This window comes from Streptomyces sp. NPDC005925 (genome assembly GCF_040638805.1).
Classification (GTDB): domain Bacteria; phylum Actinomycetota; class Actinomycetes; order Streptomycetales; family Streptomycetaceae; genus Streptomyces.
Genome location: NZ_JBEXVL010000028.1, coordinates 1 through 57,251 on the forward strand (window position 1 = coordinate 1; position 57,251 = coordinate 57,251).

46 protein-coding genes and 5 pseudogenes are annotated in these 57,251 nt (G+C 70.8%); 25 read left to right on the top strand and 26 right to left on the bottom strand.

All coding sequences use genetic code 11. From position 1 onward, the window contains the following. Positions 1 to 187: 187 nt before the first annotated feature. On the bottom strand, positions 188 to 751 hold the full coding sequence (locus ABZ354_RS24105) for a DNA starvation/stationary phase protection protein (protein ID WP_358659988.1): 564 nt from the start codon (positions 749 to 751) through the stop codon (positions 188 to 190). Between the two features lie 289 nt (positions 752 to 1,040). On the opposite strand from ABZ354_RS24105, the gene ABZ354_RS24110 reads away from it, so the two are divergent. The 3 genes from ABZ354_RS24110 (at position 1,041) to ABZ354_RS24120 (ending at position 5,331) form a co-directional block, all read left to right on the top strand. Beyond that, positions 1,041 to 2,624, top strand: coding sequence for an FMN-binding glutamate synthase family protein (locus ABZ354_RS24110; RefSeq protein WP_358659990.1), 1,584 nt, complete (start codon positions 1,041 to 1,043; stop codon positions 2,622 to 2,624). 14 nt (positions 2,625 to 2,638) lie between these two features. After that, positions 2,639 to 4,387 carry a thiamine pyrophosphate-dependent enzyme gene (locus ABZ354_RS24115; protein WP_358659992.1) on the top strand — a complete coding sequence of 583 codons (1,749 nt, stop codon included), beginning with the start codon at positions 2,639 to 2,641 and terminating at the stop codon, positions 4,385 to 4,387. Positions 4,388 to 4,488: 101 nt separating this feature from the next. Next, complete coding sequence (locus ABZ354_RS24120; protein ID WP_358659994.1) at positions 4,489 to 5,331, top strand: RNA polymerase sigma factor SigF; 843 nt, start codon at positions 4,489 to 4,491, stop codon at positions 5,329 to 5,331. A 399-nt stretch (positions 5,332 to 5,730) separates the two neighbouring features. Here ABZ354_RS24120 and ABZ354_RS24125 read toward each other — a convergent pair whose 3' ends face one another. The 4 genes from ABZ354_RS24125 to ABZ354_RS24140 all read right to left on the bottom strand — a co-directional run bounded on the left by ABZ354_RS24125 (position 5,731) and on the right by ABZ354_RS24140 (position 9,333). Continuing rightward, complete coding sequence (locus ABZ354_RS24125; protein WP_358659996.1) at positions 5,731 to 6,597, bottom strand: YihY/virulence factor BrkB family protein; 867 nt, start codon at positions 6,595 to 6,597, stop codon at positions 5,731 to 5,733. 290 nt (positions 6,598 to 6,887) lie between these two features. After that, positions 6,888 to 7,061, bottom strand: coding sequence for a CsbD family protein (locus tag ABZ354_RS24130; RefSeq protein WP_358659998.1), 174 nt, complete (start codon positions 7,059 to 7,061; stop codon positions 6,888 to 6,890). 326 nt (positions 7,062 to 7,387) lie between these two features. Next, on the bottom strand, positions 7,388 to 7,558 hold the full coding sequence (locus tag ABZ354_RS24135; RefSeq protein ID WP_358660000.1) for a hydrophobic protein: 171 nt from the start codon (positions 7,556 to 7,558) through the stop codon (positions 7,388 to 7,390). Positions 7,559 to 7,668: 110 nt separating this feature from the next. Then, positions 7,669 to 9,333, bottom strand: coding sequence for a SpoIIE family protein phosphatase (locus ABZ354_RS24140; protein ID WP_358660089.1), 1,665 nt, complete (start codon positions 9,331 to 9,333; stop codon positions 7,669 to 7,671). Between the two features lie 884 nt (positions 9,334 to 10,217). On the opposite strand from ABZ354_RS24140, the gene ABZ354_RS24145 reads away from it, so the two are divergent. Further along, positions 10,218 to 11,171 carry a sensor histidine kinase gene (locus ABZ354_RS24145; protein ID WP_358660002.1) on the top strand — a complete coding sequence of 318 codons (954 nt, stop codon included), beginning with the start codon at positions 10,218 to 10,220 and terminating at the stop codon, positions 11,169 to 11,171. Between the two features lie 234 nt (positions 11,172 to 11,405). On the opposite strand, the gene ABZ354_RS24150 is transcribed toward ABZ354_RS24145, so the two are convergent. The 3 genes from ABZ354_RS24150 to ABZ354_RS24160 form a co-directional block, all read right to left on the bottom strand. Continuing rightward, a complete protein-coding gene (locus ABZ354_RS24150; protein WP_358660004.1) occupies positions 11,406 to 13,652 on the bottom strand; it encodes a prolyl oligopeptidase family serine peptidase in 2,247 nt (748 codons plus the stop codon). Then, positions 13,649 to 15,430 carry an N-acetylglutaminylglutamine amidotransferase gene (locus ABZ354_RS24155; RefSeq protein WP_358660006.1) on the bottom strand — a complete coding sequence of 594 codons (1,782 nt, stop codon included), beginning with the start codon at positions 15,428 to 15,430 and terminating at the stop codon, positions 13,649 to 13,651. Before ABZ354_RS24155 ends, ABZ354_RS24150 begins: the two co-directional genes overlap by 4 nt. A gap of 320 nt (positions 15,431 to 15,750) precedes the next feature. Continuing rightward, positions 15,751 to 16,113, bottom strand: coding sequence for a helix-turn-helix domain-containing protein (locus ABZ354_RS24160; RefSeq protein WP_358660008.1), 363 nt, complete (start codon positions 16,111 to 16,113; stop codon positions 15,751 to 15,753). A gap of 165 nt (positions 16,114 to 16,278) precedes the next feature. On the opposite strand from ABZ354_RS24160, the gene ABZ354_RS24165 reads away from it, so the two are divergent. Further along, a complete protein-coding gene (locus tag ABZ354_RS24165; RefSeq protein ID WP_358660091.1) occupies positions 16,279 to 16,608 on the top strand; it encodes an STAS domain-containing protein in 330 nt (109 codons plus the stop codon). Between the two features lie 444 nt (positions 16,609 to 17,052). Next, the gene (locus ABZ354_RS24170; protein WP_358660010.1) at positions 17,053 to 17,295 is read left to right on the top strand and encodes a DUF5133 domain-containing protein; all 243 of its coding nucleotides are present in this window, start codon (positions 17,053 to 17,055) and stop codon (positions 17,293 to 17,295) included. Between the two features lie 191 nt (positions 17,296 to 17,486). Here ABZ354_RS24170 and ABZ354_RS24175 read toward each other — a convergent pair whose 3' ends face one another. After that, positions 17,487 to 17,828, bottom strand: coding sequence for a trypco2 family protein (locus ABZ354_RS24175; protein ID WP_358660012.1), 342 nt, complete (start codon positions 17,826 to 17,828; stop codon positions 17,487 to 17,489). Between the two features lie 100 nt (positions 17,829 to 17,928). On the opposite strand from ABZ354_RS24175, the gene ABZ354_RS24180 reads away from it, so the two are divergent. The 5 genes from ABZ354_RS24180 to ABZ354_RS24200 all read left to right on the top strand — a co-directional run bounded on the left by ABZ354_RS24180 (position 17,929) and on the right by ABZ354_RS24200 (position 25,389). Then, entirely contained in the window at positions 17,929 to 19,251 is a 1,323-nt protein-coding gene (locus ABZ354_RS24180; RefSeq protein ID WP_358660014.1) for a serine protease, read from the top strand. Next, positions 19,238 to 21,601, top strand: coding sequence for a tetratricopeptide repeat protein (locus ABZ354_RS24185; RefSeq protein ID WP_358660016.1), 2,364 nt, complete (start codon positions 19,238 to 19,240; stop codon positions 21,599 to 21,601). Before ABZ354_RS24180 ends, ABZ354_RS24185 begins: the two co-directional genes overlap by 14 nt. Before the next feature lie 76 nt (positions 21,602 to 21,677). Further along, the gene (locus ABZ354_RS24190; RefSeq protein WP_358660018.1) at positions 21,678 to 23,102 is read left to right on the top strand and encodes a VWA domain-containing protein; all 1,425 of its coding nucleotides are present in this window, start codon (positions 21,678 to 21,680) and stop codon (positions 23,100 to 23,102) included. Further along, positions 23,099 to 24,121, top strand: coding sequence for a hypothetical protein (locus ABZ354_RS24195; RefSeq protein WP_358660020.1), 1,023 nt, complete (start codon positions 23,099 to 23,101; stop codon positions 24,119 to 24,121). Before ABZ354_RS24190 ends, ABZ354_RS24195 begins: the two co-directional genes overlap by 4 nt. Beyond that, complete coding sequence (locus ABZ354_RS24200; RefSeq protein ID WP_358660022.1) at positions 24,118 to 25,389, top strand: ABC transporter substrate-binding protein; 1,272 nt, start codon at positions 24,118 to 24,120, stop codon at positions 25,387 to 25,389. Before ABZ354_RS24195 ends, ABZ354_RS24200 begins: the two co-directional genes overlap by 4 nt. Before the next feature lie 206 nt (positions 25,390 to 25,595). On the opposite strand, the gene ABZ354_RS24205 is transcribed toward ABZ354_RS24200, so the two are convergent. Further along, positions 25,596 to 26,270: a DUF4232 domain-containing protein gene (locus ABZ354_RS24205; RefSeq protein WP_358660024.1), complete on the bottom strand. Its 675-nt coding sequence runs from the start codon at positions 26,268 to 26,270 to the stop codon at positions 25,596 to 25,598. A gap of 670 nt (positions 26,271 to 26,940) precedes the next feature. Here ABZ354_RS24205 and ABZ354_RS24210 point away from each other — a divergent pair. Beyond that, positions 26,941 to 28,449, top strand: coding sequence for a DUF4246 domain-containing protein (locus ABZ354_RS24210; protein ID WP_358660026.1), 1,509 nt, complete (start codon positions 26,941 to 26,943; stop codon positions 28,447 to 28,449). A 396-nt stretch (positions 28,450 to 28,845) separates the two neighbouring features. Here ABZ354_RS24210 and ABZ354_RS24215 read toward each other — a convergent pair whose 3' ends face one another. Next, entirely contained in the window at positions 28,846 to 29,451 is a 606-nt protein-coding gene (locus ABZ354_RS24215; protein WP_358660028.1) for a flavodoxin family protein, read from the bottom strand. 218 nt (positions 29,452 to 29,669) lie between these two features. Between ABZ354_RS24215 and ABZ354_RS24220 the strand changes: the two genes are divergently transcribed. Further along, positions 29,670 to 30,473: an SDR family oxidoreductase gene (locus ABZ354_RS24220; RefSeq protein ID WP_358660030.1), complete on the top strand. Its 804-nt coding sequence runs from the start codon at positions 29,670 to 29,672 to the stop codon at positions 30,471 to 30,473. A gap of 460 nt (positions 30,474 to 30,933) precedes the next feature. Here the strand turns inward: ABZ354_RS24220 and ABZ354_RS24225 are convergent, their stop codons facing one another. Continuing rightward, positions 30,934 to 31,836: a Ku protein gene (locus ABZ354_RS24225; protein ID WP_358660032.1), complete on the bottom strand. Its 903-nt coding sequence runs from the start codon at positions 31,834 to 31,836 to the stop codon at positions 30,934 to 30,936. 138 nt (positions 31,837 to 31,974) lie between these two features. Here ABZ354_RS24225 and ABZ354_RS24230 point away from each other — a divergent pair, with 138 nt between their 5' ends. After that, entirely contained in the window at positions 31,975 to 32,256 is a 282-nt protein-coding gene (locus ABZ354_RS24230; protein ID WP_358660033.1) for a hypothetical protein, read from the top strand. A 408-nt stretch (positions 32,257 to 32,664) separates the two neighbouring features. Here ABZ354_RS24230 and ABZ354_RS24235 read toward each other — a convergent pair whose 3' ends face one another. Both ABZ354_RS24235 and ABZ354_RS24240 read right to left on the bottom strand, forming a co-directional pair. Then, positions 32,665 to 33,405, bottom strand: coding sequence for an alpha/beta hydrolase (locus tag ABZ354_RS24235; protein ID WP_358660035.1), 741 nt, complete (start codon positions 33,403 to 33,405; stop codon positions 32,665 to 32,667). A gap of 552 nt (positions 33,406 to 33,957) precedes the next feature. Continuing rightward, entirely contained in the window at positions 33,958 to 34,650 is a 693-nt protein-coding gene (locus ABZ354_RS24240; protein ID WP_358660037.1) for a TetR/AcrR family transcriptional regulator C-terminal domain-containing protein, read from the bottom strand. Positions 34,651 to 34,703: 53 nt separating this feature from the next. Between ABZ354_RS24240 and ABZ354_RS24245 the strand changes: the two genes are divergently transcribed. The 6 genes from ABZ354_RS24245 to ABZ354_RS24270 all read left to right on the top strand — a co-directional run bounded on the left by ABZ354_RS24245 (position 34,704) and on the right by ABZ354_RS24270 (position 42,048). Next, positions 34,704 to 35,822 (top strand): NAD(P)/FAD-dependent oxidoreductase, encoded by a 1,119-nt coding sequence (locus ABZ354_RS24245; RefSeq protein ID WP_358660039.1) that lies wholly within the window; start codon positions 34,704 to 34,706, stop codon positions 35,820 to 35,822. Positions 35,823 to 36,685: 863 nt separating this feature from the next. Next, positions 36,686 to 37,732: a glycosyltransferase gene (locus ABZ354_RS24250; RefSeq protein WP_358660041.1), complete on the top strand. Its 1,047-nt coding sequence runs from the start codon at positions 36,686 to 36,688 to the stop codon at positions 37,730 to 37,732. Next, positions 37,729 to 38,796, top strand: a complete 1,068-nt coding sequence (locus ABZ354_RS24255; protein ID WP_358660043.1) for a glycosyltransferase — start codon at positions 37,729 to 37,731, stop codon at positions 38,794 to 38,796. Before ABZ354_RS24250 ends, ABZ354_RS24255 begins: the two co-directional genes overlap by 4 nt. Next, a complete protein-coding gene (locus ABZ354_RS24260; RefSeq protein WP_358660045.1) occupies positions 38,793 to 39,809 on the top strand; it encodes a glycosyltransferase in 1,017 nt (338 codons plus the stop codon). Before ABZ354_RS24255 ends, ABZ354_RS24260 begins: the two co-directional genes overlap by 4 nt. Continuing rightward, positions 39,809 to 40,687, top strand: coding sequence for a galactosyltransferase-related protein (locus ABZ354_RS24265; protein ID WP_358660047.1), 879 nt, complete (start codon positions 39,809 to 39,811; stop codon positions 40,685 to 40,687). Before ABZ354_RS24260 ends, ABZ354_RS24265 begins: the two co-directional genes overlap by 1 nt. A gap of 359 nt (positions 40,688 to 41,046) precedes the next feature. Continuing rightward, the gene (locus ABZ354_RS24270; protein ID WP_358660049.1) at positions 41,047 to 42,048 is read left to right on the top strand and encodes a hypothetical protein; all 1,002 of its coding nucleotides are present in this window, start codon (positions 41,047 to 41,049) and stop codon (positions 42,046 to 42,048) included. A 283-nt stretch (positions 42,049 to 42,331) separates the two neighbouring features. Here ABZ354_RS24270 and ABZ354_RS24275 read toward each other — a convergent pair whose 3' ends face one another. Next, a complete protein-coding gene (locus ABZ354_RS24275) occupies positions 42,332 to 42,874 on the bottom strand; it encodes a hypothetical protein (protein WP_358660051.1) in 543 nt (180 codons plus the stop codon). Positions 42,875 to 43,290: 416 nt separating this feature from the next. On the opposite strand from ABZ354_RS24275, the gene ABZ354_RS24280 reads away from it, so the two are divergent. Then, positions 43,291 to 44,190, top strand: a complete 900-nt coding sequence (locus ABZ354_RS24280) for a LysR family transcriptional regulator (protein WP_358660052.1) — start codon at positions 43,291 to 43,293, stop codon at positions 44,188 to 44,190. 359 nt (positions 44,191 to 44,549) lie between these two features. Here ABZ354_RS24280 and ABZ354_RS24285 read toward each other — a convergent pair whose 3' ends face one another. Next, positions 44,550 to 45,239 carry a hypothetical protein gene (locus ABZ354_RS24285; RefSeq protein WP_358660054.1) on the bottom strand — a complete coding sequence of 230 codons (690 nt, stop codon included), beginning with the start codon at positions 45,237 to 45,239 and terminating at the stop codon, positions 44,550 to 44,552. A 623-nt stretch (positions 45,240 to 45,862) separates the two neighbouring features. Here ABZ354_RS24285 and ABZ354_RS24290 point away from each other — a divergent pair. Next, positions 45,863 to 46,441 (top strand): dienelactone hydrolase family protein, encoded by a 579-nt coding sequence (locus tag ABZ354_RS24290; RefSeq protein WP_358660056.1) that lies wholly within the window; start codon positions 45,863 to 45,865, stop codon positions 46,439 to 46,441. A 431-nt stretch (positions 46,442 to 46,872) separates the two neighbouring features. On the opposite strand, the gene ppk2 is transcribed toward ABZ354_RS24290, so the two are convergent. The 4 genes and pseudogenes from ppk2 to ABZ354_RS24310 all read right to left on the bottom strand — a co-directional run. Further along, entirely contained in the window at positions 46,873 to 47,826 is a 954-nt protein-coding gene (gene ppk2 / locus ABZ354_RS24295) for a polyphosphate kinase 2 (protein ID WP_358660058.1), read from the bottom strand. 24 nt (positions 47,827 to 47,850) lie between these two features. Beyond that, positions 47,851 to 48,091: pseudogene (locus ABZ354_RS24300) on the bottom strand (DUF6411 family protein). A gap of 214 nt (positions 48,092 to 48,305) precedes the next feature. Next, a pseudogene (locus ABZ354_RS24305) lies at positions 48,306 to 48,767 on the bottom strand (transposase); the annotation flags it as partial. Positions 48,768 to 48,815: 48 nt separating this feature from the next. Beyond that, positions 48,816 to 48,935: pseudogene (locus ABZ354_RS24310) on the bottom strand (histidine phosphatase family protein); the annotation flags it as partial. Between the two features lie 786 nt (positions 48,936 to 49,721). Between ABZ354_RS24310 and ABZ354_RS24315 the strand changes: the two are divergent. After that, positions 49,722 to 50,495, top strand: a complete 774-nt coding sequence (locus ABZ354_RS24315; protein ID WP_358660060.1) for a polysaccharide lyase family 7 protein — start codon at positions 49,722 to 49,724, stop codon at positions 50,493 to 50,495. Positions 50,496 to 50,659: 164 nt separating this feature from the next. On the opposite strand, the gene ABZ354_RS24320 is transcribed toward ABZ354_RS24315, so the two are convergent. Continuing rightward, positions 50,660 to 50,929 carry a hypothetical protein gene (locus tag ABZ354_RS24320; RefSeq protein WP_358660061.1) on the bottom strand — a complete coding sequence of 90 codons (270 nt, stop codon included), beginning with the start codon at positions 50,927 to 50,929 and terminating at the stop codon, positions 50,660 to 50,662. 423 nt (positions 50,930 to 51,352) lie between these two features. On the opposite strand from ABZ354_RS24320, the gene ABZ354_RS24325 reads away from it, so the two are divergent. Then, positions 51,353 to 51,814: an MFS transporter gene (locus tag ABZ354_RS24325; protein WP_358660093.1), complete on the top strand. Its 462-nt coding sequence runs from the start codon at positions 51,353 to 51,355 to the stop codon at positions 51,812 to 51,814. A gap of 27 nt (positions 51,815 to 51,841) precedes the next feature. Here the strand turns inward: ABZ354_RS24325 and ABZ354_RS24330 are convergent. Further along, a pseudogene (locus ABZ354_RS24330) lies at positions 51,842 to 51,985 on the bottom strand (IS110 family transposase); the annotation flags it as partial. Between ABZ354_RS24330 and ABZ354_RS24335 the strand changes: the two are divergent. Then, positions 51,963 to 52,558 (top strand): annotated as a pseudogene (locus ABZ354_RS24335) (transposase); the annotation flags it as partial. The pseudogenes ABZ354_RS24330 and ABZ354_RS24335 sit on opposite strands and share 23 nt — an antisense overlap. A gap of 76 nt (positions 52,559 to 52,634) precedes the next feature. Here the strand turns inward: ABZ354_RS24335 and ABZ354_RS24340 are convergent. From ABZ354_RS24340 to ABZ354_RS24355, 4 genes are all read right to left on the bottom strand, one after another. Continuing rightward, a complete protein-coding gene (locus tag ABZ354_RS24340) occupies positions 52,635 to 53,594 on the bottom strand; it encodes a sugar phosphate isomerase/epimerase (protein WP_358660063.1) in 960 nt (319 codons plus the stop codon). Further along, positions 53,591 to 54,874, bottom strand: coding sequence for a hypothetical protein (locus ABZ354_RS24345; RefSeq protein ID WP_358660065.1), 1,284 nt, complete (start codon positions 54,872 to 54,874; stop codon positions 53,591 to 53,593). Before ABZ354_RS24345 ends, ABZ354_RS24340 begins: the two co-directional genes overlap by 4 nt. After that, positions 54,875 to 55,273: a PadR family transcriptional regulator gene (locus ABZ354_RS24350; protein WP_358660067.1), complete on the bottom strand. Its 399-nt coding sequence runs from the start codon at positions 55,271 to 55,273 to the stop codon at positions 54,875 to 54,877. A gap of 332 nt (positions 55,274 to 55,605) precedes the next feature. Further along, on the bottom strand, positions 55,606 to 56,901 hold the full coding sequence (locus ABZ354_RS24355; RefSeq protein WP_358660069.1) for a PAS domain S-box protein: 1,296 nt from the start codon (positions 56,899 to 56,901) through the stop codon (positions 55,606 to 55,608). Between the last annotated feature and the right edge of the window lie 350 nt (positions 56,902 to 57,251).

The window sequence follows — 57,251 nt, forward strand, 5'->3', positions numbered from 1 at the left end:
CCCCGCCCGTCAACACCCGGCAGCAGCGGTGCTATCCGCTCCCACGCCACATCCGTCAGCTCACCACGACCCACCACAAGATCAATTATCAGACAAGGCCTAGCGGGTGGGATCATGCTCGCCACTGCCGGCGGCCGGGCTCCCCCCGGGGCGGAACCGTGGCCGCCGGTCGTCGGTGGAAGGCTGCTCAGCCCAGCTCGGCTCCCTTGGCCGCGGCCTCCTCCTCCGTGCGGGCCTGCCCGGTGGCGAGCGTGCCGCCCGAACTTTCCAGGTGGGCACGGACGAACCACTGGAACTGCTCCAGGTCGCGCAGCTGCCCGACGAGCAGATCCTCGGTGGCGGTGTCGATGTCACCCGCCTCCTTGACCGCGGCACGGACGCCCTCGATCACTCCTGTGTAGACGAGGTCGAGCGCACCGAGATGGGCGATCGCGTCGGCCCGGCCGATGGAGTAGTCGTCCCAGGTCCGCTCGGCGACGAGCACTCCCGGTGTTCCCTGCGCGACGCCGCCGAGAGCGGCCATGCGCTCCGCCACGTCGTCGGCCATGTCCCGGACCCGGTCCACCTGCGGGTCGATCATCTCGTGGACGGCGATGAAGTGCGGGCCGACCACGTTCCAGTGCACGTGCTTGAGGGTGAGGTGCAGGTCGTTCAGCGCGTGCAGGCGCAGCCGGAGCAGACCGATCAGCCGGCCGGCCGCCTCGCGCTCGATGCCGGGCACCGTGTACTTCGGGGTCAGATCCTGCGTCATGGTTCACCTCGGTTGTCGACAAGGAGTACGGAACTGCCACAGCACGGTTTCCCCGGTTCGCCCAGGTCAGGCCTGCGCGAACCGGGGAAACCGTGCTGTGGGGAGAGTGATCGTCCGGCGAACCCGGGGAGACGGGCATCCTTGCGGCCGCCTGTCTCCCGGCCCGCAGGAGACGACGGGACAGTCACCCTTTCGCCGTCCACGGGGCCCGTCCGGCTGCCACGACAACGGAGAAGGTCACGTGCCCGCTGTCGCGCATGGCGATCGGCAATCGGGCAATGCGGCAGGGGTGACACGTGTGGGAATGATCGTCCTGACTCTGGTGACCGCCCTCGGGGCCCTGGCCGCGGCGGTCGTCATCTCGCCCGCCTGGTGGTTCGCGGCACTCCCACTCACGTTCGTGAGTGCGCTGGGTGTCCGGGATCTGGTGCAGCGCCGGCACTCGGTGCTGCGCAACTACCCCGTCCTCGGCCACGCCCGCTTCCTCATGGAGCGCATACGGCCGGAGCTGCAGCAGTATTTCATCGAGCGGAACTACGACGGGCGCCCCTTCGACCGGGACGTGCGCAGCATCGTCTACGAGCGCGCCAAGGGTCTCGACGCGGAGGAGCCGTACGGCACCGAGCGGGACGTGTACCAGCCCGGTCACGAGTTCCTGGTCCCGTCGATGGCGCCGTGCCCGGTGCCGAAGAACCCGCCACGCGTACGGATCGGCGGCCCGGACTGCCGTCGTCCGTACGACATGGCACTGCTGAACGTCTCGGCGATGAGCTTCGGCTCGCTGTCCGCCAACGCGATCCTCGCGCTCAACGGGGGTGCCGCGGCGGGGGGTTTTGCCCACGACACCGGGGAGGGTGGGCTCTCCGAGCATCACCTCCGTCCGGGAGGCGACCTCGTGTGGGAAATCGGCACCGGATATTTCGGCTGCCGCACCGGCGAAGGCGACTTCGACGCGGCCGAGTTCGCCGACAAGGCCGCACACGATCACGTCAAGTGCGTGTCCCTGAAACTGTCGCAGGGCGCGAAACCCGGCATCGGCGGTGTCCTGCCGGGCGCCAAGGTCAACGACGAGATCGCCCGGGTCCGGGACGTGCCCGCGGGGCGGACGGTCGTCTCCCCGCCGTACCACCGGGTGTTCTCCACCCCGCGCGAACTCGTGCTCTTCATCGCCCGCATGCGTGAGCTGTCCGGTGGCAAACCCACCGGGTTCAAACTGTGTGTGGGCTCGCGCCGGCAGTTCCTGGCCGTGTGCAAGGCCATGCTGGAGGAGGGCACGGCGCCCGACTTCATCGTGGTGGACGGCGCCGAGGGCGGGACCGGTGCGGCGCCGCTGGAGTTCGCTGATCATGTCGGCGCACCGCTCACCGAGGGCTTGCAGGTCGTGCACAACGCCCTCGTGGGCGCGGGCCTGCGCGACCGGATCAAGATCGGGGCCAGCGGCAAGATCGCCACCGGCACCGACCTGGTCAAACGCATGGTGCAGGGTGCCGACTACGGCAACGCCGCACGGGCGATGATGTTCGCCGTCGGCTGCATCCAGGCGCAGAGGTGCCACACGAACACCTGCCCCACCGGTGTCACGACCCAGGACCCGCGCCGTGCCCGTGCCCTCGACGTCCGTGACAAGACGACGCGCGTCCAGCGCTTCCAGGAAGCGACCGTGGCCGGCGCCCTGCAGATCATGGCGTCCATGGGTGTCACCGACCCCGCGCAACTGCGTCCGCACATGCTCCGCCGACGCGTCGACCCCTGCACCGTGCGCTCCTACGAGGACCTGTACGAGTCGCTCGCGCCGGGGCAGCTGCTCACCGGGGCGCCCGCGTCCTGGGCGGCCGACTGGCAGGCCGCCGACCCCGACCGTTTCACCGTCTGACCTGGAGGAATCACGTGCCCCGTACTGTTGCCCGCGTCATCGTGGACGCGCTGAGCGAGCTCGACGTGCGCCAGGTGTTCGGCGTCGTGGGAGACGCCCTCAATCCCCTGACGGACGCCATCCGCACCACCGAGGGCGTCGAGTGGGTGGGCTGCCGGCACGAGGAGGCCGCAGCCTTCGCCGCGAGCGCCCAGTCGCAGCTCACCGGAACCCTCGGCGTGTGCATGGGCACGGTCGGGCCCGGTTCCGTCCACCTGCTCAACGGGCTGTACGACGCGGCCAAGAGTCACGCGCCGGTTCTGGCCATCGCCGGTCAGGTACCGCTCGCCGAACTCGGCAGCGACTACTTCCAGGAGGTCGACAACGACGCCCTCTTCAGCGACGTGGCCGTCTTCCGGGCGACCATCACCTCTCCCGACCAGCTCCCGCAGATGCTGGAGACGGCGGTGCGCCACGCACTGGGCCGCAAGGGCGTCGCTGTCCTCACCGTGCCGGGCGACCTGGGCGACCGGGAACTCACCGACGACCGGCCGGCCCGGTTCTCCCTGAACGCTCCGGTGAGCCGGCCGGACGCGCCGGCCGTCCGCCGCGCCGCGGAACTCCTCGACCGCTCCGGACGGATCACCCTGCTCGTCGGTGAGGGCGCACGCGCCGCCCGCGAGGACGTCCTCGCCCTCGCCGACCGCCTGGCGGCGCCGATGGTGCTCACCCTGAAGGCCAAAGCGGGCTTCGAGGGCGACGGCAACCCCTTCCAGGTCGGCCAGACCGGGCTGATCGGCAACCCCGCCGCCGCGGCGGCTCTCCAGGACGCGGACACCCTGCTGCTGCTCGGCACGGACTTCCCCTACCGGGACTGGTATCCCGAGGGCCGGACCGTCATCCAGGTGGACACCGAGGCCACCCACATCGGCCGCCGGGTACCGGTGGACGTCGGGCTCGTGGGGGACACCGGCGCCACCGTACGCGACCTCCTGGACAACCTCGGCGCCGCGCCCGCGGACTCAGGTGACCGCTCCCACCTGGACAAGGCGCGGGACCGCTTCGCCCAGTGGCGCACAGGCCAGACGCGACTCGCCGACCCCTCGCACGACAAGGGCGTCGTGGGCCGCATCCGTTCCGCGCTGGACAACCGTGCCCACGGCATCCGCCCCGAAGCGCTGGCCGCGTCCGTCGACCGGATCGCGGCGGACGACGCCGTCTTCACCTCCGACACGGGCATGGCCACGGTGTGGCTCTCCCGCTTCGTCGAGATGCGCGGGGACCGGCGCCTCATCGGCTCCTACAACCTCGGCTCGATGGCCAATGCCATGCCCCAGGCGCTGGGTGCCCAGTGCCTGGACCGCGAGCGCCAGGTCGTGGCCTTCTGCGGTGACGGGGGACTGAGCATGCTCCTCGGCGACCTCATGACCCTCAAGACGTACGACCTTCCCGTGAAGCTCGTCGTCTTCGACAACCGCCGGCTGGGCATGGTGAAACTCGAACAGGAGCAGTCCGGCCTGCCCGAGTTCGGCACCGTGCTCGACAACCCCGACTTCGCAGCCGTAGCCGAGGCCATGGGCATCACCGGCATCCGCGTGACCGACCCGGACCAGGTGGAGAGCGCCGTGCGACGCGCCTTCCGCACTCCCGGCCCGGTCCTGCTCGACGTCCTCACCAACCCCGACGAGATCGCCGTTCCGGCCAAGCCGACCGTCGAGCAGGGGTGGGGTTTCGCGGTGGCCAAGATGAAGGAGGTCGTACGAAGCCACGGAGAGCGGGACTGAGGCCGACGGCACTACGAGGAATGGGATCCGGGGGCCGGGGTAAGCGCCTCCTTGCCGGACGACGGACCGGTGAGGACGAGACCGATCGATGGGGAGGGCGCATGATGACGACGACCGCGCAGTCCGCTGAGCAGGCTGTAAATATTGCGGAGATCACGGATCCCTCCAAGGTCGCGCCCAAGGACGCGCGAGAGTTGTCGAAGGCGTTCTTCGGCCGACTGGCGGTGCTCGAGGAGGGCACCCCCGAGTACCAGTACGCCCGCAACACGCTGATCGAGATGAACATGTCCCTGGTCCGCTACGCGGCCGGCCGGTTCCGCAGCCGTGGGCCGGAGGAGATGGAGGACATCGTCCAGGTCGGCATGATCGGACTCATCAAGGCGATCGACCGGTTCGAACTGTCCCGCGAGGTCGAGTTCACCTCCTTCGCCATTCCCTACATCGTGGGCGAGATCAAGCGCTTCTTCCGCGACACCTCCTGGGCCGTTCACGTTCCCCGGCGACTCCAGGAGGCCCGCGTCCAGCTCGCCCGGGCCGGCGAGGAACTGCGCAGCCGACTGGGCCGGACACCGACGACCAAGGAGCTCTCCGAGCTGATGAGCCTGCCGGAGAACGAGGTCGTCGAGGCGCAGCTGGCCGCGAACGGCTACAAGTCGTCCTCCCTCGACGCCGCGATCAACGGCAGCGAGGAGGGTGAGACCGCGCTGGCGGACTTCATCGGCGACGAGGACGCCGCCCTGGGCCTGATCGAGGACTTCCATGCCCTCGCCCCGATGATCGCCGAGCTCGACGAGCGTGACCGCAAGATCATCCACTGGCGGTTCGTCGAGGAACTCACGCAGGCCGAGATCGGTGAACGTCTCGGCGTCTCCCAGATGCACGTCTCCCGGCTGATCTCCCGGCTCCTGGCGCGCCTGCGCGAAGGAATGCTCAGCACCGCCTGACCGTCGCCGGCCCCGTGTCCTCACGCAGCGGCGGCGCGGAGGGTGGGCGTGAGCATCGGCGGGTGGAGGCGTCCGGCCCCGTGGGCCGGACGCCCGCTGCCGTTCGCGGGGCTGGAAGGCCCGCCCCACCGGCCGGGCACCGCCCGGGCCGTGGTTTCCCCGGGGCGGGCGGCGAACCCGGCAGACGGAGATCGGCCCACCGCGCCCGAGACGTCGGCGGGCGGGGAAGCCGCGTCGAGCAGAGGAAACCCGGACCGGGCAAGCGCTGCCGGAACCTGCTCCGCCCGCAGCCAGGAGACGGATCGCCCGCGGACGGGGCTCTTTGCCCACCCCGTGACATGCCCGTCGCGCGGGTACGGGCTGTAGGACGCCCCGGACGCTACGAGCGGTCCGCCACCGTTACGCGGAGACCGTCTCCTCTCCCCGTGGGGGCTTCATCAGCTCTGCGTTGAACTGAGCGCCGGCGAGAAGCGCCAGATTCGACAACCAGAGCCAGATCAGGAAGACCACCACGCCCGCCAGTGATCCGTACAGGCGGTGATAGGCGCCGACGTGGGCGGTGTAGAGGGCAAAGCCGAACGAGACGGCCAGCAGCAGCACCAACGCCAGCGCGCCACCGGGTGCCATGCTCCTGACGGGGCGGGAGGATGCCGGGCCCGAGCGGTACAGGACGAGCACCAGGGTGACGGCGACCGCGGTGACGACCGGCCACCGCAGTGTGTCCCAGACGTCCTGCAGTCCACCACCCAGATGCAGGGCCCGGCCCAGACGCCGCGCCAGGCTCCCGGTGACGAGCAACGCGAGGGTCGACGTGAGAAACAGGGAGATCAGCACGAGCGCCGTCGCGATGATGCGCGGAGCGGTGCGCCATACCGGTCGTTTCGCGCTGATCTGGTGCATGGCGTGCAACGCCCGGCGGAACACGCTCAGATAACTGCATCCCGACCACAGGGCACCTGCCCCGGCGAAGAAGACCAGCGTCCATGCCGCCGACGACTGGTCGGCCATCTGCCGCAGGGTGGTGCGCAGCAGAGGGCGGGACGCGGCAGGGACGGCCTGCGACATTCGGTCGATCACTTCGGGTTTGGCCGTGGGCATGGTCAGACCCAGGATCGAGAGGATCACCAGCAGCAGGGGAAACAGGGCCAGGACCGCGTAATAGGTCAGCGCGGCGGCCCAGTCCGTGATGTCGTCGTTCCAGACGGCCGCGGGCGTCCGGCGCAGCGCCGCCCACCATCGAGCCGTGTGATCGTCCTCATCGTCCATGACGCGGATGCCCCCTCGGTCCATGTACGGATGCCCCGGGCGCCTTCCGCGTCGCCGGTACGGCCGGCGGACGGTCACAGACGGCCACGGGCTCGGCCCCTTCGCCTCGGACGGCCACCGCGCCGTGAACAGCCGTCGCCATGCTCCCGTGTGGCCGGGGAACGTGGAGGCGCGGGCTCGTTGGCCGCCGCGGCGAAGGCCCGGGGCGAAGAGACGCGTGCCGTCGAAAAAGACCCTCCCGGCATTGCGCCGGCCAAACCTCTTTCCGCGTGCGCGGTGCGGGGGCGTGGTCAGTGCCGGAACACGTCCTTGGCCTTTTCCTTGGTCTCGCGGGCGTCCCCCGTACGCTTTTCTGCCCGTCCCTCAGCGGCCGTCCGGTCGTTTCCGGTAGCGCTTCCCAGGGATTCCTTCACCTTGCCCTCGACCTGTTCGGTCTTCGCCTTGGCCTTCTCGTCGGCAGCCATGGGAGAGCACCTCCTGATAAAGCTTTCCGGCGACGCGGTAACCCCGCTTCTGCCCCAATGTTCCCCTCACAAACAAGACGTCATTCCCTGATACGACGGCCGGACCCGTGCCCGTGTGGTGCCGGACGCCTGAGTGCGGGCCGGGGTCGGGTGGCGGAGAGGGTTCCACCGCTTGCACCAGCCTCAGCCGGGAGGCCTGTGCCGGTGACGGTGGGCACAGGCGCAGGTTCGGCGGAACCGCATGTTCCTCCGGCGCAGGACATGCCGGTGGGCCCCGGACACTGTCCGGGGCCCACCGATGGCTCGCGTGATGCGTACTTACTGGACTACCAGCGATACCAGCGGCCCTTACGGCCGCCGCTGTCCACGCTCCGGATGACGAAGCCCAGCAGCCAGACCACCAGCACGATGACGGCGATCCACCACAAGGCCTTCAGCGCGAAGCCCGCGCCGAAAAGGATGAGAGCCAGCAGTAGAACGAGAAGCAAGGGAACCATATGTATCAACCTCCGCCGCTTCTTGTGCCCGCCGACAGGCAGAACACACGGCCGAATTCCCGAGTTTCTTCGCCGCGCCTGCGGTCCGCGGGCAGACGAGTGGAGCCGGTCTACGGAGAACCGCTTTGTGCGGGGGCGGGGGTGCGCAGAGCGAGCATGGCGACGTCGTCGTCGTTGTCGTCGGGGCGGACCTGCTCCAGCAGGGAGTCGCAGAAGGCGGCAAGGGGGCGGTGGGCGAGGGAGGCCGCGTGCCGGCTCAGCCGGTTCAGTCCATGGTCGATGGAGTGGTGCGGGGTCTCGACCAGCCCGTCGGTGTAGAGCAAGAGCGTGGCCCGGGGCGGCAGGACGGTGAGGATGTCCGGGCGAGGACTGTCGACTCCGGTCCCGAGCAGCATGCCGTGAGCGTCGTCGAGGTAGCGGGCCTGCCCGTCATGGGTGACCAGCAACGGCGGCGGGTGGCCGGCGTTGGTCCAGCGCAGCCGCCACTGACTGTCGTCGCCGAGTGTGAGCCTGGCCAGGATCATGGTCGCCATCGGGACCTCGGCTATGTGCATCACGGCGTCGTCGAGCTGCTTGACGACAGCGCTGGGAGCGGCGGCCGGCTGCGACCACGCGAAGGCCCGCAGCATGTTGCGGACTTGCGCCATACCGGCTGCGGCGTCGAGATCGTGCCCGACGACGTCGCCTATGACCAGGGCGTGGGTACTGCCGGTCAGGGCGAAGGCGTCGTACCAGTCGCCGCCCACCGAAGAAGCGTGGGGAGCGGGCACGTACCGCGCGGTCATCTCCAGTCCGGGCACGGTGGGAAGCTGGGGCAGCAGGTGGCGCTGCATGGTTTCGGCGACTTTGCGCTGGCGCTGGTACAGGCGCGCGTTGTCCAGCGCCAGTCCGGCCCGACGGGTGATGTCCTCCAGCAGCGGAAGGTCGGCGGCGCCGAAGACATCGCGGGACTCCGAGCGGCCCAGGGTCAGGGCGCCGAGCACGTCTCGCAGGCCCCGAATGGGTGCGATGGCGGCGGAGTGGATGCCCGTCGCGGTGAAAAGGCGACGCTGCTCGAGTGCGATCCCGGAATCGGGAGGACCCTGGTAGGTGGACGGGCCGGCCAGTGAGGAGGCGGCGCCGCGCAGCGCCCGCGACAGGGGCATCGGGGACTCCTCCGGTACAGGCGGCATCGGGCCCTGCAGGTCGTCCCTGTCGATCAGGACTCCGTCCCGGTACTGCGCCACCAGAACACGGCGTACCTCGTCGTGTTCGGTGAGCAGGTCGACGACCGCCCAGTCCGCCAGCCGGGGCACGGCCAGGGCCGCCAGCCGGTGCACTGTCTCGTCCACGTCCAGCGTGGACGTGAGCTGTGTGGTCGTCTCCGCCAGCAGGGCCAGACGATCCAGTTCCGTCAGTGGTGCGGACGGCGCCCCGTCGTCCTCCGGAAGCGTGTCCCCCTGCGTCGGCTCGTACAGGAGTGCCAGCCCGCCCGGCCTGCCGGTGCCGAGTGAGTGGGGCGTGACCAGCCAGGACAACTGGATGAGGGCACCGTCCCCGCGGGCGAACCAGCCGGCCTCACCGTGCCGGGTGCTCCCAGTGAAAAGCGCCTTTCTCATCGCGCAGCGCGAGCGGGGCACGGCCTGCCCGTGGCCGTCCCGGCGCAGCAGGTCGTGGAAGTCCTGCCCGACGAGTTCCTCGGGGTTTCTGCGCAGCACCTGCTGCACCGCGCTGTTGGCCGTGACGATGAGGCCGTCGTCATCCACCACGATGGCGACGGCCTCGATGCCGTGCACGGTGTTGTCGAGCAGAGCGTCGGACCCCGCATGATGTCCGGACACGGAGACATCTCCGCGCGACGGGCAGTCGCGCCACCGAGGACCGTTCATGGGCGGCATGCTGTCAGGGCGTGCGGCGCGCTGCAACAGCGTCCGGGGCACCGTTGGCGCCCCTGTCACCGACCCGCTCCGCGCCGTTGCCGTACCGCACTCGTACCGCACTCGTGCCATCACGGTCCGTGAGATCCCGTTTTCCCGCTCCGGCGCAGGCCCGATGCAGCCGTCTGCCGTATGCGCTCGACCGACGCGACGATCCCTCACCGTTCACGTCCGTACGGTCTGTACGAGCCTCGGTCCGCCGCGTCGGCGCCGTGCCCTGTGGTCCTGCCGAGCCGGTCGGACCGCCGGCGGCGCAACGACGGCCGGGTGAGGGTGCGCCGGGCCGTGGACGACGGCAGGCGGCCTGATCCCGTGTGGTTCCATGGGAGGCGAGCCGCATCCGACCGGGCAGGGGGCGACAGTATGGCGACAGGGCCGAAGGCCGCCATGTCCCCTGAGCGGGAGCCGACGGCGGGACACCACTCCAGCTCGATCCGCCCCCACGACCGGGAGCGGGCCGGTCACCCCTGCGCGTGCCTCCGCGGCGGCCCGGGTCGGCTGATGTCCGGATCGACCGGATACGGCATACGGGATGTCGCCGCGGCCGCCGTCGCCGGATGGATACCGGCAGAAGAACCGGAACGGGAACTGTCCGCCCTGCGAAACCTGGACGCCGCCGTGCCGGCCGACGCGGTTGCCGGACGCCCCGGTTCCTCGCTGCGGATTCATCGTGCCCCGCCGCCCCCGCGACGGCTTCCGGATCCGGCCCCCGAACTCCGTCCCGCGGTGGAGGTCGTGGGCCGATGACGACCTCGCGAGTAGCGGATTCCCCTCGGCATCCCCCTTTCTTCCACCCGGCCCTGTTCTACGCGACCGCCACCGAGTACCTCGACGGCGTCGGTGCCTTCGTCCGCGACGCCCTGCGGGAAGAGCAACGCGTGCTGGTGGCGGTGCCCGGCCGAAACCTTCCGCTGCTGCAAGCCGCCCTCGGCGACCACGGCAGGACGGTCACCTGGGTCGACATGACCCAGGCGGGACGCAACCCCGGACGAATCCTGTCCATGCTGCAAGAGTTCGCCCAACCCCGTCGGAACGCGCACAGACGGGTGTCGATCGTGGGAGAACCGATCTGGGTCGGACGCACACCGGCGGAGTCCTGGGAGGCGACGCGTCATGAGGCGTTGATCAACCTGGCCTTCGAAGGACGCGCGGTCAGCATTCTGTGTCCCTACGACACCGCGTTGCCCCAAGACGTGCTGACACACGCCTACCGCACCCATCCGGTCGTCGGTGACTCGGCGCATTACCGTGCCAGCTCCCGTTACACCGATCCGCACGAGGTCTGCCGCGACTGCGATGTCCCGTTGCCCGAGCCACACGACGCTGTCGTCATCACTTTCGGTGAGCACGATCTGGCGCGGACACGGGACAAGATCGGCTGCTGGGCCACGATCGCCGGCCTGCCGCCGGAACGCCACACCGACTGGCTGCTCGCCGTCAGCGAAGCGACCAGCAACTCGGTGCGCCACGGTGGAGGCCACGGACGTCTGCGCATGTGGCGCACCGGTGAAGAACTCGTCGCAGAGATCAGTGACCGGGGCCGGCTGGCCGACCCCCTGACCGGGCGCCGCCGTCCTGATCCCGCCGCGCCGACAGGCGGCCGGGGCGTGTGGATGATGCACCAGCTCTGCGATCTGGTCGAGATCCGTGCGACGCCGCAGGGGCTCGTCCTGCGTCTGCACATGGCGCTGAAGTGAGACCGGCAGGCAGGAAAGCCGGACACGGAAGCGCCGCGGGAGTGCGAGCCACCGTGAGGTCGGCGCCTCGGTGACGGTGACGAGTCCCAGGAGGGCGTGAGCGCTCGCCGAGCAGTCGCTGCGGGCGCACCTCGTCGGACGCCGGACTCCTTGCAACGAGCAGCGGCTCCAGGAGTCCCTTGAGGCGGGTAGGCCCTCGACTGGCCCGGTTCCAGGCACCTCTGCGCCGGCCGGTCAGCCGCACAGGTGCCGCTGGAGCCAGTCCGCGGCGCTGCGGCGGAACAACCGCCGGTTGTCCGCGCGCAGAAACTCGTGTCCCTCGTCGCGCAGGGTGAGCAGCTCGGCGGTGTGGCCGTGTTCGCGTGCGGCCCTGACGAACTGCTCGGACTCGCCCGGCGGGACGTTGGTGTCGTGTTCCCCGTGTACGGCGAGCAACGGAACACGCAGCGCGTCGATCCGGCTCATGGGCGACAGGGAGCGCAGCAGTTCCCGGTCGCGTTCGGGATGGCCGTACTTGTGCATCGCGGACTGCGCGATCCACGGCTCGGTGCCCTCGAAGAACGTCGCGAAGTCGGACATTCCGCAGACCGCGACCCCGGTGCGGAACAGGTCGGGATGCCGGACGAGCGAGGCAAGGGTGAGGTAGCCGCCGTACGAGCGTCCCATGACGGCCAGTCGTGCGGGATCGGCGAGGCCGGCCAGCACGGCATGGGCGGCGCAGTCCGCGATGTCGTCGAGGGCGGCGAAGCGGCCCGTGCCCAGATCGGCGTCGAGGAACGACCGCCCGTGGCCGGACGAACCGCGAACGTCGGGGGCGAAGATGTCGATGCCGCGCCCGAGGATCTCGTGGTAGAGCGGGTTGAAGACGGGGCGTTCCTGCTCCTCCGGGCCCCCGTGCAGGTGGATCACACAGGGTGCCGGCCGCGCGGTGCCGCGGCCCCGCGCGCGGTGGTACCAGCCGCTGAGAGGCAGCCCGTCCCGCGCGGTCAGGCTCAGCGGAACCGGTCGCACGGGCGGGCGGCCCGCACGAACGGCGTCCCCGTCTCTCGATGACCACGGGGTGCGCAGGGGGGACGCGCCCCCGGCCAGCCACCACACGCCGGGGCGGCGCTGAGACCCCGACAGGGCGAGTACCAGTCCGCCCCGTCCCGTCGCCGCGATCCGGGTGACGACTTCGTGAGGCAGGGGCACGGGACGCGGGGGGCCGGTGACGGCCCCGGCCGAGCCGGGCGGGAACGTCTCGACGACTTCCAGTTCGCTCGCACCGCGAATGTTCCAGGCCAGCGCGGCGGCGCGGACGTCGTGGGTGAACTGCAGCAGTTCGAGGTCGCTGCCCTGGCGTTCGGCCACGACCGACCGGCTTCCCGGTCTGCCGTCGCTGTCGAGACCGACGGCGACCAGGGCCGCGAACTCGCGCTGTGCGTCACTGCGCAGCCAGACGGTGTCCGCCTGCGGGGAGAACCTGCCGATCCACGGATCCCCGTCGGCCACGGGTACGACACAGGTGGTGGCGAGGTCGGTGGTGCGGACGACCACCGCCTCACGCCGCCCGCGCGGGCCGCGGCGCAGCAGCGCGAGCCGGCCGTCGGCGCTCAGATCGCACACGCGCAGCGTCGCGCCGTCCGTCTCGGTGGCGAGGAGCACCGGCGCGGCCGGCCCGTCGGGGTCGATCAGGTAGGCGGACAGCCCGTCCTCGAAGCCGCCCGCCGGATGCGCCCGACCGTACTGCGGATCGTCGGACGCCGTGATCCCGGCCGCGCCGGGGGGAGAGAGGGGCCCCTGTTCCTCCCCGGTGACCGCCGTCCCGCCGAGGAGCACGGCCCTGCCGTCACCGCCGGGCCGGCCACGGGTCGACAGGCGCCCGGAGTGTCCGTCGGCTCCGGCCGGGAAGTCGGTGGCGTCGTGGGCCACGGTCCGGCCGGCCGGGACGGCCACGGTGACCGCGACCGCCGAGCCGTCGAGCGCCCAGCAGCCCAGGTAGGCCGAGGTACCGGGCTCGGACCCCGCCAGGAGATGGCGGCCGGTGCCGTCGGGACGTACGCACAGCACTCGCTGGTGCTCACCGCCGCCGGGCGCCGTGGTGTAGGCGATCCAGCGGCCGTCGGGCGACCAGGACACCTCCCGGACGGGGTCCGGCGCGGAGTCGAGCAGCCGCACCTCGTCGCCGTCGACGGGGCCGGCCCACAACTGGGGCACGCCGCCGCGGTCGCAGATGAACGCCACCCGCGCTCCGGACGGGTCGGCCGAGGGGTACCAGCAACCGTGGGCGGTGAGCCGCGTCGTGGCGTCACACGGACCGGGGGCGTCGGGGAGCGGAACACGGGCGGGGGCGGCACGCAGTGGCGCGCGGTCGTCCGCGGTGCGTGCGGCCGGGCCGGCGCGGCGTACCGGCCGGGAACCCGGTACCGGCGGGGGTGTGCTGGTCCGCGCCGGGGCCGCGCCGGTGCCGTCGGTTCCGTGCGGGGCGGGCCCGTCGGTCATATCCCGTGCGTCTGCAGCCATATCTCCAACAGAGCCACTTGCCACAGGGCGTTCGCCCCGCGTTTCGTGCGGTGTGTGCCGGGTGCCGCCAGGAGTTCGGCGATGTAGGTCTCCCTGAACAGTCCGCGCTGCTGCGCTTCCGGGGCGCCGAGTGCCTCGCGGACCCGTTCGAGGACGGGCCCGGCCATGTGCGTGATCGCCGGGACGGGGAAGTACCCCTTCGGGCGGTCCACCACGTCCTGCGGCAGCAGTTTGCGGCCCGCTTCCTTGAGAACGCCCTTGCCGTCCTCGGCCAGCTTGAGTTCCGGGGGGCAGGCAGCGGCCAGCTCCACCAGTTCGTGGTCCAGGAAGGGCACCCTGGCCTCCAGGCCCCAGTCCATGGTCATGTTGTCGACCCGTTTCACCGGATCGTCCACGAGCATGACGTGGGTGTCCAGCCTCAGCGCCGCGTCCAGGGCGGTCTCCGCGCCCGGCACGGCCATGTGCTCCCGCACGAAGCGGCCGGAGACGTCGTCGGGGGTGAGCATGTCCGGTTGCAGCATCGTGGCGAGATCGGCGTGCGGCCGGTCGAAGTACGTCTGGGCGTACTGGTCCGGTTCCTGCTCGCGGGAGACGGAGGCCAGGTCGGCGTACCAGTGGTAGCCGGCGAACACCTCGTCGGCTCCCTGCCCGCTCTGGACGACCTTGACCTCCTTCGCCACCTGCTCGGACAGCAGGTGGAACGCGACCACGTCATGGCTGATCATCGGTTCGCTCATCGCCGCGATCGCGCCGTCCAGGGCCGTGGACACCCGCTCGGAGGGAACCATGAGCTGGTGGTGGTCGGTGGCGAACTCCTTGGCGACCAGATCGGAGTACCGGAACTCGTTGCCCTCGTCGCCGCCCTCGGACTCGAAGCCCACGCTGAACGTCCCCAGGTTCCGCTGTCCCTCGTCGGCCAGCAGGGCCACGATCAGACTGGAGTCCAGCCCGCCCGACAGCAGGACACCAACGGGCACGTCGGCGACCATCCGGCGGCGTACGGCGGTGCGCAGCGCGTCGAGGACCGCGTCCCGCCACTCACTCGGACCCATGTCGGCGTATTCAGGACGTCGCGTGTACGACGGCTGCCAGTAACAGCGGTCCTGGTAACTGCCGTCCGGTTCGACCACGCGCACGGTCGCGGGAGGCAGCTTGCGCACGCCGGCCAGGACGGTACGGGGCGCGGCCACGGTCGCGTGCCAGCTGAGGTACTGGTGGACGGCCACCGGATCCAGCGCGGTGTCGATGTCCCCGCCCGCGAGCAGGGCCGGAAGCGAGGAGGCGAACCGCAGCCGTCCGGGGGCATGCGCCAGGTACAGCGGTTTGATGCCGAGCCGGTCACGGCCCAGGATCAGTCGACCGGTGCGGTGTTCGACCAGCGCGAAGGCGAACATGCCGTGGAAGTGGTCGACGCAGTCGGTGCCCCATTCCCGGTACGCCGCGAGGACGACCTCGGTGTCGGAGGTCGACCTGAAGCGGTGGCCGAGGCGCTGCAACTCCTCGCGCAGGGCTCGGTAGTTGTATATGCAGCCGTTGAGGACTCCGGTGACCTCGTGCGCGGTGTCCGTCATCGGCTGCGTCGCCCGGTCGGAGAGGTCGATGATTTTCAGCCTCCGGTGGGCCAGCGCCACCGCGTCCCGCGACCAGATACCGTGACCGTCGGGGCCACGGGCTGCCAGCCGGTCGCTCATGCGCCGCACGGCCGCGAGATCGGGCCGCCCGCCGTCGAAGCGTATTTCCCCGCTCAGACCGCACACCACGCACCACCTCCCCGGTGCTCGTCGGGCGTCCGCGTCCGTGGCGTCCGCGCGGGTCCGGCGGTCGGGACCTGGGCCAGTCTGGTGGGCATGGGTGGCTGTCTCCTTCGGCGTGAGAACGGCAGGGACGTGTCCGCCCGCGGGGTGCGTCCGCCTCCGGCCGGGCGTTCCCGGCCGGCCACGGGCTTCGCAACTCCGAGTTCCCACCGGCCTCACGAATAGGCCCAGGACGCCCTTCCGTGATGCCTGCCTCAGGTCGGTGCGGGTCGAACTCGGTGCCGGCTCACCGCAGGTGCCACCCTCCCGTTTCCGTTCCGCCGCTACCGCGGGCCGCTGGTATCGACCAAGCGGGACGGCCGGCCGCCGGGTTTCCGGCCGCGGTCGGTCTCGTCCTGAACCAGCAGGGAGAGCAGTGACGCCACCGCCAGGCCCGCTTCCGCCGGATGACGCAGCACCTTGTCCGGCTCGACGCGGTACGTGTTGGTACGTCCGTCCCGGGTGTGCGAGAGGTAACCGTCCTGCTCGAGATCGGAGATGATCCGCTGGACGGCGCGTTCGGTGAGCCGGCAGTGGGCGGCGATGTCGCGGATCCGGACGTTCGGGTTGTCGGCAATGGCCGCCAGCACGCGCGCGTGGTTGGTGACGAACGTCCACCCAGTGTGAGATTCAGGGACTTCAACCATGCACGGCATTCTAATCTACGGACCGTCTTTGCCGGACAGTTGATACATGACATACTTTTCGCGTAACAGGTGGCAGGGTTCGGTTCGGTGGGGCAGAGGAGGGATCCGAGGGTGTCTTCGGATGAGGCGGTCACGGGGCGCTCGACCGGCGCCGACGAGAGGCGGGTGCAGGTCCTGGGCCAGGCCACGGTGGTGCAGTACGAATGGTGCGGCGCCTGGGTGGTCGGCGCGCGAGGCTCCTACGACATGCAGTCGATCACGCACCTGGCGGACGCGCTGGACACCGCGGCCAAGAGGCACGCGAAGGTGATTCTGGACGCCTCCGGCATCACCTTCGCGGACTCGACGCTGCTGAATCTGCTGATCCTCACCCACCAGACGGCGGACTTCCGCGTGGCCGCCCCGACGGCGCAACTGCGGCGGCTCCTGGAGCTCACCGGAGTCGACACGGTGCTGAAGGTGCGGGCGACGATGGAAGAGGCTGTTGCCTGCTAGGTGTATTGAGCATGAGCGTCGTTGACACCGGCGGGTCTTGCACATGGCGAAGACCTCCGCTGTGGTGGAGCTGTCCAGGAACACACCGCACGGGTGTCTTCGTGTCCCACAGCCGGCCTGATCCAAACGACAGACCCAAGGGGTGGCCCGCGCTCACCGCGGCACAGCCCCGGACAGCCGGCGTCGGCGAGGCGGAGTGGCGGCCCGCCTCGTGTGCCGGACGACCGGACCACTCGCCCTCGTGCGACCGCCCGGGGAGGGCGGACAGGCCGAAAGGACAGTGAAGACGGTGGAGTAGACCTTTCGACCCGGGGCATCCGGAGTTCTGCTTGACGCTGCCCGGTCGTGAGCCGTGGCCGTCAGACCCGATGAAGGCAGGAAGTCACCTCCTGCGGGGCGTTCGGCCGTTCCGCGGGCGGGGTTTGCGAGGGTAGAGGTATCACCATGATCATTCCGGCGGAGAAGGAACTGCGTGAGGTGCTGGCCCGGTTCGCGCAGGTGCGCATCGAACACGACGTGCGGCCCACGGGTCGGACCAGCCGGGCTCTCGAGGACACCACGTACACACTGTGCGTGATGACCGGGGCCCGCACCGCCGAGCAGGCCCTGCTCACGGCGGACGCACTGCTCGAGCAGTACGCCGACTGCAGGGGTGCCTCCCCGGAGGACGAGACGCTGGCCGCGTAGCTCTTCCCTCGGGTCGCCGCCGTGGACGGGCGGACGATCCTCACCGGATCGACGTCGCGGTGCAGCAGGCCGCGGGCGCCGTGCCGGTGCGGGTCGGCACCGTCGCCCGGGACGGCACCCATCGCACCGGCACGTCGACGGCGTGCCTGGGCCGACCAAGGACGCCGATGCCCGCCACCCCGCCGCGCGGTTCACCAGCCCCGTGCGAGGCCCTCTTGCGGTGCCGGTCCGGGGCGAGCGCCGGGGTTCGTGCGGCTCACCTCGTGGTGGTGGCCGTCGGGACGGGGCAGGGGCTTGAGGGCGACTTCGACGCGGTGTGTGGCGTCGTGGCTCACCGTGCCGCCCAGGCGGGCCTCGACCACGCCCAGACGCAGACCCGCCCCGGTCTCGCCGGCCCGGTGGAACTGCACCGAGAACTCCAGGTTGACCTGCTCCACACTGAACCGCCAGTCGCTCTCCGCGCCTTCGGTCTGCGCCTGCGCCAGTTCCGCACGGACCGCGCCGATGGCGGCAGCGAGCCCGATCGGTTCCATGTCCCTCATATCAACACACCGCCGTCTGAAGAGAATTGGCCGGGCCACACCGCCCACAAGTCTAGGGACACGCGGCGCTCTGCCCGTACTGTGAGACGTCATGGGGGAACTGCGTGCGGACTGGAGACTCAGGCTGCGGCGCGAGGACGCGCACGGGCCTGTCTGCGGCGCCGGCGTGCTCGTCGACCAGTACACGGCGCTGACCTGTGCGCACGTGGTGCAGCGCCCGGACGCCGTCATGTGGCTGGAGTTCGCCGAGAACACCGCGCTCCAACCGGTCTCGGCGCGCGTCATGCCGGGCGGCTGGCTGAAGGAGGGCGCACACGGCGAGGACGTCGCCGTACTGCGCCTGGACAGCCCCCGTCCGCAGGCCCGGCCCGCCCCGCTGGAGCCGAAACTGTGGGGCGGCATGGAGGTGTACGCCACCGGTTACGCGGAGGGCTTCGACGAGGGCATGAGCCTGTGGGGACGCATCGGCGGCGTCAGCGGTGAGCGGGTGCAACTCGACGCCGTCACCAAGGCCGACGTGGTGCGCGACGGCTTCAGCGGCGCCGCGGTGTGCACCCGGCCACGGGAGGGCCGGCCGCCCCGCGTGGTCGGCCTCGTCGTCAGCTGGCGCGGCGACCTGGGCGCACCGCTGCCCGAGGACAACAGGCTCTCCTTCTCGTACCTGATCCCGGTCGAGCGCATCGCGGAACTCTCGCCCGTCGTCAAGGAGCTGACCGGCCCCGAAGCCTGGGACGACGGTTTCCACGAGCGGCTCACCCGGTGGTTCGACGACCCCGACGAGGACCCGGTGAAGATCACCGTGGTGCCGCCGCGCAGCGGCAAGGACCGGTCGCTGCGCCATCTGTCGCACCGCGCCGACGTCGCGCATCGCGGGGGCACCGGCAGGTCGGACCTCATCGACCACGCCCTGGGCCGCATCTCCTTCCCCGCCAGTGAGTACCTGACGTACTGGAACTGGCTGCGCGGCGCCGGGCCCCGGCCCGCGGCGGCGACCGACCGTCTGCCCGTCCGGCCGGTCACCGTCGTCGTCGACGGTCTCGACGAGGAGCCCCGGCCGGACGACCTGATCGACGTCCTGGTGCGACTGCGCGCGCTCGGCTTCCGGCTGCTGCTCGTCTTCCGCCGGGCGGGCGGCCCCGGCTGGACGACGTCCCGCGACCGGCTCCTGCGACCCGCGCTCCTGGGCCACGCCGACGCCCTGCTCGGCCGCCTGGAGCGGCTGGAATTCAGCCAGTCGATCCGCCGCGACATCGTGGGCAGCGCCTCCCTCGGCTCCGTCACCGAGACCGCCGACGAGCACCGGACCGTACGCCGCCTGCTCGACGACGTACGGGACCCGCAGGAGCAGCTCTCCCGGCTGCGTGCGCTGATCAGAGCCCTGCGCGCCGACCTGAACCGCCATGAACAGCGGTGACGCGCCGCCCCGCCACGCCGGGGCGGGACACGAGGACCACACGAGCACGAGGCTCTGCCCGCACCGGCTCTTCACCGGAGCCCGCTGCGGCGGCGTCGTCCTGCCCACCGGCTACTGCGCGGCATGCGGCCGGGCGCCCGGCGCCCCCGCCCTGCCCGTCCTGCCCGAGGATCCGCGGGAGTTCGGCCCACGGGAGCTGCTGGCGCTGCCCGAGCGGGAGCCTCGGGCCCCCGCGGAACGCCTCATCAGCTCCGAGCCGCCGCTGCGCATCCACATGAAGTGCTCGGCCGAGACCTGCGGCATCACCTTCGCCCCGCCCTACACCGAGGGGCAGGTGCCGCTCGAGGGATACTGCCCGGCGTGCGGCCGGCGCTATTCGTACCGGCCCGAGCTCGCCGAGGGCGACATGCTGCGCGACCAGTACCGCATCATGGGCCCCATCGCACACGGCGGACAAGGCTGGGTGTACCTAGCCGAAGACACCCATCTCGGCGAGGTGGTCGCCGTCAAGGGACTGCTCAACCGGTACGAACACGACGGCGCCCGGCTCGCCGACGTCGAACGCCGCAACCTCGTCGCCATGCGCCACCCCCGCATCGTCCAGATCCGCGACTTCGTCGCCCGGCACGACGGCGATCAGGTCACCGGCGGCTACATCGTCATGGACGACGTCGGCGACGGCACCCTCGCGAAAGTCCTCGAAGAGGTCCGTCGGAGCGAGTGCGTCCTCGACATCGAGCACGTCGCGGCGTACGGCTGCCAGATACTCGAGGCCCTGGCCCATCTGCACGCCGGCGGCGAACGCGTCTTCGTCTACGGGGACATGAAGCCCTCCAACGTCGTGCACCACAGGGACGGCGTCAAGGTCATCGATCTCGGCGGCATGCGCGAGCAGGGCCAGAGCCGGCCGCCCGCCCACGTCACGCCCGGCTACATGGCGCCCGAGACGGCATCGGCCCCGCCCACCGTCGCCCACGACCTGCACACGGTCGGCGTCACCCTGCGGGAACTCGCCCGCGTGGCCGTCGCCGAGGTACCCGGTCTCGGCACCGCGTCCTTCCAGGGGGTCGTCGAACGCGCCGTCCGGCGCGTCCCGGAGCAACGCTTCACCGACGCCCGGGAAATGGCCGGGCAGTTGCGCGGCGCCCTGCGGGAGATACGTGCGCTGCGCGGCAAGAACGATCCGCCCGAGCCCTCCGACTGTTTCCGGCCGTCGACGCGGCTGCTCGGCGCCCGGCTGGGCACGGTGCCGGGCATCGAGCACTGGCTGGGCCGCCCCCGCCGCGACCGGTACGAGCCTCCCGTGGCACCGGCCCTCGACCCCGGCGCCCCCACCCCCACCGAAATCGCCGGCTGCCTGCCGGTGCCGAGGCCGTATCCGGGCGATCCGCAGGCCGCGCGGTTCGAGGTGAGCAGCGGCCACGACCCGCGCCGGCTCCTGGTGCAGGAGGACGGCAAGCCCCGCTCCGTGGAGATCTGCCTGCACAACGTGCGCGTCCTGCTGAGCCGGAACACCCGGCGCGACTGGGACCTGGCGAAGCAGGAGCTCGCCACGGCCGTCTCCACCCCCGGGCCGCCCGCCGTGCGCCGGTGGCGGCTGGAGTGGCACCGCGCCCTGCTCGCGCTGCGCCGGGCCGGCCTCGACGGCGACCGGGCACAGGTCGCCGCAGCACGGGCCCACTTCACGCAGGTCCACCTCGAACTGCCCGGCGAGTACGCGCCCAAGCTGGCCCTGGCGTACTGCACGGAGTGGCTCGGCGAGGACACGGCGGAGCCCACGGCCGCCGCGCTGTACCAGGCGGTGTTCGCCCGCAACCCCGCGCACGGCGGTGCCGCCCTCGGCCTGGCCAGGCTCGCGCTGCGCGCTCACGACCGCCGGGCGGCCGTCGACGTGCTGGGCCGGGTCCGGCCGGGCACCCTGGACCACACCGTCGCCCGGATCGCCTCCCTGCGCATCCGCGCCGCCCGGTTGCCCGGCGAGGGTGATCCGCTGCCCGCGCCCGCCGAGGTCGACGCGGTGCTGGCCGAACTCCCCGCTCTCGTCGGCCGCAGCCCCGGCGCCGGGGAACCGAGCCTGTCCGAGGACGAGGCGCTGCGGCTGGGCACCGAACTCCACGAATGGAAACTGGACGCGGTGCACCACCTCGGCCACGGGCCCGGTTCTCCGGGCAGGGGCGCCGGGCGGCTCGACGCCCGCGCCCTGCGCCGGCTGAGCGCTCCGGAGCGCGCGTTGCGCCGACAACTGGAGGGGCGTTACCGGCAACTGGCGGCCCACTACGAGGAACGGGCCACCGCCCACGAGTGTCTCGTCGACCTCATGCACGCGATACGGCCCCAGACGACGTTCTGACCGCACGGGCGCGACAGCACCACAGACGGACCGGCACCCGGTGTGCCGCGGTGACGGAAGGGGAGGACGAGGACCGGTGACGTACGACAGGAACAGCGGGCGCGACCGGCTGCCACAGCCCGGCATCCGGTTGCCGCGGCCCGGCATCCGGCTCAGCGTCGAACTCGACGGCGATCCGCATCCGGATCGCAGCGCGAGGATCGAGGCCCATGTCCAGGTCGACGTGGCCGCCGACGGCGTACCCGGCGACCTGCCCGCGGACCGGCTCGCCGTGGTCATCGCGGTGGACGTCGCCGAACCCAACCGGGCGGCCGTCCGGCACGCGCTGCCGGCGGTACTGCGCGCCCTGCCCGACCGCATGTCCTTCGCCGTGCTCGGCAGCGGCCCCGAACCGGTGCGGTGCTACCCGAGGGGGGACGCCCCGTGGGCCGTCGCCGACCGGGAGGAAAGACGCCGAGCCGCCTTCGTCGCAGGAGCGCTCCCCCTGCACAGGGACGGGCCGCGTCCGGCCGGCTACGCCGCCTGGGTGGCCGCGTCGCGTATCCTGCTCGCCGCCCGGCCGGTCCCCGTACGGCACCTGGTGCTGATCACCGACGGCAGCAGCGCCGCCGGCGAGACCCGACTCGAGGCGGAACTGGACGCCTGCGAGGGCCAGTTCAGCTGCCATGTGTTCGCCGTGGGCGCGGACTGGGCTCCCGACCCGCTGCTGACCCTCGCCGAACGGCTGCACGGCGCGGCCGAGTTCGTGGACGACGGGCTGGGCCGTGCCATCACCCAGGCCATCCACCGGCTGCTCAAGATCCACACCCCCCAACTGCCGATCGAGGTGACCGTGCGGCCCACCGTGCGCAAGGTCTCGCTCAGCGAGAGCTCACCCCGGCCGTATCTCCTCGGCGGGCTGCGCCTGCCCGGCCCGCCGATGCGCTGGAGCTTCCCCACCCACCAGTGGGAACAGGGCAGACGCGACTATCTGCTCACCCTGACAGCCGACGCGGACGCCGACCCGCTGGGTACCGAGCTCCAGTTCGCCATGGTCACCATCGGTGACGTCCACGCGCCGGTCACCGCGCGCTGGCGCCTTCCCGGACAGTCCCCGCCGCCCGGCCCCGCGGGCACGGGCAGCGTACGGGCCCTCAACGACACGGCCAGGATGCACACGGCGCTGCGCCAGGGACTCCTCGCCGTCAAGCAGCAGCAACGGGACGCCGCCGAGGACTACCTGGGACAGGCCGCCCGGCTCGCGGCGCGGCGCGGTGAGAGCTGGGCACTGGACGAGATCCGCACGGTCGCCGACATCGAGGACTCGCCCGCGATGCGGGTGCGGCTGCGCCACGTGGACACCAGCAGTCTCGGCTCGATGATCCTGCGCGTCGGGTCCCGGGCCGGCCTGCCCCCGGCCGAAACCACTGGTACGCGGCCGGGCGTGCGCTGCGTCCACTGCGCCACCCCGGGCGGCAGCGAGGCCCGTTACTGCATCGCCTGCGGGAAGGAGCTGCGGTGACGACCGGACCCACCGCCGCCCGGAGCCCACGCTCGCCCGCCGCGTACTGGCGCGGGCGCCTGAGCCCCTGGCGGACCCGTCGGCTGCTGGAGGCACACCTGCTGGTGGTGTTCCTGCTCGCGGGCGTGGCATCGACGACGCTGTTCCTGTCCTGCCGCCAGGTGCAGCACAGTGCCGAGGCGCTCGCGTCCCGGGAGGCGCCGGCCGTGCAGGGGCTCGCGGCCACCCGGCTCGCGGCCCTGCGCGCCGACCAGGAGGTCGACGACCTGGTGCGGAGGAAGCTCATCGGCGTCGCGGGCTCGGGCGAGACCTACCGGTCCCAGCTCTCGGCCGCCGACCAGGGCCTGTCCAGCATCGCCGACCGTACGGACCAGGACCTCGGCACGGTCAGGGGTCTGCTCACCACCTACAGCGACTCGCTCACCATCGGCACGTCCCACTACCATGACCACCGCCTCATGCAGAAACAGAAGCTTCAAGAGGCGCACTCGCTGCTCACCCGCGACGGCGTGGGGCTCGCCCCCCGCCTGGAGTCACTGCAGCGGGTCCAGCTGCGGCACGCCGAAGCCACGTCCACGATGGGAAGCCTGCAGCGCGGCGGGTGGTGGATCACCGAACTGGCCCTGGCCGCAGTGGTGTTGACGCTGCTGTCGGCGCTGTTCGTGCTGCGGGACCGCTGCGGCCGCGACCTGAATCCGTACCTGCTCGCGGGTTTCGTCCTCACGGTGCTGCTCGCGGTGGTGCCGGTGATGACGGCGGCGTCCACCGAGGCCGGTCTCGACGCGGCGATGAAGGATCTGCGGCAGATCACCGAGGTGTCCCAGCGAAGCGATGCGGAGCCGGCCGCCGCGCAGCAGCGTGTGACGGAGAAGGCGGCAGAGCTCCGGCAGCAGATGACCGACGCCGCCTGGACCGACGGGGTGTACCGGGGCGCCTTCGTCGGCAGTCTGCTGGCCATCGTCCTGCCCGTGCTGGGGCTCGGTCTTCGCCTCGACCACGACTACTGGAGGCGTCGGTGACCCAACGGTTCAAAATGCTGGTCTTCGTGGTGGTCCTGCTGCTGGTGGCCGCCGGAGGCGTGGTGGCGGCATGGGTGCAGCAGGACGACGCGGAGCCGGTGACCATCCTCGGGACGTGGACCGGCACACAGGAGGAACGGTTCGAAACCCTGCTGCGGGGCTTTGGCATCCCCTTCCGTTACCAGGGCACCGCGGCCCAGCGGGAGGTACTGCTCTCCAAGGTGCAGTCGGGGGACCCTCCGGACATCGTGATCATGCCGGGTATCGGTGAACTCGCCGAGTACGCCGACCAGAGTCTCCTCAAACCGCTCGACGGGCTCTACAGGCCGGAGGAGTACGGCGCCCCCTGGGAGTCGACCGGCTCGCGCTCCGAACCCGTCTACTGGGTTCCGGTCAAGGCCGACCTGAAAAGCATCGTCTGGTACCGCGAGGGCAACAGGCCGGCCGCCGATGCGCCCGCTCCCACCATGGAGAACTGGTGCCTGGGCATGGGCGACGACGGCGCCTCGGGCTGGCCCGGCACCGACTGGATCGAGGACCTCGTGCTGCAACGGGCGGGCCCGGACGCCTACGAGAGGTGGGCTCTGGGCAAGGGCAGGGGATGGGAGAGCGACCAGGTGCGCACCGCCTGGGAGGCCTGGGCCGGGCTGCTGGGCCAGAACAGAGAGGTCGCCGAGCACGCGCTGCTCACCGACCACCGCGACACCCCGGACGGCAGCGGGCTGTTGTTCGACGCCTGGGGCGGATGCACCCTCGAGCACCAGGGCTCCTTCGCGCCCTCCTTCTACAAGGACGACGCGGAGAAGGCGGGCCTGACGGATTCCGCCCCGCTCCTGCCCGGCGGCAACCGCCGGGACCCGGCGCACGAGGTGACCGGTGACTTCGCGGCGCTGTTCAGCACCCGCCCCGCGGCCGGTGAGCTGATCCGGCGGCTGGCCTCCCGGGAGGGCCAGCAGAAGTGGGCCGAGCTGGCGGAGGTCTACTCGGCGAACCGCGGGGTGGAACCGCAGAAGGGCCGCGTGAAAGAAGCGATCACGCGACGTCTCCGTACGGGGACCCGCTGCCTCGACGCCTCGGACGTCATGGCGCCGGCCGTGCGGGACGCCTTCTACGAGGCGGTGCTGCTCACTGTCGCACGGGCCGCCGCCGGCGACGAGGACGTCGGCGTTCCGGGCCTCCTCGCGGACGTACAACTGGTGCAGGACGCGCAGTCCCGGCGCAGCGGCGACAAGAAGGCGGTTCCGAAAACGGTGTGCAGCGCGGAGTGAGGGCGGCGTGCTGTCGCCGCGTGTCGCCCACCGGGTGGTGTGGCTGAGCACGTCACTGGGCCGGTGAGCGCGACAGCCGGCCACGATGCGGCTCGGCAGACGGGTGGCACGGGACCTGCTCTCGCCCGGCCGGTCAAGACGCCGTCCTCCGCCCGATCGCCTGTGCGATCACGCTTCGGACGGCAGTCCTGCCCGGGACGGGGCGATCAGTAGGTGAGTGCGTCCTCGGCAGTGCCGAAGAAGCAGGTGACCTGCATGTCGTTGACCGTGACGGGGCCACCGCCGATCGGCACTGTTGCGGGGCTCTCGGAAGCGGTGAGTGCGATCTCCACCTTGTCGGCGCTCTTGCCGCCCTCGGTGTCGGCGCGCGAGAACAGGATTCCGGCATAGGCCTTTTCGCCCGCCTCCAGGATCCAGTCCTTGCCGTCGGGGCCCATGTTCCCGGCGGCGCCGTCGAGCCCCGGTATCGTGATGACCAGGTCGTTCGCCGCCAGCAGGCAGGCGTCGCCGCCCTTGTTGGCCGCGGTCAGCAAGGCGTGGTTGACGGGCTTGGACGCGACGGTGACGCTGTAGCTCAAGTCGGTCGTCTCGCACATGCCCACGCCTCCGTCCTGGTCGTCGTCGGACCCGGGCTGCGCCGGGGGAGCGGTGCTGCCACCGCTGCCGGAAGGGCCCTCACCGGCACTGCCGTCGTCACCCGGGCCGGTTGCCGAGGGCGTGCCGGAGTCCTTGTCCGAACCCGCGGAGGACGGGATCGCTGTCGCGCTCGGACCGGCCTTGTCCTTCTCGGCGTCGCCGTCGCATGCGGTCAGTGCCAGGATGCCGAGTGAGAGAGCGGCGAGTACGGCGGTGGTACGGCGTGAACGGACTGCGTAAGCCATGAGAAGTCCCCCGGAAAGTCGCGATGTCCCGGTGATCGTGCCTCATGGAAGCGATGCTTCCGCCCGCTCACACCGGGTGGGAACTGTTTGCGGACACCTTTGTGACACTGCGCCAGGGCCATGGCGCGGCAATACCGGGCAACTCCGTGACCGGGGCTGCACCTTCCTGGACCGGGGCGGCTGTCCAGCTGGGCGATGGCGTCCTGATCGGTCCCAAGGCCGGCCTCATCCCCGTTCGGCGGGAGCGCCGATGCCGAGGGTGGGCACCGTGATCCGGGTGAGCTGATCGGTGTGGTCCGGGTGGGAGGCGACGGCGGGGGCACGCGCGGCGCTGGTGGCGTAGTGCCCGTTTGGAGCGTGCTCGATGACCCTCCGCTCCAGGACGGGCGTATGCGGCGTCGAAGCTGATGACGACCCGGGACCCGCCAGTGCTCGACCCGCCGGTCCGACTCCGCTTCCGGGCCGGGGCCCCCGCCACGGGACGGGACCGCATTACAAGCAGGCGTGGTGCGACACCGCGGAGTTCCCCGGGCGGGAGACGCGGTCCGTCCGGCTGGACGTACGGGAAGCTCTGACTGCGGGACCAGCGCCGACAGGGACCGCGGCTGCGATGTCAGTCCGCTGAAGTACTCTTCCCGCCACCGCACAACGACTGAAGGACCAAGAGAAATTGACTGGCCTGTCTGCTTTCCCGCTGCCCTTTCATGCTTCCCGTTCCATATCGTTCGCGACACCCCGGACGCTGCGAGAACTCCAGATGATGCAGTGCAGCTCACTCATCCGGGAGAAGCCCGGGTGGTTCGACAAGATGAACGATGCCGACATCGTCGCCAGGTGGACACAAGAAGCGGTCGCCCAGGGCCTCACCGAAGCGCAGGTTCGTTACGTGCTTGCCGAACTCCGGCATTACGCCGCGCTGCGGGACGAGCGGACGGGCGCCGAGGTGTCCGCCGTCGACGGGGTGTGGCAGTCGGACACACTGGTCGACGACAAGCTCAGGTCCCGGCTGCGTGAGGCGGTCCGGGTTCTGGAGCAGGTCCCCGAAGCGGAGCGTGACTGGCATCCCGGATCCGACGGTCAGGTACTGGATCTGGTTCATCCCTCACTCTTCTGCCTGGTGAGAGAGGTGAGCGGTGCGCCCGAGCGGGCTTGGAAAAACCCGACGGACCGCTACTCCACGTACGAGTTCTCGGAGAAATTCCAGTGGCTGCCCACGGACGTCGACGTCAGTGACGACGGCGATGTCACCTTCCGCTCGTACGTCAACAACGTCCACCCCGAGACTCATGGCGAACTGATCTCCGTCCTGCCGGACTTGTTCGCGCGCTTTCGCCCGCTGCTGGAGAACGTGCTCACCGATCTGCGCCATCCGCGGCCCCTGCGGATCGAGGCCGATCCCTACGGGTGGTACGACTCGGAGCCGCAGCATCCGGACAAGTCCTCTTACAGTGATGACGGGGAATACACAGAAGCCCTCCGCGTATGGGAAGAGGCCCAGGACGACTGGTGGGAAAACCGCCGCCCGGTCATCCCGGACGCCCCGGCCTTCACCCCGCCCGAGTTGCCCGGCGAATCCGCCCGGGTCGACCTGCGTGGCCGCCGTCTTCAGGTCATCGTCAAGCTCGCCACCATTCACCTCACCCCGGACAAGCCCGGGTATGCCGGCGGTTCCTGGCATGTCGAGGGGATGCTGAACGAGCGGATCGTCTCGACCGGCATCTATTACTGGGACAGTGAGAACATCACCGAAAGCCGGCTGAGTTTCCGGGCGGCACTCGACGACCCGCACTACGAACAGAACGACGACAATGGTTTGCGTGAGGTCTACGGCCTCGAGGACGAAGACGCACTGAACCAGACGCTGGGATCGACATCGACCCCGGCGGGCCGCTGCCTGGCGTTCCCGAACATCCTGCAACACCGCGTCGGCTCATTCCGTCTAACGGATCCCACCCGCCCGGGATATCGCAAGATTCTCGCGTTCTTCCTGGTCGACCCGTCGGAAAAGATCGTCTCGACATCCGATGTACCGCCGCAACAACCATGGTCCGACACCTCGACCATGACGCTTGAACAGGCCAAGAAGTACCGAGAACAACTCATGCAGGAACGCAAGTTCTTCGTCGACGAACACAACGAGCAGCTCTACGAGCGAGAATTCTCCCTCTGCGAGCACTGAACCTCTCCTGACCTGCGTCCGCGCAGGTCAGGAGAGTGTTGTACGGACTCAACGACCGTGCCGACGCGGAGTAAGACATCCGGCCCGCCGGAGCGGCCGTCCGGTGGTGGCAAGCCGCCGTAGCGCGTCGCCTCCGCGCTGTCCGGCGTCGGGGCGCCACGTCCGCGTACCGATGGACGGGCGTCCCCACGCCCCCCGGCCGGAGGACAACGGTCGATGTCCCCCGGCCCGCCGGCCCGGGGGACGACCGCTGACCCCGGCCGGCGCCGTACAGCAGCTGACGTCGTCCTGGTCCCTGCCCGAGATCAGGCCGTTCTCCCCAGCCCGGTCCGCGCCCGGCTGTTCCGTCGCCGGCTCGGCGTCATCCATGGACCGCGCTCTGTCGGCAGCAGTGGGTCAGGACGGCGGGGCGGGCAGCGGCATGGCGTCGAGGGCTCGCGCGGCGTGGACGAGGTTGGAGGCCATCGCACGGCCCGTGGAGGCCGCCCACTCGTGGCCGCGGCCGTCGTCCAGATAGTCGGGGCCGGGCCCGGGACCCAGGTGCCAGTAGGTCCAGGACTGGCCCGGGACGGTGAAGCCGATGTCTCCCAGGGCACCACCGATCTCACTGATCACGTGATGCGCGCCGTCCTCGTTGCCGGTGACCAGGACCCCGGCGACGCGGTTGTAGGCGACCGGGCGGCCGTCCCCGTCGGTCTCGCCGAGCATGGCGTCCAGGCGTTCGAGGACCCGTTGGGCGACCGAGGAGGGACGGCCGAGCCATGTCGGTGACGCCATGATCAGGATCTGGGACGCCAGCACCTTCTCGTGGACGCCCGGCCAGTCGTCGCCCTCGCCCAGATCGGTCTCGACTCCGGGCTTGATGTTCAGGTCGACGGCTCGCACGACGTCCACTTCGACGCCGTACCCCCGCAGCGCCTCGATGACCGTGGCGGCAAGCGCTTCGGTGTTCGACGGCTGCGGGGAGGGCTTGAGAGTGCAGTTGATGACGAGAGCGCGCATGGAACCCTGGGTTCCCCGATCGCCGGTCTTCGAACAGCGTTCGGACCTCCCCACGGTGTACGGCACGCGCGCATACGGGTACCCGTCACGGGTCACTGTTCGGCAGGTCAACGGCACGGATCGGCGTGCACCGGTCATCCGACGGCGAGGAGGGCGGTCCCGGACCGGCGGGCCACCGGACACGCATCGCAGGCCGGCACGGTGAAAGGCAGCGCACGGTGAGGACACGACAAGGCACGGCCCTGGTGACGGGAGCCTCCTCCGGCATCGGCGCGGCCTACGCGCGACGGCTGGCCGGCCGGGGCTGGGACACCCTCCTCGTGGCCAGGCGTGCGCAACGGCTCGAGGACCTCGCGGAGCGGCTGCGCGAGGTGACGGACACGACGGTGGAGACCCTCGTGTCCGACCTGTCCGATCCCGACGACCTGGCGCGGGTGGTCCGGCGGGCGGCGGACGGCGACGTCGGATTCCTTCTCAACAACGCCGGGATCAACGGGTACGGCCCGTTCGCCGAGCTGGAACCGCAGCTGATGACCAAGGTCGTCGACATCAACGTCCGCGCCGTCACCGCGCTCACCCGGGCCGCGCTCCCGGCCATGCTGCAACAGGGTCGCGGCACCGTGGTCAACGTGGCCTCGCAGCTGGCCTTCGCGGGCGCGCTGCCGCCCCACCCGCTGCCCGAGCGGGCGGTGTACGCCGGCACCAAGGGGTACGTGGTGACCTTCACCCGTACCCTGGCCGCGGAACTGGCCGGCACACCGCTGCGCGTCCAGGTGCTGTGTCCCGGACTCACCGCCACCGAGTTCCACCGCTCGCGCGGTGAGGAGCCCGTTCCGGGACGCGACGAGTCCGTGCACGAGGACGGCGGGATGCCCGTGGGCCAGGTCGTCGACGCGTCCGAGGCGGCCCTGGAGAACGGCGAGGTGGTGTGCGTGCCGGGGCTCCGCGACCCGGCCCCGATCGATGGCCTCGCCGAGGCGGAACTGGCGATCCGCACGGCTGCGCGCCGATCCGGGGGCTGAGCACGGCACCCACGGCCTGCCGGAGCCGTCCGCCGCGTGGTGCCGGCAGGGGTTCACCGGCGGACCTCCACAGCCCTGGACGGTCCGTACGGCGATCTGGCCGAGGCCCGACGGTCGCCGGACGCCGCCACCTCCGCACGGGGCCTGCGGTCGGAGGGCGATGGAGCCGCGGGCACCGGGGCAGACCCTCAGCGCGCGGGCTCGAGTCCGACGGGCAGTACGCCTTGACGGTCCGCGCCCGGCCGCCTCGGATGCCCGCGCAACCCGACGCCCCCGGTGGGTCGACGATGGTGACGCCTGCACGGGAGGCCGCGCCGAAGCGCCCCTGACCCTCAGTCGCACACCATTCGACAACACGCGCCGCGACGTCGGCCGGGCCCGGGGCACCGGAGGTGCGCCGTCAGTCTCTCCGCCCGGACGGGAGGCGCGCGCAAGGACAAGTACGTGGCTACCTCGGCGGTCAGGCGCTCCGTCGCGGTTTCCGCGCGGGAGCCTTCTTCGCCGCGGTCTTCTTGGCCGTCTGCTTCTTCGCCGGCGTCTTCTTCTTCGGCATCTTGTGCACGTCGGCCGGGCCTTCGCCCCGGGAGGCCTGCGCCTTCTGCACGGACTCCTGCAGTGCGGCCATCAGGTCCACGACCTTCCCCGGCTGCTCGGTCTCCTCGGGCACGGCCGGCAGCGCGTGGTTCTCCCGCTTTGCCTCGATGATCCGGGCGAGGGCTTCGGTGTACGTGTCGCGGAACTCGTCGCCCTCGAGGTCGTCGCGGGTCATGCTGTCCATGAGGGCGATCGCGCTGTCGATCTCGTCGTCCGTGAGGTCGACCGGGGGCGGGAGGAGCTCGGCGGGGTCGCGGATTTCGTCGGGCCAGCGCATGGCGTGCAGCACGATCACGTCGTCGCGGACGCGGAGCAGGCCCAGCCGCTCGCGGCCGGACCATGCGTATTTGGCGACGGCGACCTTCGACGAGCGGGCCAGAGCCTGTACGAGGAGCCGGTACGGCTTGGCCGCGACCTGCTCCTTCGGCTGGAGGTAATAGCCCTCGCCGATGCGGATCGGGTCCACGGATCCCAGCGGGACGAAGGCCTCGATCTCGATGGCCCGCGCGGTCGGCAGCGGCAGGTTACTGAGATCGTCGTCCGAGATGGGGATGACCTGCTCCTTAGTGAGCTGGTAACCCTTGCCGATCTCGTCGGAACCCACCTCCCGGTCCTCCACCTCGCAGAACTTCCGCACCCGCACCCGGCCCATGTCCTCCAGGTGGTACTGGTGGAACTGGATGCTGTGGTTCTCGGTAGCGCCGACCACGTTCACGGGCACGGTGACCAGGCCGAACGAGATGGCGCCGCTCCACACGGTTCGGGGCATGACAGACCTCCGCAGTAGCCCCGAGCAGCACCAGGCTACGGGACAGTCACACTCCACGCATATAGATGGAAAAGCGACGAATGGGTAAGTCGGGGCGAGGAACACGGTCACGGAAACCCCTCACGAACGGAGCACGCAGTGATCATCCAGAAGATGCACGAGATGGGCATCCGCAGCGAACACGCCTACATGGCCGCCATGGCATCCGTCGCACTCTCCTTCGCCACCTGGGCCGTCAGCCTCGTGGGCGAGCCCGGCCCCCACGCCGACCTCGCCCGCGCCGACCGATGGGGCATCTTCGTCGGCGAATGGGCACCCACCCTCTTCGGCCTCGGTGCTGCCCTCTCCCACTACGAGCAACAAGACGGCACCCTCACCGCCACCGTCCACGAACTGCGGGAGCAGAAGCAGGCGATGTAAGGCGACAGCGCCCGCCTCGACGGCCCACGCGAGGCAGGCCCCCGGTCAGTGCCGCACGACATCCTGGAGGATGACGGTGTTCCGCGTGCCACGTCCGGGCGGCTTGCCTCGTTCACCTCTTCCAGGACCTCCTGAGCGAGGAGAAGTGGCAGACGTCCCTCACCGACGCCGACCGGCGGGCCCATCCCCGCTGTTCTGGACCCGGTGCACCCCTACGGCCGGTTGAGCCGGACATGAACCCCTACCTCGACCTCACCGCAGCCCCGGCCACGATGCCCGGACCTCCATGCCGCGCCCGAGAGGGCGTGGGCCCCCGCCGAGTTGGCAGGGGCCCACGCACTGGCAGCACAGGGGGCCGGGACCTGATCAGGACGGATTACCGCCTGCTGGTTGCCCGACGGCCCGGCTTCACTTCAGATGCCGGGTGAAGAACTGGGCCGCGGCATCCCCCGCGAACTGCGGGACGCCGGTGTGCCCGCCGAGATTGGCGTGCAAGGTCTTCTCCTTGGTGCCGAAGGCGTCGAACAGGTCCAGGGCCGCCTGCCGGTCGTTCCCTTCGTCGTCCCACTGCAGTAGGACGTGCAGCGGAATGGTGACCTGGCGGGCCTCCTCGAACATGGCGCGAGGTACGAAACTCCCGGCGAACAGAACGGCCGCCGAAATGCGCGGCTCGACCAGCGCCAGTCGGATCCCGAGGGAGATCAGTCCTCCCGAGTACCCGACCGGGCCGCCGATCCCGGGCAGCGAAAGGAGGACGTCCAGGGCGGCCTGCCACTCCGGGACGGCCGCTTCGACCAGCGGGATGGTGAGGGCGTCGACGATCTCGTCGCTGACCGGCTCGCCAACTTCCATTGTCCGGCGTAGGTCTGCGCGGGCCTGCTCGGCGGCGGGCCAACGGGGCCGGTCGCCGCTTCCCGGGAGTTCGATGGTCGCCGTGGCAAAACCGCCCGCCGCGGAGCGCCGTGCCCGCGCCACCAGTCGGGGGTACATCGTGCGCAGCCCGAGGGGAGTTTGGCCGAGAAGGATCAGCGGCGCCGGTGCGGATGCGGACGCGGAAGCGGGCGTCCACAAGATGCCGGGGATCTCGTCAAGAGTGAATTCACGCTCGAGGACACCGTCGTCGAGACGTCGTTCAGAAGTGACATGCATGGTCGTGCCTTTCGGGAGAGCTCAGAACGGCGCTCCCGGACGACCTGTCGCCCGACCGTGACCCCGGAGGGGAGCACCCATGTCGATACTGCGTTCACGGGTACCACCTCCTCGTTCTCTCGCACGGCCTCCGGAAACGTAGCAGGGCCGCGGTGGCCCGCCCAACGGGTTTTGCGCGAGGTCCGAGGCTGGATGCCGACAAGTCGGATTGTCATGCGGAATTGCTTGGGCCCTTATCGCGAATTCTCGTGGGCGAGGCGGGCCGGACCCACGTCCAGGTCAAGCAGATGCTGCTCCAAGCAGGCGCTGATCTGCACGAACAGGACCAGGACCTGCTGACGGGGCTTCGGCGGCAGGTCGCCGTCCCGGTCCGGTCCGCTCGGACACGGGCAGTTCGGTCACTGTCGAACACCGACTCCATCTGATCCCGCATCCGTGGGAAGGCACGCACACGGATCTTCTGCCGCTGCGGCGACCGCGGCGCCGGCCGGTGGCGCGTTCGTCCTGGCCCCTGCTCCGACGCCGGCCCCGCTCACCGGCACGAGCCGAGGGTCACTCCGGCGGCCGGTTGAGTTGGGCGGCCACGGCGTCGAGGACCCAGTCCAGGCCGGTCGCGAAGGATGTCCCGGCGTCCACGTCCGTGCCGTCGTACACAGCTTTGGCCAGCGCCGGAAAGCGGCCCGTGGCCAACATTCTCTTCACATGCGGGCCGGAGGCGCGCTGCCAGTCGCGCTTGGACAGGCCCGTGGCGCGTTCGGCCCGCAGGTTCGCGATTTCGCGCCTGATCGCCCCGGTGGAATAGGCGCTGACGGTCTCCACGGCGCGCATGACCGTGTCGATGCCGGCGAGGCCGTCGAGGGCGGCCAGCGTGGCCTCGGTCACGGCGAGGCCGTTCGGGCCCAGGGCCGGGCGGCCGCCAAGCAGGTCGGCGAGCCATTCGTGACGGAGAGCGGCCTGCCTGGTGCGGTGGGCGAGGACGCGCAGAGCCTCCCGCCAGTCACCGGGCGGTTCCGCGGGGAGGATCTCGGCGTTGACCTCGTCCACCATGAGGTCGAACAGCTCCTGCTTGGTGGAGATGTATCCGTACAGCCGCATCGGGCCGGCGTTCAGCCGGGCGGCGACCTTGCGCAGCGACACCGCCTCCAGCCCGCCCTCGTCGGCCAGCGCGATGGCGGCGGCGACGATTCGCTCCCGGTCGAGTGGCACGGGGCGAGTCGGCGGCTCCGGTCGGTCCCACACAGTCATGGTCACACCGTTTCGTTGCGATGCATCGTCTTGGAGGAATACAGTGTATCGCCATGAGACATCGTATCGCCGTGGTCGGTAGTGGCCCTGCCGGGCTTACCTTCGCCCGCGTCCTGCACCGCCATGGCTGCCCCGTCGCCGTCCTCGAACGCGATCCCGCCCCCGACGCCCGGCCCCCGGGGGGCACGCTGGACCTGCACGAAGGTATGGGACAGCTCGCGCTGGACAAGGCGGGGCTACTGGGGGAGTTCCTGGCGCTGTCCCGTCCCGAGGGGCAGGCCATGCGCATCCTGGACACGGACGGGACCGTCCTGCGCGAGTGGCTACCCCGTCCGGACGACCGGGCCAATCCCGAGATCGACCGCGGGCAACTCCGTGACCTGCTGCTCGGCCCGCTCGACGTCCGGTGGGGGCGGGACGTGACGCAGGTGGTGCCCGGGACCCGGGACGGCGTACTGGTCCATTTCGCGGACGGGCGGCAGGAGACGTTCGACCTCGTGGTCGGTGCGGACGGCGCCTGGTCCCGGATCCGCCCCGCAGTCTCGTCGGTGACGCCGCACTACACCGGCGTCACCTTGGTCGAGACCTCCCTGGACGACGTCGACACCCGCCACCCCGACCTCGCCCGGTTGATCGGCGACGGTTCCCTGGCCGTGTACGGCGTGAACCGAGCTCTCGTCGCCCAGCGCAACAGCGGCGGCCACGTCAAGGTGTACGCCCAGTTCCGCGCGCCGCTGGACCGGCACACAGACCTGGACCCGGCCGACATCGAGGCCGTGCGATCGAGCCTGCTGGCTCTGTTCGACGGCTGGGCCGCTCCCGTCCTCGACCTCCTCCGCCACGGCACCGCGTTCGCCCACCGCCCCCTCTATGCCCTGCCCGTGTCCCACACCTGGACCCATGTCCCCGGGGTGACGCTCCTGGGCGACGCCGCCCATCTGATGCCCCCCTTGGGGGCGGGCGCGAACCTCGCGATGCTGGAAGGCGCCGAACTCGCCGAGTCCATCGCCGCCGGCCCCGAAAATCTGGACGAGGCCGTCCGCGCCTTCGAGGAACAGATGTGGGCACGGGCCGGCCGGTGGGCGAAGATCACGACGGCCGGTCTGGAACGCCTGGTGAGCCCGGACCCCGCCGAAGCCCTCGCCCTCTTCGACCAGGTCCAGCCGTCCTGACTGCCAGGCGGGAGAGCACCAGCCCTCGGCGGCGCTACTCCGGCCCCCGCGCGGGGTGAGGATCCCGGACCTGAGCGAGGGCGGCAAACTGACCGCCCCGACAACAACATCTGCGACCTCCTCGGGACGTCCGGGCGGGCGTTCGCTGCTGTTGGCGTTCTTCGCCGCGGTGGCGGAAACTGAGCGGGAGAACATCCGGGAGTCGGCCTTGGAGGGCTCGACACCGCGGCTCTCAAAGGCGAGCACGGCGGCCGGCTCCCGGTCATCACCGACGACAACTGCACACCGTGCTCCGCCGCCGAACCCCCGGCGAGTCCGTCGAGCAGAACCGGCCCACCTCGCGGCGGTGTCGGGGGCGTCGGGTGCGGGGGTTGCGAGCGCTGCAGACGCCAGTCGTCGAGGTTCTGTCTCCACCCGCTCCCCACCCGCTCTAGACCCTCTCCACCCGCTCCGGACCCGGTTCTCCACCGGCCCGGCCCCCGGCGGCCCGACGGCGACGTACAGACAAGTGCACCTTCGTCGTCCGGGACAGCGGTTGCTCCCGTCCGGCCGCATCGCGACCGGCATCCGTACTACGCGGTGCTCATCCACGCGCAACCCGGCCCCGAGGACGATCGGCCGGTCCCGGCGCGTGCTCCCCGGCCACGCGGCGGATCCCTGGGGGCAGCGGAACTCTCGCCCCCGACCCACACGGCGCGCGTGAGCCACGAAGGCCCCTGCCACGTACGAGGCGTCCGTGAGCCCTCTGCCCAGCAGTGGGCGAAGGCGCCGGCGTCACGCCGGACCTGGCAAAGGAGGAAACAGCGATGCGGGAATCGTTCGCCGCCGGACCTGCGGCCCGGGAACCGGGGCACCCCATTCGCGTGGCCTCGGTACCGAAGGGCCACGTCTACGTGCGGCACCTCTCCCACCCGTCCGTCGCCGAACGCGTGGTCAGACTGACTGATCCCCGCCCCTGCGGGGTCCCGAGCGGCTCCCAGCGCTGGTGGCCTCCCGTCATGCTCGACGCGAGCTGGGTGCGGCACCACGTGGACGATTTCGATGTCTTTCACCTGCACTTCGGGTTCGACGCCCAGGAACCCCGCGCTCTGCACGAACTGGCCATGACACTGCGGCAGGCCGGGAAGCCGCTCGTCTACACCGTTCACGACCTCGCCAACCCGCACCACCACGAGGAAGGCGAGCACCGGGCTCAGCTGGATGTGCTGATCCCGGCCGCAGACCGGCTCATCACCCTGACGCGGGGCGCCGCCGACACGATCGCTTCTCAATGGGGGCGGACTCCTGTGGTGCTTCCGCACCCCCATGTAGTCGAACTGCCCGACCTCGGGCGGCCCCGCCCGAGGTCGGGCGAGAGCTTCACCATCGGCGTGCACGCCAAGAGCATCCGCCCGAACATGGACCCCCTCCCCGTGATCCGAGTCCTTGCCGACACGGTGGCCGAGCTGCCCGACGCCATCCTTCGTATCGACTGTCACCCCGACGTGGACGATCCGCGAAGCCACTGGTACGCGCCCGGGGTCCTGGACGAGCTGCGGGACCTGGAGCAGAAGGGCCGCCTCGGCCTGAGCGTTCACGACTACTTCACGGACGACGAGTTGTGGGAGTACCTCCTCGGCCTCGATGTGTCGGTACTGCCGTACCGGTTCGGAACCCACTCGGGATGGCTGGAGGCGTGCTACGACCTGGGCACCACCGTTCTCGCGCCCTCGTGCGGCTTCTACGCGCAACAGCGCCCCTGCCTCACGTACGCGCACGACCGGACGGGTCTCGACGAGATGTCCTTGCGCGCGGCGGTGTGCACGGCCTACGACGAGCGTCCCGCCTGGCGTGCCGACAGGGACGACCGCACCACCGAGCGCGTCCGTCTCGCCGGTGAGCACGAAACCCTGTACACGGAACTGCTGTGAACCGCCCCTTGCGCATCGCGCTCATCGCTTCCGCCGGCCACCCGATCCGTGACCCTTTCGCCGGCGGTCTCGAAGCGCACACCTGGACGCTCTCGAAGGCCCTGCTCGGGCGTGGCCATCACGTCACCCTGTTCGCCGGTCCGGGCTCCGATCCGGGCCTGGGCGTCACCGAGATGCCCCTGCGCGTTCCGCGGATCAGTCAGGCGGCGCGCAACGACGCCAGTATGGCCGCCCCGCAGTGGCTGGCGGAGCATCACGCCTATCTGGGGCTGATGCTGGACCTGGCGCACTCGCCCTCCCAGTACGACGTCGTCCACAACAACAGCCTCCACTACCTTCCGGTGGCGATGGCGGCCGCAGTGCCGTGCCCGGTCGTCACCACCTTGCACACCCCGCCCACACCGTGGCTCGAATCGGCCATTCAGGCACCGTCCCACTGCCCCGTGCGGTTCAGCGCGGTCAGCCGTCACACCGCGAAGGCCTGGCGCCACCTGGTGCCTTCGGCCACCGTGGTGCGCAACGGCATCGACACCGACCGCTGGCCCCAGGGGCCGGGGGGTGAAGGACTGATCTGGTCGGGCCGGATCGTTCCCGAGAAGGGCGCGCATCTGGCGATCGCGGCAGCACGCCTGGCCGGACGAGACCTCACACTGGCCGGCCCCGTCGGGAACGAGGAGTACTTCGAGGCGTGTATCCGCCCCCGGCTGGACCAGCACGTCACCTACGCGGGGCACCTCCAGCAGCGGGAACTGCGGGCCCTGGTCGGCTCCTCGGCGGCGGCGTTGGTCACCCCCTGCTGGGACGAGCCGTACGGCCTCGTCATCGCGGAGGCCCTGGCCTGCGGTACCCCCGTGTGCGGCTTCGCCCGCGGGGCCCTGCCGGAGATCGTCACGCCCGAGTGCGGTCGTCTGGTGGCACCCGGCGATCACCGGGCGCTGGCCCGGGTCGTCGAACCGACGATCGCGCTGTCGCGGCCGAAGGCGCGGCGGCACGCGGAGGATTTCTGCTCCATGCAGGTCATGACGCGCTCCTACGAACGCCTCTACTACGCGGTGGCGACATGATCGGCTACTACGTCCACCACCAGGGCAGCGGGCACCTGCACCGCGCCCTCTGCATCGCCGCGCACTGCGCGACCCCGGTCACGGGCCTGTCGTCTCTCGCAGCGCCTCCCGGGTGGCGGGGCGACTGGGTCGAGCTGCCTCGGGACGACGACGGCCGTCCGGCCTCGATGCGTGATGTCACCGCGAGGGGGCGTCTGCACTGGGCCCCGCTGCACCATGCCGGCCTCCGCCGGCGGACAGCGGCGATCGCCGACTGGATCCGTGCGGCCGGTCCCCGTCTGTTCGTGTCCGACGTCTCGGTCGAAGTGGCCGTGCTCGCACGGTTGCTGGGCACGCCGGTGGTCACCGTGGCCATGCGGGGGAGGCGCGACGACGGCCCGCACCAGATGGCCTACGACCTTTCCGAGATGCTCATCGCGCCATGGCCGCGGTCGCTGCCCGAGCCGGGGTGGCCGGCGCGCTGGCGTGACAAGGCGATCCACACCGGGGCCTTCTCCCGTTTCGACGGCCGGCCACGGCACCGCGAGGCGCGGGGCGCCCTCTCCGTCAGGAGGGTCCTGCTCATGATGGGGTCGGGCGGAGCCGACCTGCCGGTCGACGCGGTGAGGGCCGCCAGGGCGGCGACACCCGGATGGCAGTGGACGACCCTGGGCGGGCCCGACGGCCGCTGGGCGTCCGACCCGTGGCCCGCGCTGTGTACGGCGGATGTCGTGGTCACCCATGCGGGACAGAACGCCATCGCCGAATGCGCTGCCGCCGGAAGACCAGTCGTGGCCATTCCGCAGGAGCGGCCCTACGGGGAACAGCTGGCGACGGCGCGTGCGCTGCGGCGCGCTGACCTCGCCGTGGTCGCCGACCGCTGGCCGACGCCTCGCGACTGGCCCGGTCTGCTCGCGTCCGCGCTCGCTCTCGGCGGTGCGGGGTGGCATCGATGGGCCCCGGGGGACGGAGCGTCGCGGGCCGCGTCCGCGCTGCACGAGGCCGCCTCGGACCAGCGCCACTGGGCGTCCTGATGCGTAGCGCCGTGATCACCCTGGCGGCCGGCCGGCACCGGCACCTCGCTCTGCAGCAGGCCGGTCTGGCCGCGGGTTCGCAGGCGCCGGACACGTACGTCGTCGTTGCCATGGGCGACCCCGGGCTCGCCGGTGTCCTCGCTCACCGAGAACCGGCTGCCGACCTCCTCCACTGCCCGGTGGGCCCGGAGGGGCTGCCCCTGGCCCGCGCCCGCAACCTCGGCGCTGCCCGGGCCCTGGAGGCAGGAGCGGAACTGCTGATCTTCCTCGATGTCGACTGTGTCCCCGGGCACCGGCTCGTGGAGCGCTACGCGGAAGCGGCCGGCTGCCCCGCTCACGCCCGGTCGTTGTTGTGCGGCACCGTCGCGTACCTGCCTCCGCCTGGTGCGGCCGGCTACCGCCTCACCGAGCTGCCCCTCCTGGCTTCCCCGCATCCCGCCCGTCCCGCGCCCGGCCCACAGGAGGCCCGCAGGAGCAGCGACCACTCCTTGTTCTGGTCGCTGTCCTTCGCGCTCACCGCAGGCACGTGGCAGGCCGTCGGCGGCTTCTGCGAGAGCTACCGGGGGTACGGCGGGGAGGACACCGACTATGGCCAGGTGGCCCGGGAAGCAGGCATCCCGCTCACGTGGCTCGGCGGCGCTCCCGCGTACCACCAGTACCACCCGGTGAGCAGCCCGCCGGTGGAACACCTGGACGCGATCCTCCGCAACGCGGAGATCTTCCGCCGACGCTGGGGCTGGTGGCCGATGGCCCCCTGGCTCGATGCCTTCGCCTCGCAGGGCCTCGTCCGCTGGGACCGGGCGGACGACCGGTGGGTGCGTGCCGGGCCGGACGAAGCCGGCGACCTCCCCCAGCATGGAGCGCTCGGCAGCGATTGATCATTGCCCGGCCTCGTCATCCGCCCGACAGGGCCTTGTCGGGCTGTGCAGCACTCACCGACAGCGGCCGGGGGCGTTCTCCTCGCGCCGGCGGCGTGCCGGTGGGCTCGCACGGCTGTCGAGTCCACCGACACGTCCCAGCCGGTCCCTCCCGCGGCACCGTCGCCTGCCTGCCTGCGGGCCGTCAGCCTTTTGGGTTCACCGGCCACTGAGTCTTCAGGTTCCGGAACGCTTCTGCCGGGGGCTGGGCCGGAAGGGCGGGCTGTGGGAATCTCGGACGGCGCCGCGAACAGCCCTGCTGTCACGCGGCGTTCTGCCATCTCCTTGAGCACGCGTCAGAGAAGGGAACACCCCACTAAATGACTGACCACGGTCAAGAGTTGCGGTCCGGTGCGGCCATGGGCCTGTCGCGCCGCCACTTCCTCGGCACCCTCGGCGCCGGGACCACGGCTCTCGCCGCCGTCTCGGTACTCGGTACGGCGACCCCCGCTTCAGCGGCGTACTTCATGAAGTGGGGAGCGGTGATCTCCCCCGCCGAGCCCATCTCCTTCAACCAGAAGGTCAACATCCTCAGACTGATCCGCCCGCAGACCGTGCGCGTCTCGATGTTCTGGGGCGACCCGAACAACCGTCAGTTCAGCGACGCGCAGCTCGACCAGTTGCTCGGCACCGGCCTCACCGAGATGATCATCCAGTCGTCCGAGGACCCCGATCCGGGGCTGGCGGCGCGGCAGCTGAACCAGTTGCTGCCGTACATCGACGCCCACCCCAACATCCTCTTCGTCTTCGAGCTGGGCAACGAGCCGGACTGGCACCAGCCCAACAACCCGGGCCTGGCCCGCTGGAACCGGCTGGCGACCATTCGGCAGAACAAGCCGAACCAGAGCCGCGGCAACCTGATGTGGGCGATCAACATGCCCGCCGGCCGCTGGTCGGGCGACGGCACCGGCTTCACCTACGGCAGCTCGGGTGCCTGGTTCAACGGCTTCGTGGCGGACGCCGGCGACGGTCTCGGCGCCCTGCTGACCGGCCCGTACCGGCCCGACATCGCCACCGTGCACTGCTACAGCTCGGACTACATCAACCCGAACTCCGGACTGGGGGAGAACAACCCGTACAAGATGGTCGACTACGTGCGGGGCTGGAACAGCTCGATCAGCATGAAGGTCACCGAGGCGGGCATCGACAACCCCAACGGCGCGATCACCGACCGCGGCTACCGCTACGTGCAGTTCGGCTCGTCGGTCGCCGGCAACACGGGCGGCCAGGTCGACAGCGTCTGCTTCTACGGCATCCCGCCGGCCGACCGCAACTACGGCATCTACGAGACCGAGGCAGCCCAGATCGGCACCCACCCCTAAGAGCCCAGCCACGTTCTGTGTCTGGCCTCCTGGGCTGGGACTCTTCTCCGGTCTCCGGTCTCCGGTCTCCGGTCTCCGGTCTCCGGTCTCCGGTCACCGGTCACCGGTGGTCGGTGGATGGGCGGTGCGGCCGTCGCCGGGGCCGGGGTGCTGCTCAGCCGGTTGCGCCTCGGTCGGGGCCCGTGCGCCGTGTCGGCGTCAGTGCGGCGGCGACGCCGGGCGGGGACGCCGCCGGGGCTCCCTGGTCAGCAGGCGCCCCGGCGACGGACTGTTCGCGAGGAGATCAGCAGGGCCGGATGGAGAAGACAGGGGTCCAGGAAGCGGTGCCGCTGGCCTTGGCGCGGTTCGACCAGCGCAGGCTGCCGTCGGAGTTGTAGAACCGGGCGACAGTGCCGGTCGTCTGGTTGTTGTTGAAGGTGCCGTCGCCGACGCCGTCGAAGCCGTAGCTGCCGCAGTAGTAGTAGTCGTAGTTGCGGCCGCGGCCGTCCACGATGCACAGGTGGCCGCCGGCGCACGCCAGTGCGGTCTCCGGCGAGGCGAGGTCACGGGCCGGGCTCTGTCCGGGAGCGGGGAGGGTCACGGACCCGCCCTCGGTCGTGAGCCGGTTGGCCGACACCTGGCGGGCGTCCGGATGCGTCGCCAGATACTCGTCCACCTGCTGCTGGAGCGAGGCGGCCTGGGTGCCGGTGAGGCCGGCCTCCAGTGACTGCCGGGTGTACTCGGACTGTGTGGCCGTCGGCTCGGCCGACGCGGAGCCGGACAACGCCGGCCCCACGATCAGAGCGGCCACGGCTGCCGTCATGGCCAGAACCTTACGTGCTGACATGCTCGTTCCCCCTTCTTGGGCGCTCCGGCGGCCGCGTCCCATGGCGGCTGTCCGGGAGGTGTCACTCATCGTGCCCGTCACAGAGCGCGCATGTGAAGGCATAACTCATGCAATGACACGGCATATTGATATTCAGATGGTTATAAGGGGTGGAAACACGCTTGCGAGGGACTGCGGGGACGGCAGGCGGTAGGGCACTGTGGGGGTGACGCTGTCGGTGCACTGCGGGAGAAATGGTGACAGGCTGTTACGGGGGGCCTGGCGCGGGCGGGGAGTTCGGCCCCTTCCGGCAGACGCGCCGAAGCGGTTGGGGCGGAAGCCAGGCAGACGCCACGCGGACCACCGCGGCGGGAGCGGGCACCCAGAGGTCCGGCGAACCGCCCGTCGGGAGCGGTTCCCTCGTCGCGGACCCCAGCGTGCACCAGCTGCGGCTCTTTCTGGCGCTGGCCGAGGACCTGCATTTCGGGCGGGCCGCGCAGCGGATGTTCATCAGCCAGCCCGCGCTCAGCCGGCAGATCAGCGCCCTCGAGCGCCGGATGGGCGTCGGCCTGGTCCGGCGGACCACCCGCCGGGTGGAGCTCACCCCGGCGGGGCAGGCGCTGCTGCCCGAGGCTCGCGCCGTCGTGGAGGCGGCGGACCGGCTGGGCGAGGTGATACGCAGCCAGTCGCGCCGGGGGTGCGGGCGGCTGATGGTCGGCTTCATCGGCGCCGAGGCCGCGATGCCGTACGCCCGGCGGATTCTCGCCGAGTTCCGGCGGCGGTACCCGGAGAGCGAGCTCGAGATGCGCTCCCTGGACCTGGTGAACCACGTTCAGGCGCTGGTCAGCGGCGAGGTGGACGCCGCTTTCCTGCGGCAACCGCTGCCCGCGGGCATCCGTACCCTGCAACTCGCCAGCGAGCCGCGGGTGGTGTGCCTGCCCGCGGACGACCCACTCGCCCGGCGGCGGGAACCGCTCACCATGGCGGACCTCGCCGACCGGGTCTTCGTGGACATCCCGGGTGACGCGGTGCGCGGCTGGTGGAACCACTGGACCGGCAACCCGCGGCCCGACGGCACTCCGGTGCGCTACGGGCCCCTCGTCACCGACATGGAGACCCTGCTGCTCGCGGTCGCGAACGGGCAGGGCATCGCCTTCCTGCCGGCGGCGGCCCGCGAGTTCTACCCCCGCCCGGGGCTCGATTACGCGCAGGTCGCAGGGCTTTCACCCTGCACCGCCGCGCTCGCCTGGCTCGCCGGGCACGGTGAGACCACCGGCGTCGCGGCCCTGCGCGCGGTCGCCCGCGCCGTCCTGCGCACGACCGGCCCCGGCGGGTAGCGAGCGGAGACAGGCTCCGCGCACGGCTCCGGACGGGGAAAGACCTGCCGGGGCGTCGAAGCGGACCTTCGCTCCGTACGGCTCCACTTCATCTCATGGATGCCGAAGCCCTCCGCGATGGGCGCAAGGGTGACGCCTTCTCACGGTTGCGCGCCACTCGCACGACGTCGTCACGGAACCCTTGCGATACGGGGCAGGCACAGCACCATCCTTCCAGGCCGCCCCACGGGCAGGTCAGATCGGATGTCACCACCCCGTGCGTCAGTCCCGTTCGCGCCGCCTCTACGTTTCCTGCCCGTGCCCGCTGCTCGCGTGTGCGATCAGCGGGCTCTCGCGGGTCGGTGCGGGTCTCGGAGCCGTTACTGGCTGCGTTCGGGGGTGTCGATCGGGACGCAGGCGAAGTTGTCCGTGTCGACGCTGGATGCCTTGGTGGGTCCGCACAGCTCGAAGCCGGTCGCCTTCTCGGCGTCGCTCACGCTGAACCCGACCACGCCGAGCATGGTGCTGCCCTGCGAGACGTTGGTGCCCATGACGGACATGTTGTGCCAGGCGTAGTCGCGCCACTTGCCGCCGGCGTCCTGCTGGACTTCCTGGAGGTCGGCGAGCTGGGACTTGGGGTAGGCGTCGCGGAAGCAGTACCCGCTCTGTTCGGGCCCGCAGATCGGGTCGGTCGGCTTGTACTTCAACCGCAGGTAGTCGAGCTTTGCGTTGTTCACGCCGCGGTCGGCGAGTTCGCCGGTGACGGCGACGTAGACAGCGAAGAAGTGCTTGCCGGCGTCGGCGGACACGCCGGCCAGCTCCGGGCTCCAGGCGGTGTCGATGGGCTTGACGCGTACCCCGAGGCTCAGCCCCGGCTCGGTCGTCGCGAAGTCCTTGCCGGGGAAGTCGCTGTACTTGGCGTACTCCGGTGCCGACCGACTCGCTCCTGGCGCCGGACCGGAGGAAGAGGCGTCTGCATGGGGCGTCTTCTCGTCGTCACCGCCGGAGCAGCCGGCCGCCGACAGCATCAGTGCACCGGCGGCGAGCACCACACAGATCCGCTTGGACACGTCACATTCTCCCCGAGGTCGTCGTGGTCACACCGACGGGGACGCAGTACGCCCCCGGGCGGTTCGCCGTCAGCCCGTCCTTTCCCGCCCGCCACCGGGCACCCGTCCCCCACGCGCCGTCCACCGTCCCGGCAGGTCACGCGCGGGCTGCCTGGTCTGCTTCCAGCGCTTTCCTCACGTCGAGGTCCTCCTCGACGACGGCTACCGCGGGCTTCGTCGTGATCACCCGGGCAGGCTGACCCCGCCGAGGAAAGGCAACAAGATCAGCCCCCCGAGGTCCATGAAGCCCGACGCCGAGCCCGCCAGCGGCTCGCCTCACAGCGCATAACCGTCGGACACGTTCGCGCCGTCCACACGAGCCCTCGGGCCGCCGACCCGCCCGCGCCGGCCTCGAAGGTGCCGGAGCAGTCCACCCTGGGGCCATTCTGGATGATCCGCGGTGGTTGCGGGCCGTCCCTTTGAGGCTGTGCTTCCAAGACCGACGAGTCGTCGCTCTCGAAGTTGGTCTCACCGAACCGGGACCGTCGGCCTGGTCCTGTCCGGTCGGGGCCCGGCGATGTCAGTGCTGTGGTCCATACTCGTGCCGCGGCGCCACCCGGGCACCGCAGTGCGAGGGGAAAAACATGGCTGAGGTGCTGGTCTTCCACCATGGATACGGGCTGACCGCCGGCGTTCGCGATTTCGCCGAGCAGTTGCGGCGGGCCGGACACACCGTCCACGCCGCAGATCTGTACGAGGGGCAGGTATTCGACAGACTCGAGGAGGGCATCGCCTACGCCGAGAACGCCGGGTTCGACACGGTTACCGCGCGCGGAGTCGCCGCCGCCGAGGGGCTGCCTGCGGAGCTCGTCTATGTCGGCTTCTCGCTCGGCGTCCTGCCGGCGCAGAAGCTGGCCCAGACTCGCCCCGGCGCAAAGGGCGCACTGTTGCTCGAGGCGTGCGTCCCGCTCTCGGAATTCGGCGCCGCCTGGCCCCAGGACGTCCCGGTTCAGATTCACGGCATGGACGCGGATCCGTTCTTTGCCGGTGAGGGCGATGCGGACGCCGCCCGCGCGATCGTCGAGACGGCGACGGATGCCGAACTGTTCCTCTACCCCGGCGACAGGCACCTGTTCACCGACAGCAGTCTGCCCTCCTACGACGAACAGACCGCAACGCAGGTCCACCAGCGGGTGCTCGGCTTCCTCGACCGCATCAAGTAGGGAGTCCCACTTGATCTGGCGGCGGCAAGCGGCCGTTCGCATGGTCGACGACGAAGCCACTGACACGAATCGCGCCCGGGCCACCGCCTACCAGCAGGGGACGCTCCCCACTCCACCGGCCTGATGCCCAGGAATGGAGCGCCCCCTCGACGCGCCGTGCAGAAGATGTCCAGATGCTCACCCGTCCCACTGCCCCCGTGCTCCTGCTCTCGGCGAGCTCGGTCGACTTGCCCACGACGGCGAGGTAGGTGTCGGAGCTCTCCGGCTTCCGCCAGGCCAGCTGCCGGCGGAAGCCGTCGGCGGTGCAGTGGTCGAGTGGCTGCGCCGCGCCGCAGCCGCATCTCCAGAGGCCCGTCGGCTGCCGGGGCGCCGACCCCCGGCTCGCGTCCCCGCGTCGCCGCGGTCCCGCGCGTTCATGCTGCCCCTCGCGGTTATTCGTCCTCCCGGCCGGGGTGGGTCCCCGGACCGTCGTGGTCACCGGCCAGCGGGGTGGGGGAAAGGTCGGCAGGTTCCTCGCCGGGCTCCAGCAGGGTGTGTGCGGCGCCGACGATCAGCGGGTCCGGTTTGCCCACGGCGGCGTGGTCCTTGGCCGGGTAGTCGCAGCGGTCGAGCAGGCTGCGCATCGCCTCCAGCCGGCCGCGCCGCTTGTCGTTGTTCTTCACCACCGTCCAGGGGGCGTGCGGGGTGTCCGTGGCGCGGAACATCTCGACCTTGGCGGTCGTGTACTCGTCCCAGCGGTCCAGCGAGGCCAGGTCCGTCGGCGACAGCTTCCAGCGGCGCACCGGGTCGACCTGACGGATGGCGAAACGGGTGCGCTGCTCGGCCCGGGAGACGGAGAACCAGAGCTTCACCAGCAGAATGCCGTCGTCGGTCAGCATCCGCTCGAACATCGGCGCCTGCCGCAGGAACTGCTGATACTCCTCCTCCGTGCAGAAGCCCATCACCCGCTCGACGCCCGCCCGGTTGTACCAGGAGCGGTCGAAGAAGACGATTTCGCCGCGGGCGGGCAGATGGGTCACGTACCGCTGGAAGTACCACTGGCCCGCCTCCCGCTCGGTGGGCTTCTCCAGCGCCACCACGCGGGCACCGCGCGGGTTCAGCCGCTCGGTGAACCGCTGGATGGTGCCGCCTTTGCCAGCCGCGTCCCGGCCTTCGCAGACCACGACGATCCGCTGGCCGGTGTCCTTCACCCAGCGCTGCAATTTCAGCAGCTCGATCTGCAGAACCCGCTTCTGCCGCTCGTACTCGGCTCTGCGCACCTTGCGGTCGTAGGGATGGTTCTCCCGCCAGGACTCGATGGGGCTGCCGTCGGCGTTGAGCAGGACCGGCTTCTCCGGCCGCCGCTCGTTCACCGCCAGGCCGTCGAGGAGCTCGTCATCGGACACGTCCACTCCTTCCTCTCCCGGTGGTCAGAACCGCAGACGCCGACGCGCCCGCCGGTTGGCGGAGCCGCTGCGGCCCACGCCACGCGAACTGGAACCGAAGGGCTTGCTGAACAGGCGCCCCAGGGGGCCGGGAGCCACGGGCCCGGCGCGCGAACCGGCCCCGACGCGCGCTGGGCGCCGTTCTGCGAGCGCCGGGCCAGTCGGGAGAGCAGAAGGCGAGCACGGCCAGGACGACACGGACGCCTATCACTCCGACGATCACCACGGGGGACTCCTGAGGTCTCGACGGCGGAACCGGACACGGACACACCCGCCCGCCCGACAGGAACCGCGTGCCCACTCGCACCGTGAACAGTCACCCACCCCGGACGCCACAGCCACCGCACGGGCTGCGGGCAGGTCGGTTCTGCGACCGTGCGTCGGAGCAAGGGCGCGGGGAGCAGCTGTCGCCGACCGACTCTGTCGGCCTTCTGTCGGGATCATCCCCGCGGGGGCGGGGTGATCCCGACGAAGAGGCGGTCGGTCCTTGTAGTGGCACGCAGGTGAGTAGTCGCTGCGCTGTCCGCAAGGCGATGCGTTCGTGTGGGCAGGCCGTGCCACTGTTTGAGGCGGTTCATGCAGCGCTCGACGGTATTGCGCTGCTTGTATGCCTCGCTGTCGAAGCCGGGTGGACGGCCACCGAGTCGGCCTCGCCGCGGACGGTGGCCGACTTGGTCGGGGCTGCGGGACGACCGCACGGATGCCCGGCGCCGCAGGTGGCTGCGGATGGCGCGTGAGGAATACGCACGGTCGGCCAGAACGGCCGGGGGCCGCGTCCGTGGCCCGCCCGGACCGGCGCGGGGGACGCGGAGGCGGGACATCACCGTCTCGAAGGCGGGCGCGTCACCTGCCTGGCCTGCGGTGACGGTGAAGGCGAGGGGCCGTGCGTGGCCGTCTGCGGCCACGGTGTCGCCCCAGGCGGCCAGACGCAGGCGGTGGCCGTCGCCCGTCCAGTGCGACACCGAGGCGTTCGGGACCGGGGGCAGTTCCTCGGGCGCGGTGGCGCCGATGCCTGCGAGGACGTAGCGCAGGGCGATGACGACGCCGTCGTGGGCGACGAGCAGGACGCGCAGTGATGCGACCGGAGGGGGCTTCGATGGCCTGGCCGTGCCGGGTCATGGGCGGGGCGATGCGTCCGTGCCGGTCGATGCGGATGAACAGCGGGCCGGCGGGTACGCCCCTGGACGGTCAGGGCGGCGAGCAGCGTGCGGGTGGCCCGCACCGGGCAGGTGGCGGGGTGGGAGCCGTAGGGCACGGCGACTTCGTCGTGGCGCTTGAGCTTGCGCCGGTAGACGTTCACCAGGAGACCGTCTTCCGTCTCCACCACGTCGGCCTGGTCGAGTGCGGCGAGCTCGCAGACGTGGGCGGCGCAAACGTAGCCCAGCAGCAGGGAGGCGTCCCGCTTCCCGGCGAGCGTCTCGCGGTCGAGGGTGCCGAGCATCTCGCGCGGCGCGTCCGGGGTGGCGGGCGCGGCCCGGCGGGCGCGGGCGGCCGGGCCCTTGGTGACGGCCAGGCGCTGGCGGTAGCCGGAGAGCACCTTGTGGACGCCCTTGGTCTTATGGGGCCGGGATGGCGGCGGCCTTGTGCGCGGTGCGGATCGCGGCGAGCGCCCGCTCGATGCTCGAGGGGGACAGCGGGCGGCCGGCGCTCGGCGACGGGGTCGGAGTCAGGTGCGCACACCGCAGCGGCCATCAACTACCGCTACCAACAGTGGAGTTGGGCCGGATACTGTACGGATCGCTCTGGTCGGCAACACCGGCGGTACGCGGCAGCGCTTCGGCGACGCGTACGAGACCTGGCGCCCCTGCTGACTGCTCGAGAAGGCATCCGACAGGCAACCCTAGGGAAGCAGAAACATGAGCCGAATGCGCAAGATCACCACGACGGGCGTGGCCACGCTTTCCGCCCTGGCCGCCTTGACCTCGCCCCTCGTCACGGCGGGCACCGCCACCGCGGCCGCCCCGTGCGACTACCCCGCTCAGCAGCTCGACCTGACCAACTGGAAGGAAACCCTGCCCACAGGGGCCGAGGAGTCGCCCACCGAGATCAAGCAGCCGGCGCTGGCCACCTTCTCCTCGGATCCGTGGTTCAGGGTGAACTCGGCCTGTAGTGGCGTGCAGTTCCGCGCCGCCGTCAACGGGGTGACCACGTCCGGATCCGGCTACCCGCGCTCCGAGCTGCGCGAGATGACCAGCAACGGCACCTCGAACGCCGCGTGGTCCGCCACCTCCGGTACGCACACTCTCACCTTCCGGGAGGCGTTCAACAAGCTCCCCGCCGACAAGCCGCAGGTCGTCGGCGCTCAGATCCACGACGGCGACGACGACGTCACCACGTTCCGTCTGGAGGGCACCAGTCTCTACATCACCAACGGCGACAACACCCATCACAAGCTCGTGACCAGCAACTACGCGCTGCACACCGTCTACGAGGGCAAGTTCGTCGTCAGCGGCGGCAAGATCATGGCCTACTACAACGGCGTCCTCCAGACGACCATCTCGCACACGGCGTCCGGGAACTACTTCAAGGCCGGTGCCTACACCCAGGCCAACTGCGGCAACTCCTCCCCGTGCGACAGCGCCAACTACGGGCAGGTGAGCGTCTACAAGCTGCAGGTCGCCCACTCCTGAACCTGTCTCTCCGGGAAGGGGCAGTCGGGCGCCTGCCGGGCAGTGAAGGCCGGTGCGACTCCATGAGCAGGTACTTCCCGCGGGTCGACGGGTGAGAGGACAACGCCACGCCGGTCTCACCTGAGACGGAGGAACGAGGGCCCGCAGCTTCAGCTCCGGGCCCTCTACTGCGCCCGGAGCGCGGCAGCGCAGTCACGGCATGCCCACCTGCTCATGTCGGGCGGCAGCCACGGTGCGCCCGGTCCTGCGGGCTGGTAGTCCACCCGCTCCATGTCCAGGGTCGGCTTCCCGCAGAACGTCCTGTCGCCCGGGTCTCCCGGGACATCCGGGTCGGCCGGCGCAGCGTGTACCGCCTCGATGTGAGAGAGCGCATCGCCCGGGCCGAAGTCCTTTGACAGTTCCTTGCGCCGCTCGCGCAACACGATGATCGCCATGTGGCCACCTTCGGCTGTGACCGGTACGGCCGCATCCCGGCCGGCGGGAGGCTGCCGCCGAGTGCACGGCATCGCCTGCCTTGAGCGCGGCGATCTGCCCGGTCGAGATTCTGGCCCTCGGTCGAGACGCGGACAGAGCAGATCCGGACACCGTTGGGTTTTGCCTCACGTCGCGAGGCGGGCGCTTGAGGGCTTCCGTCTCGGTCGGATTTTCCGGATTCGCATGTGGCGTGAGCGCGATCGGCCTCTACGGTGTCACGGGGCGGATCCCTGGTGCCCGGGTGGTGGCGACGCGTCTGGCCGCTGAACGGTTCTGTACGCGCGTTCGAGAGGGCTGTTGCTGCCCCGGGTGGACCGGTGACCTACGGAGGCTGACCAAGCGTGCCTGCTTCTCCCGTTCCGACGCCGGGAGCTCGCTTGCTGATGGCTTTGGCCGGGGCACAGTTGCTGGAGGCGCTCGATTTCTCGATCATCTATGTCGCGCTGCCCGACATCGGAGCGAGCCTCCATTTCTCCTCGGTCGCACTGCAGTGGATCGTGAGCGCGTACGCGGTCTTCTTCGCCGGTTTTCTGCTGCTGGGCGGGCAGTTGGCGGACGTTTTCGGTGCCGGCCGGGTGTACCTCACCGCTCAGCTGCTCTTCGCGGCTTCCTCAACCGGTGCGGCGCTCTCCTCTTCCGCAGCCATATTGATCGCCGCACGTGCCGGACAGGGGGTGGCCGCGGCTCTGCTGGTGCCCGCGACACTGGGTCTGCTCAGCTCCGCCTATCCGGCGGGCCCGGAGCGTGACCAGGCGGTGAGCGTGTGGGGAACCACGGGCGCGGTCGGGCTCGCTCTGGGGGTCACCGCCGGCGGGGGCATCCTCGCAACAGCCTCCTGGCAGTAGCGGCGCCCGGGGCCGGACGACTTCGACCAGCTTGCGGCGGCCCGCTTTGCGGAGTGCTTGCGGGGACCCGTAGCGCTCGAGGAGCAAGGTCACTGCCGGATGATCCAGGCGCGGGCCGAGGACGCGCTCCAGACTGGGGTGGACCAGGGTGAGCAGGCCGCGGATGCGGTTCATGGCCGAGCGGCTGGTCGAAACATCTTCACCGCACTCGACGAGCAGACAGTCGTCGTCCCCGGCACCGGCACCGGCACCCTCGACGTGATCGTCCCGTCGCCGGCGAAGTCGCCGGCCGCCGTGCACGAGCGACGCCGGGCCCTGGAAACCCGGATCGAGGCCCTGCTGGAGGCTCACCCTCTTTCCCCGGTCCTGACCTCGATGCCCGGCATCGGCGTCAGGACCGCCGCAGTCCTCCTGGCCACCGTCGGCGACGGCAGCAGCTTTCCCACCGCCGCCCACCTGGCCTCCTACGCCGGCCTCGCCCCGGCAACCCGGCAGTCCGGCACGTCGATCCACGGCGAGCACGCCCCCAGAGGCGGCAACCGGCAGCTGAAACGAGCGATGTTCCTCTCCGCGTTCGCAGCCCTCCACGATCCCGCCTCCCGCACCTACTACGACCGCTGCCGAGCCCGCGGCAAAACCCACACCCAGGCCCTCCTCCGCCTCGCCCGCCACCGCATCAGCGTCCTGTTCGCCATGCTCCGCGACGGAACCTTCTACGAACCCAAAACCCCGCGCCTCGCTTGACGAAGGACAGAGAGGCACGTACGACGGCGCCGCGCTGCCCACGGACGAACCCCTCCCGGCACGACCGACCAGGAGATCATTCCACCCGGTCAGCCGACCTGACAGCGCCCTCGGGAGTGATGAGAGGGCGCAGGGTATGGGCGGCGATCTGCAGTCCCTGTTGCGTCTTTTCGAGGGTGCCACCCCATACGGGGTCTTCGTGTTCGACCGCGACGGCTCCGTTGTACCCGGCGGAGTAGAGGGTGTCGATGATGCGGTTCCAGTCGAGTTGCCCTCGGCCGGGAATGCGGTAGCGCCACCATCCGACGTCCACGGGTGAGGTGCGTGACACAGTCTTGCCGAAGACGCCGTACCGGGTGCGCGCCCGTTCGTCGATCTCGATGTCCTTGGCCTGGACGTGGGCGACCATGTCGCGGCGCAGGGCGTGCTGGAGGGCATCGAGCGGGTCGATGCCGAGCCACGGCAGGTGGGAGGGGTCGTAGGTGAGGTGGAAACCGAGGTCGAACATCCAGTCCCACAACTCGGGCGAGTAGGCGAGGTTGCCCGGGTAGCCGTCGGGGTGCCAGCCCTCCATCGGACAGTTCTCGACGAGAAGGCGCACCTTGCGGTCAGCCGCGTACTGCACCAGCGCAGGCAGGTGCTGCTCGGCCAGTTTCATGTTCTCAGCCACCGACTGGGTGACGTCTCGGCCGATGAAGGTGCCGACATACGGGACCCCCAGGGCCGCCGCGGCATCGATGCAGGACCGCAGGTGCTGGTGGATGCGGTCGCGCTCGCGGGCATCACCGTGCAGGTTGTTGTCGCAGTAGGTCACCGCGGGGATGGTCAGGGCGTGGCCGTCCAGCAGTTCCTGCACCCGCTCGGCGTCGACGGCGGAGAAGTTGGCGACGTCGAGGTGGGCGGCGTGATGGAGGTGCGTACTGTCCCGCGGCCACGCCGCCACCTCCAGTGCCTCATAGCCGGTGTGAGCTGCCCAGGCGGCGACCTGCTCCAGGGATAGCCAGGGCAGGCATGCGGTGAGCAGTCCGAGTTTCATGAGGCCTCCGAGGATCGGGTGAGCAGGGCCAGCCACTGCTGGGTGTCGCGGGTGTGCGGGTGGTCGGGGCCGTGCTTGCGGGTCTGCCGGCGCAGGGTGCGCCGAAGCTCGCGAAGTGTCCGCCGGTGCGTGCGGGAGCAGTCCGGGCGGATGAGTACGCGGGCCAGGGCCAGGTACTTACGGGTCTCCAGCGTGTTGGGGTGCCGGGCCCCTTCGACGCGCCGCAGGTCCTGCAGCGCAGGGCGAAGAACCGCGTGCGCTTGGTGCCCGTCTCCGGCGTAGACGAGCATCTTGCCCTTGGAATGCCGGGCGTCGAGGGTATCGGGGTGATCAGGTCGCAACTCGCGGGATCGGTCGACCGTGACCCGGTCGTAGCCGTCCGCTGCTGCGCGTGTGCGCCGCTGCTCGGCCACCGTCCACCAGCGCTTGCACTGGACATGCCGTAGGAACGGCGTGTCGGTGCCCGGCACGGAAGAGAGACTGCTCTCCAGGGCACGCAGGCCCGCTTCGGCCTCGTGATGCCGTCCCGCGGCATTCCAGGCCCAGTACAGCAGGTGCCGTGTGCGTAACGTCCGCGGGTCCTCGACTCCGAAAGCAGCCTTTTCCTCCTCGATCAGACCGTGCAGCAGTTCCTCTGCCCGCCGGTGGCAGCCGAGCTGAAGAAGCGCAGAGGCGTGGGCGCGGCGCAAACCGAAGGCCGCCGGGTGGCTCCCCAGACGCTCCAGGTGCGGTCGGGCGACTTCGACGAGAGCCAAAGCCGCGCGTTCGTTGCGATCATCGATCAAGGCGTCGCACACCGATCCCGTGGTCACCAGGAGCGCTGCCGCGCCGTCATCGTCGAACACCTCGGACGGGTGCCGGAGCAGCCCGCGCAGCCGTGTGGTCAGCCGCGCGAATTCCTTCCGTCGGACGGGGGGCTGCGCACGAATGTCGCCGCCGAAACCCTGTAGGGCGGTACTGAGGGACATGACCGCGCCGAAGAACTGGCTCGGGGGCGCACTCTCCCAGCCAGGTGGGCCCGAGCGCCCGGACACGCGGCACAGCCATGCGAAGAGCCCCTCTGCCACCAGGCCCAGCGCATAGAGGAGCTTGGTGATCTGGCCGGGGCAGCGGTCCAGATTCTGGAGGTGTTCGACAAGACGGGTGTGGCTCCGGGGTGCCTGGCCGTAGGAAAACCGGGCCGCCCAGCCGATGAGCACTCGCGCTGCCCATTCGAGGATGCCGCAGCATTCGGCGACCACTGCCGCGATGAGGATGCCCAGGAGCGCTTCGCCGACCATTCAGGCCTCACCACCGGGCAGTCGCCAGCCGAGTCGGCCGAAGGCAACCACGAAACCGGACAGAGGGTTTGGCTTGGGGAGGTGCCTCGGGCCGCTCGTGGGGCGCAGTGCCTCGGGCCGGCGCTCGGCCAGCAGGGCACGGGCGGCGGGCTCCCCCAGAGGGGTGAGGCGGTAGAGCCGACGTGGGGGCTTGCCCGGGTCAGGGTTGCGTTCTTCCCAGCGACCGGTGATCCAGCCGGCGTCCTCGAGACGATCCAGCATCTTGTAGGTGCCGGCGCCGGAGAGATTCGCCGTCTTCTTGATCTCCCATCCGTGCAGTTCATGGTCATCCGCGGATGCTTGGACGAAGGCGTCCACCACCCGCAGGAACGGTCTGGTGACCCGATCTGGAAACGACATGCCCTTAAGTTACCTACTCAATCTAACGGAGGGGAAGGGGGCGGGCCCCGCGATCGGACGGAACGTGAGAGCAGTGCATGACTTCGGCGGCAGCGCCGGACGGGTTCTCCTCTTGGCCCTGGTGCCGTGCTGGGGGGTCGGCCCGGCCCGCTGTCCGTCAGCGGTGCTTCCGGCACCGTCCGATACCGCGACTCGATCTTCCATCGGGGAAAAAGTCGCAGGGCGCCCGGTGGGCGACGTACCGCGCTGGAAGAACAGTGACTGCTCGTCCTCGTCCACACGATGGCCCCGCCCGCGGACCCGCGCGGGCGCCGACCGCCGGGCCTGGCGGCTCAGGCGGAGCTGAGGGGGTGGGCGGCGGCGGCCGGGTGCGGGGGCCAGCTGCCGGGGGCGAGGATGCCGAGGGCGTAGGCGCGGGCGACGAGCGACGGCCTGGTCGCGGCGCCCAGCAGCGCGCGCAGCCGGCTCAGGTGGTAGTCGACCGTCTGTCGGGAGAGCCTCAGCGAAGCGGCTATTTCCCCGTTGGTGCTGCCCGCCGCCAGCAGGGCGAGGATGCGGATCTGCGCCGCGGTCAGCGGCGGGTGGGGCTCGTGGGCCAGGCTCTGGTGGGTGACGACGGCCCACACGCGCACCGGGCGGTCGGCGGACCGGCTCACCGTGGCCAGGTGGACGCACACGCGCCGCTGGCGGCCCTCCGCGTCGAGCAGCACCGCGGAGGCCTCCACCCGCCGGACGCGGCGGGTGACCAGTCCTTCCCACGCACGGCGCAGCCGGGAGAGGTCGGTCGTGGCGGCCAGCAGCGTCTGCGCCTGACGGCCGACCAGGTCGGACAGGCGCGTCCGGAACAGTTCGACGGTGGCGGTGCTGGCCTGTTCGATGCGGCCGTCGGGGGCGAGCAGCGCACAGGGCAGCCCGCTGTGGTCGCGGAGCGCCCGCAGGTTCTCCTCGGCCTCCTGGCGCTGGTCGACGGCCCGGAGGTGCTCGGTGATGTCGACGTAGATTCCGGCCACGCAGGTCCGGCCGTTCTCCTCCACGGGGAAGCGGTGCCCGGCCGCCTGGCCCGTGCTGCCGTCCGAGCGGTGGTAGCGCAGCGTGTGGCGCACTGGCCTTCCCCGGCGGAGTATGTCCTGGTCCAGCGCGCGGAACTGCGCGGCGTCGGTGGGGGAGTCGAAGTCCTCGATGCGGCTTCCCGCGACGCGGTCCGGCGTCGTGCCGTACAGGTGGGCGTAGGAGTGGTTGGCCCACAGGTAGCGGCCGTCGCGGTCGCGGATGAAGGCCGCGGCCGGGGCGAGGTCGGCGAAGTCCGCGAAGGCGGCGTACCGGCGCGTCCCGGCGGGCTGCGCGCCGACCTCCACCGCGGCCCCCAGGGTGCGCCCCGCTGCCCGCCCCCGGCCCGGCGCCCGGCTCACCTCGAACGTCCGGCCGTCGAACTGCACCGGCCGGCGGACGTCGTCGGGGCGGGGCCCCGACGCCGAGTCCTCCCGGCGCAGCCGGTCGACGAACCGCTGCACGGTGGGTAGGTCGGGGAGTGCGCCACCGCCCTGCTCGACCACCCGTCCCCGGGCGTCGACCTCCCACCAGGACACCGGAAGGTGCTCCAGCAGCGCCTTGAGGCTGGCATCGTCCACGGCGACCCTTCCGTTCGTTGTCCGCCGGCCGGCGGGAAGCGGCAACGCCGCGCCCGGTGGTCCCGCCCGGCCCCCGCCCGACCCGTGCATCTGAGTTCAGGTCCGGCGGGGCGCGCCAGAAGTGATCACGAAACCTTCACCCTCGCGCAACGGTGTTTACAACTCAGGCATTTGCCTGAGCGGCAGCGGCCTCACCGCGGCAGTCAGGGCACCTCGCGTCTGCTTCTCTTGTGTATGCGGTCGGTGACCCCCGGGCGATCTCCCCGGGGCGGGTCACCGCACGCCTCCCGTGAACGCCCGAGGGGCCGGAGGCGAGTTCGGCAGACGACCAGGCAGAGGGACCGGGCGAC

Bases quoted from the DNA above. Each gene is read 5' to 3' on its own strand.
- ABZ354_RS24350 (WP_358660067.1), bottom strand. From the start codon at position 55,273: ATGTCGTTTCCAGATCGGGTCACCAGACCGTTCCTGCGGGTGGTGGAC.
- ABZ354_RS24290 (WP_358660056.1), top strand. From the start codon at position 45,863: ATGGCTGAGGTGCTGGTCTTCCACCATGGATACGGGCTGACCGCCGGC.
- ABZ354_RS24340 (WP_358660063.1), bottom strand. From the start codon at position 53,594: ATGAAACTCGGACTGCTCACCGCATGCCTGCCCTGGCTATCCCTGGAG.
- ABZ354_RS24205 (WP_358660024.1), bottom strand. From the start codon at position 26,270: ATGGCTTACGCAGTCCGTTCACGCCGTACCACCGCCGTACTCGCCGCT.
- ABZ354_RS24235 (WP_358660035.1), bottom strand. From the start codon at position 33,405: ATGCATGTCACTTCTGAACGACGTCTCGACGACGGTGTCCTCGAGCGT.
- ABZ354_RS24175 (WP_358660012.1), bottom strand. From the start codon at position 17,828: ATGGAACCGATCGGGCTCGCTGCCGCCATCGGCGCGGTCCGTGCGGAA.
- ABZ354_RS24315 (WP_358660060.1), top strand. From the start codon at position 49,722: ATGAGCCGAATGCGCAAGATCACCACGACGGGCGTGGCCACGCTTTCC.
- ABZ354_RS24225 (WP_358660032.1), bottom strand. From the start codon at position 31,836: ATGCCCCGAACCGTGTGGAGCGGCGCCATCTCGTTCGGCCTGGTCACC.
- ABZ354_RS24160 (WP_358660008.1), bottom strand. From the start codon at position 16,113: ATGGTTGAAGTCCCTGAATCTCACACTGGGTGGACGTTCGTCACCAAC.
- ABZ354_RS24245 (WP_358660039.1), top strand. From the start codon at position 34,704: ATGAGACATCGTATCGCCGTGGTCGGTAGTGGCCCTGCCGGGCTTACC.
- ABZ354_RS24345 (WP_358660065.1), bottom strand. From the start codon at position 54,874: ATGGTCGGCGAAGCGCTCCTGGGCATCCTCATCGCGGCAGTGGTCGCC.
- ABZ354_RS24135 (WP_358660000.1), bottom strand. From the start codon at position 7,558: ATGGTTCCCTTGCTTCTCGTTCTACTGCTGGCTCTCATCCTTTTCGGC.
- ABZ354_RS24125 (WP_358659996.1), bottom strand. From the start codon at position 6,597: ATGGACGATGAGGACGATCACACGGCTCGATGGTGGGCGGCGCTGCGC.
- ABZ354_RS24170 (WP_358660010.1), top strand. From the start codon at position 17,053: ATGATCATTCCGGCGGAGAAGGAACTGCGTGAGGTGCTGGCCCGGTTC.
- ABZ354_RS24150 (WP_358660004.1), bottom strand. From the start codon at position 13,652: ATGACCGACGGGCCCGCCCCGCACGGAACCGACGGCACCGGCGCGGCC.
- ABZ354_RS24265 (WP_358660047.1), top strand. From the start codon at position 39,809: ATGCGTAGCGCCGTGATCACCCTGGCGGCCGGCCGGCACCGGCACCTC.
- ABZ354_RS24130 (WP_358659998.1), bottom strand. From the start codon at position 7,061: ATGGCTGCCGACGAGAAGGCCAAGGCGAAGACCGAACAGGTCGAGGGC.
- ABZ354_RS24215 (WP_358660028.1), bottom strand. From the start codon at position 29,451: ATGCGCGCTCTCGTCATCAACTGCACTCTCAAGCCCTCCCCGCAGCCG.
- ABZ354_RS24325 (WP_358660093.1), top strand. From the start codon at position 51,353: ATGGCTTTGGCCGGGGCACAGTTGCTGGAGGCGCTCGATTTCTCGATC.
- ABZ354_RS24270 (WP_358660049.1), top strand. From the start codon at position 41,047: ATGACTGACCACGGTCAAGAGTTGCGGTCCGGTGCGGCCATGGGCCTG.
- ABZ354_RS24240 (WP_358660037.1), bottom strand. From the start codon at position 34,650: ATGACTGTGTGGGACCGACCGGAGCCGCCGACTCGCCCCGTGCCACTC.
- ABZ354_RS24320 (WP_358660061.1), bottom strand. From the start codon at position 50,929: ATGGCGATCATCGTGTTGCGCGAGCGGCGCAAGGAACTGTCAAAGGAC.
- ABZ354_RS24275 (WP_358660051.1), bottom strand. From the start codon at position 42,874: ATGTCAGCACGTAAGGTTCTGGCCATGACGGCAGCCGTGGCCGCTCTG.
- ABZ354_RS24145 (WP_358660002.1), top strand. From the start codon at position 10,218: ATGACGACCTCGCGAGTAGCGGATTCCCCTCGGCATCCCCCTTTCTTC.
- ABZ354_RS24120 (WP_358659994.1), top strand. From the start codon at position 4,489: ATGATGACGACGACCGCGCAGTCCGCTGAGCAGGCTGTAAATATTGCG.
- ABZ354_RS24180 (WP_358660014.1), top strand. From the start codon at position 17,929: ATGGGGGAACTGCGTGCGGACTGGAGACTCAGGCTGCGGCGCGAGGAC.
- ABZ354_RS24260 (WP_358660045.1), top strand. From the start codon at position 38,793: ATGATCGGCTACTACGTCCACCACCAGGGCAGCGGGCACCTGCACCGC.
- ABZ354_RS24105 (WP_358659988.1), bottom strand. From the start codon at position 751: ATGACGCAGGATCTGACCCCGAAGTACACGGTGCCCGGCATCGAGCGC.
- ABZ354_RS24185 (WP_358660016.1), top strand. From the start codon at position 19,238: ATGAACAGCGGTGACGCGCCGCCCCGCCACGCCGGGGCGGGACACGAG.